General features: G+C 70.7%; 52 protein-coding genes (2 of these 52 cut by a window edge). 28 read left to right on the plus strand and 24 right to left on the minus strand.

The window, feature by feature from the left end:
• The 8 genes in view from FHP08_RS16085 to fabI are tightly spaced (at most 57 nt apart) and all read right to left on the minus strand, a layout consistent with a single transcriptional unit that may run on beyond the window.
• Positions 1-184, minus strand: partial view of an ABC transporter ATP-binding protein gene (locus FHP08_RS16085; protein WP_147705508.1) — the 5' end (the start) only. It extends 512 nt beyond the left edge of the window; the window shows 184 of its 696 coding nt (coding positions 1-184); it begins with the start codon at positions 182-184; the stop codon falls past the left edge of the window.
• On the minus strand, positions 181-1,821 hold the full coding sequence (gene phnE / locus FHP08_RS16090; protein WP_147705509.1) for a phosphonate ABC transporter, permease protein PhnE: 1,641 nt from the start codon (positions 1,819-1,821) through the stop codon (positions 181-183). Before phnE ends, FHP08_RS16085 begins: the two co-directional genes overlap by 4 nt.
• A gap of 36 nt (positions 1,822-1,857) precedes the next feature.
• Entirely contained in the window at positions 1,858-2,727 is an 870-nt protein-coding gene (locus tag FHP08_RS16095) for a phosphonate ABC transporter ATP-binding protein (RefSeq protein WP_407704044.1), read from the minus strand.
• Positions 2,728-2,780: 53 nt separating this feature from the next.
• Complete coding sequence (locus FHP08_RS16100; RefSeq protein ID WP_147705511.1) at positions 2,781-3,647, minus strand: putative selenate ABC transporter substrate-binding protein; 867 nt, start codon at positions 3,645-3,647, stop codon at positions 2,781-2,783.
• A gap of 57 nt (positions 3,648-3,704) precedes the next feature.
• Positions 3,705-4,316: a hypothetical protein gene (locus FHP08_RS16105; protein ID WP_147705512.1), complete on the minus strand. Its 612-nt coding sequence runs from the start codon at positions 4,314-4,316 to the stop codon at positions 3,705-3,707.
• A gap of 35 nt (positions 4,317-4,351) precedes the next feature.
• Positions 4,352-5,413 carry a selenide, water dikinase SelD gene (gene selD / locus FHP08_RS16110; protein ID WP_147705513.1) on the minus strand — a complete coding sequence of 354 codons (1,062 nt, stop codon included), beginning with the start codon at positions 5,411-5,413 and terminating at the stop codon, positions 4,352-4,354.
• On the minus strand, positions 5,410-6,375 hold the full coding sequence (senB, locus tag FHP08_RS16115) for a selenoneine biosynthesis selenosugar synthase SenB (protein WP_147705514.1): 966 nt from the start codon (positions 6,373-6,375) through the stop codon (positions 5,410-5,412). The genes selD and senB overlap by 4 nt, the downstream gene beginning before the upstream one ends.
• Positions 6,372-7,163: an enoyl-ACP reductase FabI gene (fabI, locus tag FHP08_RS16120; protein ID WP_147705515.1), complete on the minus strand. Its 792-nt coding sequence runs from the start codon at positions 7,161-7,163 to the stop codon at positions 6,372-6,374. Before fabI ends, senB begins: the two co-directional genes overlap by 4 nt.
• A gap of 30 nt (positions 7,164-7,193) precedes the next feature.
• Between fabI and FHP08_RS16125 the strand changes: the two genes are divergently transcribed.
• From FHP08_RS16125 to FHP08_RS16140, 4 genes are read left to right on the plus strand one after another with little or no spacing between them, the layout of a single operon-like run.
• On the plus strand, positions 7,194-9,068 hold the full coding sequence (locus tag FHP08_RS16125; RefSeq protein ID WP_147705516.1) for an extracellular solute-binding protein: 1,875 nt from the start codon (positions 7,194-7,196) through the stop codon (positions 9,066-9,068).
• Positions 9,065-10,111 (plus strand): microcin C ABC transporter permease YejB, encoded by a 1,047-nt coding sequence (locus tag FHP08_RS16130; RefSeq protein WP_147705517.1) that lies wholly within the window; start codon positions 9,065-9,067, stop codon positions 10,109-10,111. The genes FHP08_RS16125 and FHP08_RS16130 overlap by 4 nt, the downstream gene beginning before the upstream one ends.
• Positions 10,108-11,139: an ABC transporter permease gene (locus tag FHP08_RS16135; RefSeq protein ID WP_147705518.1), complete on the plus strand. Its 1,032-nt coding sequence runs from the start codon at positions 10,108-10,110 to the stop codon at positions 11,137-11,139. Before FHP08_RS16130 ends, FHP08_RS16135 begins: the two co-directional genes overlap by 4 nt.
• Entirely contained in the window at positions 11,132-12,718 is a 1,587-nt protein-coding gene (locus FHP08_RS16140) for an ABC transporter ATP-binding protein (protein ID WP_147705519.1), read from the plus strand. Before FHP08_RS16135 ends, FHP08_RS16140 begins: the two co-directional genes overlap by 8 nt.
• A gap of 13 nt (positions 12,719-12,731) precedes the next feature.
• Here the strand turns inward: FHP08_RS16140 and FHP08_RS16145 are convergent, their stop codons facing one another.
• Positions 12,732-14,471, minus strand: a complete 1,740-nt coding sequence (locus FHP08_RS16145; RefSeq protein ID WP_147705520.1) for a transglycosylase SLT domain-containing protein — start codon at positions 14,469-14,471, stop codon at positions 12,732-12,734.
• Between the two features lie 104 nt (positions 14,472-14,575).
• Positions 14,576-15,409 carry a hydroxyacylglutathione hydrolase gene (gloB, locus tag FHP08_RS16150; protein WP_147705521.1) on the minus strand — a complete coding sequence of 278 codons (834 nt, stop codon included), beginning with the start codon at positions 15,407-15,409 and terminating at the stop codon, positions 14,576-14,578.
• 3 nt (positions 15,410-15,412) lie between these two features.
• Between gloB and FHP08_RS16155 the strand changes: the two genes are divergently transcribed.
• Entirely contained in the window at positions 15,413-16,291 is an 879-nt protein-coding gene (locus FHP08_RS16155; protein WP_225879168.1) for a class I SAM-dependent methyltransferase, read from the plus strand.
• Here FHP08_RS16155 and FHP08_RS16160 read toward each other — a convergent pair.
• On the minus strand, positions 16,273-17,490 hold the full coding sequence (locus FHP08_RS16160; protein WP_147705522.1) for an SAM-dependent methyltransferase: 1,218 nt from the start codon (positions 17,488-17,490) through the stop codon (positions 16,273-16,275). The two genes, FHP08_RS16155 and FHP08_RS16160, sit on opposite strands and share 19 nt — an antisense overlap.
• 39 nt (positions 17,491-17,529) lie before the next feature.
• On the opposite strand from FHP08_RS16160, the gene rnhA reads away from it, so the two are divergent.
• On the plus strand, positions 17,530-17,967 hold the full coding sequence (gene rnhA, locus FHP08_RS16165; RefSeq protein WP_147705523.1) for a ribonuclease HI: 438 nt from the start codon (positions 17,530-17,532) through the stop codon (positions 17,965-17,967).
• A gap of 128 nt (positions 17,968-18,095) precedes the next feature.
• On the opposite strand, the gene FHP08_RS16170 is transcribed toward rnhA, so the two are convergent.
• Positions 18,096-19,313 carry a pyridoxal phosphate-dependent aminotransferase gene (locus FHP08_RS16170; RefSeq protein ID WP_407704047.1) on the minus strand — a complete coding sequence of 406 codons (1,218 nt, stop codon included), beginning with the start codon at positions 19,311-19,313 and terminating at the stop codon, positions 18,096-18,098.
• Positions 19,314-19,570: 257 nt separating this feature from the next.
• On the opposite strand from FHP08_RS16170, the gene FHP08_RS16175 reads away from it, so the two are divergent.
• The 4 genes from FHP08_RS16175 to FHP08_RS16190 all read left to right on the plus strand — a co-directional run bounded on the left by FHP08_RS16175 (position 19,571) and on the right by FHP08_RS16190 (position 26,006).
• Positions 19,571-20,824, plus strand: coding sequence for an efflux RND transporter periplasmic adaptor subunit (locus FHP08_RS16175; RefSeq protein WP_222707916.1), 1,254 nt, complete (start codon positions 19,571-19,573; stop codon positions 20,822-20,824).
• 3 nt (positions 20,825-20,827) lie between these two features.
• The gene (locus tag FHP08_RS16180; protein WP_147705525.1) at positions 20,828-23,962 is read left to right on the plus strand and encodes an efflux RND transporter permease subunit; all 3,135 of its coding nucleotides are present in this window, start codon (positions 20,828-20,830) and stop codon (positions 23,960-23,962) included.
• Positions 23,959-24,699: a DNA polymerase III subunit epsilon gene (gene dnaQ / locus FHP08_RS16185; protein ID WP_147705526.1), complete on the plus strand. Its 741-nt coding sequence runs from the start codon at positions 23,959-23,961 to the stop codon at positions 24,697-24,699. Before FHP08_RS16180 ends, dnaQ begins: the two co-directional genes overlap by 4 nt.
• Before the next feature lie 101 nt (positions 24,700-24,800).
• A complete protein-coding gene (locus FHP08_RS16190) occupies positions 24,801-26,006 on the plus strand; it encodes a DUF2863 family protein (RefSeq protein WP_147705527.1) in 1,206 nt (401 codons plus the stop codon).
• A 74-nt stretch (positions 26,007-26,080) separates the two neighbouring features.
• On the opposite strand, the gene FHP08_RS16195 is transcribed toward FHP08_RS16190, so the two are convergent.
• A complete protein-coding gene (locus tag FHP08_RS16195) occupies positions 26,081-26,671 on the minus strand; it encodes a thioredoxin family protein (RefSeq protein WP_147705528.1) in 591 nt (196 codons plus the stop codon).
• Positions 26,672-26,792: 121 nt separating this feature from the next.
• Between FHP08_RS16195 and FHP08_RS16200 the strand changes: the two genes are divergently transcribed.
• The 12 genes from FHP08_RS16200 (at position 26,793) to FHP08_RS16255 (ending at position 37,371) form a co-directional block, all read left to right on the plus strand.
• Positions 26,793-27,251 (plus strand): ArsR/SmtB family transcription factor, encoded by a 459-nt coding sequence (locus tag FHP08_RS16200; protein ID WP_147705529.1) that lies wholly within the window; start codon positions 26,793-26,795, stop codon positions 27,249-27,251.
• Entirely contained in the window at positions 27,248-28,579 is a 1,332-nt protein-coding gene (soxC, locus tag FHP08_RS16205) for a sulfite dehydrogenase (protein WP_147705530.1), read from the plus strand. The genes FHP08_RS16200 and soxC overlap by 4 nt, the downstream gene beginning before the upstream one ends.
• A gap of 33 nt (positions 28,580-28,612) precedes the next feature.
• Positions 28,613-29,794, plus strand: coding sequence for a c-type cytochrome (locus FHP08_RS16210; RefSeq protein WP_147705623.1), 1,182 nt, complete (start codon positions 28,613-28,615; stop codon positions 29,792-29,794).
• A gap of 100 nt (positions 29,795-29,894) precedes the next feature.
• Positions 29,895-30,365, plus strand: a complete 471-nt coding sequence (gene soxY / locus FHP08_RS16215) for a thiosulfate oxidation carrier protein SoxY (protein ID WP_147705531.1) — start codon at positions 29,895-29,897, stop codon at positions 30,363-30,365.
• 45 nt (positions 30,366-30,410) lie between these two features.
• A complete protein-coding gene (gene soxZ, locus FHP08_RS16220; RefSeq protein WP_147705532.1) occupies positions 30,411-30,722 on the plus strand; it encodes a thiosulfate oxidation carrier complex protein SoxZ in 312 nt (103 codons plus the stop codon).
• Positions 30,723-30,868: 146 nt separating this feature from the next.
• A complete protein-coding gene (gene soxA / locus FHP08_RS16225) occupies positions 30,869-31,690 on the plus strand; it encodes a sulfur oxidation c-type cytochrome SoxA (RefSeq protein WP_147705533.1) in 822 nt (273 codons plus the stop codon).
• A gap of 11 nt (positions 31,691-31,701) precedes the next feature.
• Positions 31,702-32,319: a sulfur oxidation c-type cytochrome SoxX gene (gene soxX, locus FHP08_RS16230; protein WP_147705534.1), complete on the plus strand. Its 618-nt coding sequence runs from the start codon at positions 31,702-31,704 to the stop codon at positions 32,317-32,319.
• Between the two features lie 93 nt (positions 32,320-32,412).
• Positions 32,413-34,122: a thiosulfohydrolase SoxB gene (soxB, locus tag FHP08_RS16235; protein WP_147705535.1), complete on the plus strand. Its 1,710-nt coding sequence runs from the start codon at positions 32,413-32,415 to the stop codon at positions 34,120-34,122.
• A gap of 4 nt (positions 34,123-34,126) precedes the next feature.
• A complete protein-coding gene (locus tag FHP08_RS16240) occupies positions 34,127-34,639 on the plus strand; it encodes a TlpA family protein disulfide reductase (protein ID WP_147705536.1) in 513 nt (170 codons plus the stop codon).
• Between the two features lie 13 nt (positions 34,640-34,652).
• Positions 34,653-35,186 (plus strand): GlcG/HbpS family heme-binding protein, encoded by a 534-nt coding sequence (locus FHP08_RS16245; protein WP_225879170.1) that lies wholly within the window; start codon positions 34,653-34,655, stop codon positions 35,184-35,186.
• Positions 35,186-36,211, plus strand: coding sequence for an MBL fold metallo-hydrolase (locus tag FHP08_RS16250; protein WP_147705537.1), 1,026 nt, complete (start codon positions 35,186-35,188; stop codon positions 36,209-36,211). Before FHP08_RS16245 ends, FHP08_RS16250 begins: the two co-directional genes overlap by 1 nt.
• 65 nt (positions 36,212-36,276) lie before the next feature.
• A complete protein-coding gene (locus tag FHP08_RS16255) occupies positions 36,277-37,371 on the plus strand; it encodes a phospholipase A (RefSeq protein ID WP_147705538.1) in 1,095 nt (364 codons plus the stop codon).
• 13 nt (positions 37,372-37,384) lie between these two features.
• On the opposite strand, the gene FHP08_RS16260 is transcribed toward FHP08_RS16255, so the two are convergent.
• Entirely contained in the window at positions 37,385-38,122 is a 738-nt protein-coding gene (locus FHP08_RS16260; protein WP_147705539.1) for an aldolase, read from the minus strand.
• A gap of 98 nt (positions 38,123-38,220) precedes the next feature.
• Entirely contained in the window at positions 38,221-38,640 is a 420-nt protein-coding gene (gene arfB / locus FHP08_RS16265) for an alternative ribosome rescue aminoacyl-tRNA hydrolase ArfB (RefSeq protein WP_147705540.1), read from the minus strand.
• A 35-nt stretch (positions 38,641-38,675) separates the two neighbouring features.
• Here arfB and sugE point away from each other — a divergent pair, with 35 nt between their 5' ends.
• Complete coding sequence (gene sugE, locus FHP08_RS16270; protein WP_147705541.1) at positions 38,676-38,990, plus strand: quaternary ammonium compound efflux SMR transporter SugE; 315 nt, start codon at positions 38,676-38,678, stop codon at positions 38,988-38,990.
• On the opposite strand, the gene FHP08_RS16275 is transcribed toward sugE, so the two are convergent.
• From FHP08_RS16275 to eno, 4 genes are read right to left on the minus strand one after another with little or no spacing between them, the layout of a single operon-like run.
• The gene (locus FHP08_RS16275) at positions 38,980-40,449 is read right to left on the minus strand and encodes a DUF3482 domain-containing protein (RefSeq protein WP_147705542.1); all 1,470 of its coding nucleotides are present in this window, start codon (positions 40,447-40,449) and stop codon (positions 38,980-38,982) included. The genes sugE and FHP08_RS16275 overlap by 11 nt on opposite strands.
• A gap of 24 nt (positions 40,450-40,473) precedes the next feature.
• Entirely contained in the window at positions 40,474-42,000 is a 1,527-nt protein-coding gene (locus FHP08_RS16280) for a DUF2868 domain-containing protein (protein ID WP_147705543.1), read from the minus strand.
• The gene (locus FHP08_RS16285) at positions 41,997-43,082 is read right to left on the minus strand and encodes a phosphotransferase family protein (RefSeq protein ID WP_222707917.1); all 1,086 of its coding nucleotides are present in this window, start codon (positions 43,080-43,082) and stop codon (positions 41,997-41,999) included. Before FHP08_RS16285 ends, FHP08_RS16280 begins: the two co-directional genes overlap by 4 nt.
• On the minus strand, positions 43,079-44,377 hold the full coding sequence (gene eno / locus FHP08_RS16290; RefSeq protein WP_147705544.1) for a phosphopyruvate hydratase: 1,299 nt from the start codon (positions 44,375-44,377) through the stop codon (positions 43,079-43,081). Before eno ends, FHP08_RS16285 begins: the two co-directional genes overlap by 4 nt.
• A 148-nt stretch (positions 44,378-44,525) precedes the next feature.
• Between eno and FHP08_RS16295 the strand changes: the two genes are divergently transcribed.
• A complete protein-coding gene (locus FHP08_RS16295; RefSeq protein ID WP_147705545.1) occupies positions 44,526-44,924 on the plus strand; it encodes a cytochrome c in 399 nt (132 codons plus the stop codon).
• A gap of 76 nt (positions 44,925-45,000) precedes the next feature.
• On the plus strand, positions 45,001-45,840 hold the full coding sequence (locus FHP08_RS16300) for a 2-keto-4-pentenoate hydratase (RefSeq protein ID WP_147705546.1): 840 nt from the start codon (positions 45,001-45,003) through the stop codon (positions 45,838-45,840).
• 67 nt (positions 45,841-45,907) lie between these two features.
• Here FHP08_RS16300 and FHP08_RS16305 read toward each other — a convergent pair whose 3' ends face one another.
• Genes FHP08_RS16305 through FHP08_RS16315 form a run of 3 tightly spaced genes read right to left on the minus strand, consistent with a single transcriptional unit; the run spans position 45,908 to position 49,109 of the window.
• On the minus strand, positions 45,908-46,978 hold the full coding sequence (locus tag FHP08_RS16305) for an alcohol dehydrogenase (protein ID WP_147705547.1): 1,071 nt from the start codon (positions 46,976-46,978) through the stop codon (positions 45,908-45,910).
• A gap of 35 nt (positions 46,979-47,013) precedes the next feature.
• Entirely contained in the window at positions 47,014-48,609 is a 1,596-nt protein-coding gene (locus FHP08_RS16310; protein ID WP_225879171.1) for an acyl-CoA synthetase, read from the minus strand.
• On the minus strand, positions 48,606-49,109 hold the full coding sequence (locus FHP08_RS16315; RefSeq protein WP_147705548.1) for an LEA type 2 family protein: 504 nt from the start codon (positions 49,107-49,109) through the stop codon (positions 48,606-48,608). Before FHP08_RS16315 ends, FHP08_RS16310 begins: the two co-directional genes overlap by 4 nt.
• Positions 49,110-49,195: 86 nt before the next feature.
• Here FHP08_RS16315 and FHP08_RS16320 point away from each other — a divergent pair, with 86 nt between their 5' ends.
• From FHP08_RS16320 to FHP08_RS16330, 3 genes are read left to right on the plus strand one after another with little or no spacing between them, the layout of a single operon-like run.
• A complete protein-coding gene (locus FHP08_RS16320) occupies positions 49,196-50,371 on the plus strand; it encodes a TAXI family TRAP transporter solute-binding subunit (RefSeq protein ID WP_147705549.1) in 1,176 nt (391 codons plus the stop codon).
• Positions 50,372-50,378: 7 nt separating this feature from the next.
• Positions 50,379-52,349: a TRAP transporter permease gene (locus FHP08_RS16325; RefSeq protein WP_147705550.1), complete on the plus strand. Its 1,971-nt coding sequence runs from the start codon at positions 50,379-50,381 to the stop codon at positions 52,347-52,349.
• Between the two features lie 3 nt (positions 52,350-52,352).
• Entirely contained in the window at positions 52,353-53,471 is a 1,119-nt protein-coding gene (locus tag FHP08_RS16330) for a hypothetical protein (RefSeq protein WP_147705551.1), read from the plus strand.
• Here the strand turns inward: FHP08_RS16330 and senA are convergent.
• Complete coding sequence (gene senA, locus FHP08_RS16335; protein WP_147705552.1) at positions 53,466-54,665, minus strand: selenoneine synthase SenA; 1,200 nt, start codon at positions 54,663-54,665, stop codon at positions 53,466-53,468. The genes FHP08_RS16330 and senA overlap by 6 nt on opposite strands.
• Positions 54,666-54,677: 12 nt before the next feature.
• On the minus strand, positions 54,678-55,555 hold the 3' portion of the coding sequence (gene egtD / locus FHP08_RS16340; protein ID WP_147705553.1) for an L-histidine N(alpha)-methyltransferase. The gene runs 85 nt beyond the window's last position; 878 of the gene's 963 nt are visible here — the last part of the coding sequence; its start codon lies off the right edge, out of view; it ends in the stop codon at positions 54,678-54,680.

Here is a 55,555-nt window from a genome sequence, read left to right on the forward strand (position 1 = left end):
CGGCCACCAGGTTCAGCAGCGTGGACTTTCCGGTGCCCGATTCGCCAAGCAGCGCGACCGACTCGCCAGGCGCGATCCGCATCGACACCGCGTCGAGCAGGCGGCGGTCCTCGAAGGTCTTGGCGACCCCGTCGATGACCAGACCGCCTGGCGCGGACCCTGCTTGCGGCGGTCCTGGGTTCATCGCCCGAGCCGGCCGCGCAGCGCGTAGCTCAGCGCGTCGACCGCGGCGACGATGGCCAGCATCGCGATCACGACCGTGGCTGCCTGCTCCATCTGGAACAGGCTCAGGTGGAAGTGCAGCATCTGGCCCAGGCCGCCCGCGCCGACCACGCCGAGCACTGCGGCCGCGCGGATGTTGTTCTCCCAGCGGTACAGCGCGTAGGAGACCATCTGCGGCAGCGCCTGGGGCAGCGTGGCGTACAGGAACACGGCGAGCGGCGCCACGCCGTTGTCGCGCAGCGCACGCGCCGGAGCCGGCGGCAGGTTCTCGAGCGTGTCGGCGAACAGGCGGCCGATCACGCCGGTGGTGTGGGCGGCCAGCGCGAGGGTGCCGGGGAAGGGACCGAGACCTGCGGCGATCACCCACAAGGCGGCCCAGACGAGCTCGGGGATCGAGCGCAGCAGGTTCAGCAGGAATCGCGTGGCGGCGCGCAGCAGGCCCGGGGCATCGCGGCCGGCGGGCAGGCTGGCTGCCAGCGCCAGGGCCAGCCCGAGTGCGCAGGCGATCAGCGTGCCGATGGCCGACATGGCCAGCGTTTCCAGGGCGCCCTGGCCGATCCGCGCCAGGAAGCCGGGCGAGACGTCGGGCGGGAAGAAGCCGGCGACGAACTCGCGCATCTTCGCGAGTGCGTCGGGTGACAGGAAATCGCGCCAGCGCAGGTCGAGGGTCACGAAGGACGCAATCGCCAGGCCGGCGAAGCCCGCGGGCCAGGCGAGTCTCGCCGCCGTGCCGGGAAGCGCCAGCGCCGGGCCGTCGAGCCTGCCCCGCAGTGCCCGGCTCACGACGTCGGCCATCGCGACCAGCAGCACGAAGACGGCGAGCATCGTGAAGACCTCGCCGCCCGCGAGCATCTTCATCGACATCTCCATCTGCTGGCCCAGGCCGCCGCCGCCCACGAAGCCCATGATCACCGACGAGCGCACCGCGCATTCCCAGCGGAACACCGTGTAGGAGACCAGTTCGGGGGCGGACTGCGGCAGCGCGCCGTAGAGGAAGGCCTGCAGCCGGCTGCCGCCGTTCCTCAGGATCGCGTGGGTCGGCGCCGGGTCGGCCGACTCGAGCACCTCGGCATAGACCTTGCCGAGCATGCCGCAGTAGGTCAGTGCGATCGCCAGCACCCCCGCGGTCGGGCCCAGGCCGACCACCCGCACGAAGAGCAGGGCCCAGACGAGCTCTGGCACGCTGCGCAGGAAGATCAGCAACCAACGCACCAGCTGCCTGATCGCCGAGGGGACCCGCCCCATCGGGCGGCCGACGGCCGACTGCGACAGCCGCGCGGTGCCCACCAGCGTGAGCGGGATGGCGGCGAGCATCGCCAGCGCCAGGCCGGCGGTGGCGGTGGCCACGGTGATCCAGGCGGCTTCGGCCACCAGGAGCAGGAAATCCGGCGCGGTGGCCGGCGGCACGAAGCTGGCCAGGAAGCCCGAGACGGCCGCCAGCGCCTGCGGGTCGAACAACTGCCAGGGCCGGAACTCGCTCGCCACCAGCATCGGCCAGGTCAGCGCCGCGGCCAGCACCAGGAACGTCAGGCGGCCGCGCCAGGCAGGATCGCGGAAGTCGGCGCTCGCGCTGCTGCGGGGAGGCGAAGGGGCGTGCATGCTCGTGCGCGGAGGCGGCCGGACCTTGCCGCCGGATCAGAAGCAGCGGGCGGGCCTGGAAGCGGCCGAGCCGTCGTCGACGTCCGCCTCGGGCCGCCCCGGCGAGGGGCCGGCGTCGCGGTTCAGGTACAGCCGCGCGATGTCCTCGCGGCCGATCCTGGAAGGCGGGCGATCGAAGACCACCGACCCGTCGCGCAGGCCGATCACGCGGGGAAATCGCTCGAGCGCCAGATCGACCTGGTGCAGGCTGCAGACCAGCGTGGCGCCGCGTGTCGCGGCCGTCTCGATCAGCACGTCGAGCGTCTGCCCGGCCAGCGTGGGATCGAGCGCCGACAGCGGCTCGTCGATCAGGAAAGCGCCCGCATCGGAGACCAGCGCGCGGGCCAGGCTCACCCGCTGGCGCTCGCCGCCGGACAGCCGATCGACCCGCGACCAGAGCCGGTCGTCGAGCGAGAAGCGGGCCAGCGCGGCGGCGGCGATCTCCGGCTCGCGCGCGCGCCAGAGCGAGGCCAGCGAACGGCGCAGCGACCACTGTGGCAGCCGGCCCGCGAGCACCGCGGTGACCACGCGCTGGCGCGGCGGCAGCGGCGGCGTCTGCGGCGCGCTGAACAGGCGCCGACGCAGCGTGCGCAGGGCCGGTCCGGACAGCGACCACGGCTCGGCGCCATCGACCAGCACGCGGCCGGCGGTGGGCCGGACCGCGCAGCCGAGCACGCCCAGCATCGTGGTCTTGCCGGCGCCGCTCGGGCCGATCAGCGCCACCTGCTCGCCCGGGGCGATCGACACGCTGGTGTCGCACAGCGCGCATCGCGGCCCGCCGTGATGCACCGAGGCGCGCTCGAGCGCGAGCGCGACCCCGGCACCAAGCGCGACTCCGGTGCCGGGCGCGACCGGCAGCGCAGGCACTTGCCGGGCAGGCTGCCCGGCCGGCTGCGGCCCCGCGTCGGCCGCCGGCCGCATCACTTCAGCAGGCCCGCGCTGCGCGCGGCGGTTTCGATCGAGGCGTAGTTCGAGGCCTTGGTCGGGATGAAGCGGGTGGCGCGCTGCAGGTCGAGGATCTGCTTGTCCCCGGGCCTGGCCGGATCGAGCGAAACGAAGGCGTCGAGCAGCTTGGCGCGCAGCGCCGGATCCATGTCCTTGCGCACCGTCCAGTTGTAGTCGTAGTAGGGCGGCGTGGTGTAGAACACGCGCACCTTCGAGGTGTCGACCCGCTTCTCGGCGACCATCTTCTCCCAGACAGAGATGTTCAGCGCGCCGGCCGCCACGCGGCCGCCGGCCACCGCGAGCGCGGTCGCGTCGTGCGCGCCGGAGAAGGACACCCGCAGGTCGCGATCCGGGTCGACCTTGGCCTCGAGCAGGTAGGAGCGTGGCATCAGGTGGCCCGAAGTGGAAGAAGGCGAGCCGAAGGCGACCGACTTGCCCTTCAGGTCTTCCAGCTTCTCGATGCCCGAGCCCACCGGCGTGATGAAGACCGACTTGAACTGCTCGTCCTCCACGCGCTGCACCAGCGGCTCGACACCGTCGTTCGAACGGATCCGCGCCTGCACGAAGGTGAAGCCGCCGAACCAGACCATGTCGACTTTCTTGTTGACCAGCGCCTCGACCGAGGCCGCGTAGTCGGTGACCGGGATGAATTCGACCTTCATGCCCAGCTTGCGCTCGAGGTGCTCGCCCAGCGGCTTGAACTTGCGCTGCAATTCGGTGGGCGATTCGTCGGGGATCGCGGACACGCGGAACACCTCGGCGGCCTGCGCCAGGGTCGGCGGCAGGCCGGTCAGCAGCAGGGTCAGGGGCAGGGCGAACAGGGAACGGCGCGGAATCTTCATGAGTATCCTCGTGAGGGGACGGATGGCATGCGCGGTCTTCGTGCCGCGGTCCTGCGTTCAGGCCGCGTTCTCGTAGTCCTTCTTGGAGCGCTCGAGCACGGGTTCGAGCTGCCAGCGCTGCCAGGCGTCGAAAACCCAGGTCTCCTCGACGATGACGCGCTTCGGCGGCCCGCCATCGGCCATGACCGGTACCTGGAAAGGCGCGGCGCGGCGCACCGAGTCCAGCGCGCGGCCGGCCAGCGCCTGGCCCTGGCCGCTGGTGGCGCTGACCTTGACACCGAGCAGTTGCCCGCCCGGCCCGATCTCGATCTGCAAGGTGGCGGTGCCGGCCACCGGGCTCAGCAGCTTCGGCCCGGAGACCTGCGCCGGATCGGCCCGCTGCAGCACCTGCTGGAGCACGCCGGCCACGTAGTGGGGCGCGGCCACGCCCAGTTCCCCGACGCCCGGGAGCGCGCCGATGCCGGGCACCAGCGTGGACATCCGGGCGCGGGCGGCTTCGAGGAGCTTCTCGAACACGCTCTGCGCGCGGGCAGGGCCGATCGCCCAGGGCGACGCGAGCAGGCCGAGCAGCGCAAGGCTCGCGAGCGCGAAGCCGCGGCGCGCGGCCCGCGCGGGGACGGTCCGGCGACGGACCACGGAGTGCGTGGGATCCTGCGCTTGCGTGTTCATGCCGTTCTCTCCTGGGTCGGGTGAGCTCGGCCCGCTCAGGGCCGGACGTTCACCACCGGTTCGCCCGCAGCGAGGTCGCCGATCACCGCCGCCTGCTCGAAGCCGTCGCGCCGGAAGATCTCCAGCACCCGCTCGACCGCGTCCGGGGCGCAGGCCACCAGCAGGCCGCCCGAGGTCTGCGGGTCGGTCAGCAGGGCGCGGTCGATGTCGCCCAGCGAGGCGTCCATGTTCACCGAGGCGCCGTAGGCTGCCCAGTTGCGGCCGGATGCGCCGGTGAACAGGCCCTGGGCCGCGAGCTCCCGAACGTCGCGGATCAGCGGCACTTCGTTCATGGACAGGCGCGCCGACAGTCGCGCGCCGCGGCACAGCTCCAGCGTGTGGCCGAGCAGGCCGAAGCCGGTGATGTCGGTCAGCGCGTGCACGCCCTCGAGGTCCGAGAGCGCCTGTCCCGGGGTGTTCAGCCGCGTGGTGTTGGCGAGCATCGCCGCATAGCCGTCGTCCGACAGCTTGTCCTGCTTCAGCGCGGCCGACAGCACGCCCACGCCCAGCGGCTTGCCGAGCACCAGCTTGTCGCCGGGGCGCGCGCCCGCGTTGCGCTTGATGCGATCCGGATGCACCAGTCCCATGACCACCAGGCCGTAGATCGGCTCCACCGAGTCGATCGTGTGGCCGCCCGCGATCGGGATGCCGGCCGCGGCGCAGACCGATTCGCCGCCTTCCAGGATCCTGCGGATCGTGTCGGCCGGCAGGCGGTCGATCGGCATCGCCACGATGGCCAGCGCCATGATCGGCTTGCCGCCCATCGCGTAGACGTCGGAGATCGCGTTGGTGGCGGCGATCCGGCCGAAGTCGAAGGGATCGTCGACGATCGGCATGAAGAAGTCGGTGGTCGCGATCAACGCCTGCTCGTCGTTGAGCTTCCAGACGGCCGCGTCGTCGGCGGTCTCGATGCCGACCAGCAGTTGCGGCGGCACCGGCAGCTTGCCGGTGTCCTTCAGGATGTCGGACAGCACGCCGGGCGCGATCTTGCAGCCGCAGCCGCCGCCGTGGGAAAAGGAGGTGAGCCGCATCGGCCCCGGAGACGTGGGTGCGTTCATGAGCAGCGATCCTGGGTCGTGGACAGGAGATTATGCGCCAGCGCGCGGACTGCTTCGCGTTCTCGGGCCGGCTCGAACAGGGGAGCCCGGGCGGCGCAGCGGGAGCGAAGACTGTCGAGAAAAGAGGGCGATCCCTGACAATCGGCGATCAGCGCGGCCAGCGCGGCGTCGTCGCCCACCGGGAAATAGCCGGGATAGTCCTCGCCGAGCAGCCCGAGCGAGCCCCCGATCCGCGAAGCCAGCACCGGCACGCCGCTGGTGACCGCCTCGATCGCCACGTTCGCGCCGCCTTCCATCAGCGAGGGCAGGACCAGCAGCCGCGAGCGGCGGATCAGCTGGCGCGCGGCCGCGTGCGGGAGCGGCCCGCGAAGCTCGATCCGCGGGTCCGCCGCGGCGGCGGCCCGGAAGGCATCGCCAAGCGGGTCGTCGGGCACCGCGCCGGCGTGCAGCAGGCGCAGCGCCGGGGAGGGCAGCCGGGCCAGCGCCCGGGCGGCGGTCAGCGGATCCTTCTCGGCCCGCAGATGACCGACCAGCGCCAGGTCGAAGCTGCGGGTTCTCGGCTTGCCCGGCGACAGCGTGCGCGCCGACTGGTGGATCACCCGGGCGCGCGGCCGCAGGTGCGCGGGGAGCGCCTCGATGCCTTGCGTCTGCAGGACCACCAGCACCGTGGCTCGCTCCAGCGAGGCCTGCGCCGCGGCGTCGCTGTGGATGTCGCGGTAGAGATCGGTGCCGGTCAGCACCACGGCCCGCGGCCGGCCGATTCGCGCGAAGGCCGCGATCGAGGCGGCCGATCGGCGCGCGTGCAGCGCGATCATCGCGTCGGCCGGCTCGCCGCGCCATTCGCGGCAGGTGAAGACCTCGAATTCGCCCTTCAGGAATTGTGACCAGCGGTACGCGGTCTGCCAGTTCCCGTTGTTCGCGTCGGCCAGGGCCGGCGTGACCAGGGCGATTCGCGGCTTCAGGCGATGTCCTTCATGCCGCCGGCCAGGGTGCTGAAGCCGCCGTCGACATAGGTGATCTCGCCGGTGACGCCGCCAGCCAGGTCCGAGAGCATGAAGGCCGCCACGTTGCCGACGTCCTCGATCGTGACGTTGCGGCGCAGCGGGGCATTCTTCTCGACGTAGTCGAGGATGCCCGAAAAGCCCTTGATGCCGCTGGCCGCCAGCGTGCGGATGGGGCCGGCCGAGATGCCGTTGACGCGGATGCCGCGCGGCCCGAGGTTGTCGGCCAGGTAGCGCACCGAGGCCTCGAGGCTCGCCTTGGCCAGACCCATGGTGTTGTAGTGCGGCACCACGCGCACCGAGCCCAGGTAGGTCAGCGTGACCATCGCGCCCCGACGGCCCTTCATCATCGGCTCGGCCGCCTTGGCCAGCGCCACGAAGCTGTAGGAGGAGACGTCGTGGGCGATCCGGAAGGCCTCGCGGCTGATCCCGTCGAGCAGGTCGCCGGCGATGGCCTCGCGCGGCGCATAGGCGATGGCGTGGACCAGCCCGTCGAGGCTGTCCCAGCGCTCGCGCAGCGCGGCGAACAGGCCGTCGATCTGGCCGTCTTCCGACACGTCGCAGGGGAACACCAGCGAAGACCCGAACTCGGCCGCCATGTCCGTCACGCGGTCCTTGAAACGGTCGTTCTGGTAGGTGAACGCAAGGTCGGCGCCCTGCTCGCGACAGGACTTCGCGATTCCGTAGGCGATCGAACGGTTGGACAGCAGTCCGGTGATCAGGATGCGCTTGCCGGCAAGGAATCCCATTCGGGGGTCTCCGCTATAGAATCTTCGACGATGGCAATTGTCGCACGCGCGCTTGCGCCGCTTCTCGTCTCCCTGCTCGCCCTTCTCGCGCTGCCTGCCGCGCCGTCGCTGGCCGCCCCGTCGCTGGCCTGGGGCGACCAGCCGAAGTACCCGCCCGGATTCCAGGCCTTCGACTACGTGAATCCGCAGGCGCCCAAGGGCGGCACGCTGAACCTCGCCGGCTACGGCTCCTTCGACAAGCTGAACCCGTTCACGCTGCGCGGCCTGGCGGCGGCCGGCCTGGGCATGCTGATGTTCGAGACGCTCGCCGAGCCGAGCGACGACGAGCCCTTCACGATGTACGGACTGCTGGCCGAGGACATGGCGTTCGCCGCCGACGGCCTGTCGATCACCTTTCGCCTGAACCCGGCCGCCCGCTTCTGGAACGGCGACCCGGTCACCGCCGAAGACGTGCGCCATTCCTTCGAGGTGCTCACCGGAAAGCGGGCGCACCCGCGCTTTCGCCAGTACTTCTCGGACGTGTCGAAGGTGGTGGTGGTCGACCCGCGGACCGTGCGCTTCGAGTTCCGCGCCCGCAACCACGAGCTGCACATGATCATCGGGATGCAGCTTCCGATCTTCTCGCGCAAGTGGGGCGAGGGCCGACCATTCGACGAGGTGGTGCGCGACGAGCCGATCGCCAGCGGCCCCTACCGGATCGAGCGCACCGACTGGGGCAAGTCGATCACGTATCGCCGCAACCCGGACTGGTGGGCGCGCGACCTGAACGTGCGCCGCGGCATGTTCAATTTCGATCGCGTGGTCTACAAGTACTTCAGCGACGAGACGGCCCGGCTGGAAGGCTTCAAGGCCGGAGAGTTCGACTGGGTGTCGGAGAATTCGGCGAAGAACTGGGCGCGCGGCCACACCGGGCGCCGCTACGCGAGCGGGGAGATCCTCAAGCGGGAGTTCCGTCACTCGAATCCGGCCGGCATGCAGGGCTTCGTGCTGAACACCCGCCGTCCGCCCCTCGACGATCCGCGGGTGCGGCAGGCGCTGGGGCTGGCCTTCGACTTCGAGTGGATGAACCGGCAGGTCTTCTACGGACAGTACGTGCGCAGCCCGAGCTATTTCACCAACAGCGAGATGCAGGCCCGGGGCCTGCCCGGCCCGGACGAAAAGGCGCTGCTCGAGGCAGTGCGCGGGCAGGTGCCGGGCCTCGGTCCTGCCGTCTTCGGCGAGGCGCCGATGCCGCCGCTCACCGATCCGCCGGGCAGCCTGAGGGACAACCTTCGGCGGGCGCTCGCGCTGCTGAAGGAGGCCGGCTGGCAGGTCGCCGACGACGGGCGGCTGCGCGATGCCGGCGGGCAGGCGCTGTCCTTCGAGATCCTCAGCTACTCCAAGGGACTGGAGCGCGTGGCCGATCCCTGGGCGCGCAACCTGGCCAAGCTCGGGATCGAGGCGCGGCTGCGGGTCACCGACCCGGCGCTCTACCAGAAACGCATCGATGACTTCGACTACGACGTCGCGATCCACGTCTACCCGGCCAGCCCCACGCCCGGCAACGAGCTGCTCGAGCGCTTCAGCAGCGCAGCCGCGGCACAGAAGGGCTCGGACAACGTGGCCGGCGTCCGCGACCCGGCCGTCGACGCGGTGATCGAGCGCCTTCTGCGCAGCCGCAGTCGCGCCGAGCTGGTGACCCACGCGAAGGTGCTCGACCGGCTGCTGCGCCACGGCTTCTACCTGGTGCCGCACTTCCACGCGCCGACCCACAGGGTCGCCTTCCGCAACCACCTGGCGCATCCGGATCGCCTGCCGCGCTACTACGGCGCCGAGGCCTGGCTGCTGAAGACCTGGTGGTCGCGCGAGGCGCAGGCCGCGGGCGCCGCCTCAGACGGCCCGACGCAACGGAGCGCCGCCCGATGACCGGCTACATCCTGCGACGCCTGCTGCTGATGATCCCGACGCTGGTCGGCATCCTCGCGGTGTCCTTCGCCGTCATCCAGTTCGTGCCGGGCGGGCCGGTCGAGCAGCTGGTGCAGCAGCTGCGCGGCGGCGGGCTGGCCGGCGAGGTCGCCGCCACCGGCAACGTCTATCGCGGCGCCCAGGGCATCGAGGCCGAGCGCATCGAGGAGATCCGCAAGCTCTACGGCTTCGACAAGCCGGCGCCGCAGCGATTCTGGGAAATGCTCGAGCGCTACGCGGTCTTCGACCTGGGCGACAGCTATTCGCACCACAAGGGGGTCTGGCCGCTGATCGTCGAGAAGCTGCCGGTGTCGATGAGCCTGGGCATCTGGAGCTTCCTGATCGTCTACGCGGTGTCGATCCCGTTGGGCATCGCCAAGGCGGTGCGCAACGGGAGCCGCTTCGACCTGTGGACCTCGATCGCGATCCTGGTCGGCTACGCGATTCCCGGCTTCGTGCTGGGCGTGGCGCTGCTGGTGCTGTTCGGCGGCGGCAGCTTCCTGCAGTGGTTCCCCTTGCGGGGCCTGACCTCGGACGATTTCGACCAGCTGTCGCTGGCGGGCAAGGTGCTCGACTACTTCTGGCACCTCGCCCTGCCGCTGCTCTGCCTGGTCGTGGGCAGCTTCGCGGTGACCACGATGCTCACCAAGAACACCTTCCTGGAGGAGATCCGCAAGCAGTACGTGCTGACCGCGCGCGCCAAGGGGCTGTCCGAGCGCAAGGTGTTCTACAAGCACGTGTTCCGCAATGCGCTGATCCCGCTGGTCACCGCGCTGCCGGCTGCCTTCGTCGGCGCCTTCTTCACCGGCTCGCTGCTGATCGAGACCCTGTTCTCGCTCGACGGCCTGGGCCTCCTGTCCTACGAGGCGGTGATCAAGCGCGACTATCCGGTGGTGCTCGGCTCGCTGTACGTGTTCTCGCTGATCGGGCTGTTCACGAAGCTGCTGACCGACATCGCCTACACCTGGGTGGACCCGCGCGTGAAGTTCGAGGCCAGTCGATGAGTGCGCGCGTCTCGCTGTCGCCTGGCCGGCGCGCCTGGCTGCGCTTTCGCGCGAACCGGCGCGGCTGGGTCAGTCTGTGGATCTTCCTGGCGGTGTTCGGCACCAGCCTGTTCGCCGAGCTGCTGTCCAACGACCGGCCGATCGTGGCCAGCCACCAGGGCCAGCTCTACTGGCCGCTGTGGAACCACTATCCGGAGACCACCTTCGGCGGAGACTTCCGTACCGCCACCGATTTCCACGACCCGTTCATCCGCGAGCAGCTCACGAAGGACGGCAACTGGGCCATCTGGCCGCCCAACCGCTACAGCTACGACACGATCAACTACTTCGCGCCCAGCCCCAATCCGGCGCCGCCGTCGGCCGAGAACTGGCTGGGCACCGACGATCGCGGCCGCGACGTGCTGGCGCGCCTGCTGTACGGATTCCGCTTGTCGGTGCTCTTCGGAATGGCGCTCACCGTGATCGGCGTGGGGCTGGGCGTGCTGGCCGGCGCGGTGCAAGGCTACTTCGGGGGGCGGCTCGACCTGGCCTTCCAGCGCTTCATCGAGGTCTGGAGCTCGATTCCCGAGCTCTACCTGCTGCTGATCCTCGCCGCGATGTTCGAGCCCAGCGTGTGGATCCTGCTGGCCATCCTGTCGCTGTTCGGCTGGATGGGCCTGTCCGACTACGTGCGTGCCGAGTTCCTGCGCAATCGTCAGCTGGAGTACGTGACCGCGGCGCGCGCGCTGGGGCTGCCGGACTCCAAGATCATCCTGCGCCACGTGCTGCCCAATTCGCTGACGCCGGTCGTCGCCTTCCTGCCGTTCCGGATGAGCGCGGCCATCGTCGCGCTGACCAGCCTGGACTTCCTCGGCCTGGGCGTTCCGCCCTCCACGCCCAGCCTGGGCGAACTGCTGGCCCAGGGCAAGGCCAATCTCGACGCCTGGTGGATCTCGCTCGGCACCTTCGGCGTGCTGGTGGGCATGCTGATGCTGCTGATCTTCGTCGGCGAGGCGCTTCGCGACGCACTGGACACCCGCCGTGGCTGAGGCCTTGCTCGACATCCGCGATCTCTCGGTGGACTTCCGCACCGCCAGCGGCAGCGTGCGCGTGGTCGACGACGTCTCGATCTCGGTGGCGCCCGGCGAAAGATTCGCGCTGGTGGGCGAATCGGGCTCGGGCAAGACGGTGACCGCCCTGTCCGTGCTGCGGCTGAATGCCGACGCGCGCTACGGCGGCAGCATCCGCTTCGATGGCCGGGAACTCCTCTCGCTGTCCGAGCGCGAGATGCGCGGCGTGCGCGGCCGCGACGTCGCGATGGTGTTCCAGGAGCCGATGACCGCCTTCAACCCGCTCTACACGGTGGGCGACCAGATCTGCGAAGTGCTGGAACTGCACGAGGGCCTGAGCCGCGGACAGGCGGCGAAGCGCGCGGTCGAACTGCTGGCGCTCACCCGCATCCCCGAGCCGCAGAGACGCTTTTCCAGCTTGCCGCACCAGCTCTCGGGCGGCCAGCGGCAGCGCGCGATGATCGCGATGGCGCTCGCCTGCGGGCCGAAGCTGCTGCTGGCCGACGAGCCCACCACCGCGCTGGACGTGACCATCCAGCGCCAGATCGTTTCACTGCTCGAAGACCTGCAGCGCGAGCTCGGCATGGCCGTGCTGCTGATCACCCACGACCTGCCGCTGGTGCGCGCCTTCGCGGACCGGGTGGCGGTGATGAAGGACGGCCGGGTGGTCGAGGAGGGCGCCGCCGCCGCGGTCTTCGGCGCCCCGCGCGAGCCCTACACCCGGATGCTCATCGACAGCCGACCGGCGCGGGAGGTCGGGCCCGCGCCCGCCGATGCGGCCACCCTGGTCGAAGCGCATCGCCTGCGCTGTCGCTTCGTGTCGCGCAAGGGATGGTTCGGCAAGCACGTGTTCGAGGCGGTTCGCGGCGTGGATCTGCAGGTGGCCCGGGGCGAGACGCTGGCGATCGTCGGCGAGTCGGGGTCGGGCAAGACCACGCTGGGGCTGTCCTTGCTGAAACTCGCGGCCGGCGAGGTCGACGGGCAGGTGCGCCTCGACGGCCGGCGCATCGACGCACTTCCGCGCGGCGAGTTCCGCCCGCTGCGCCGGCGGATGCAGGTGGTCTTCCAGGATCCCTACAACTCCTTGTCGCCGCGCATGACGGTCGGCGAGATCGTCGGCGAAGGCCTCGCGCTGCACCGTCCCGAACTGGATGATCGGGCGCGTCGCGCCGCAGTGGCCGCCGTGCTCGCCGAGGTCGGGCTGGACGAGTCCGTGATGAGCCGATATCCGCACGAGTTCTCGGGCGGCCAACGGCAGCGGATCGCGATCGCGCGCGCCGTCGTGCTCGAACCCGATCTGCTGTTGCTCGACGAACCCACCTCGGCGCTGGACGTCTCGGTGCAGCGGCAGGTGCTCAGGCTGCTGGCCTCGCTGCAGCGCCGCCACGGTCTCGCTTACCTGTTCATCACGCACGACCTGGCGGTCGTGCGCGCGATGGCGCATCGGGTGCTGGTGATGAAGGACGGCGAGGTGGTCGAGGCGGGCGAGGTCGGGCAGGTGTTCTCGGCGCCGCGCGCCGACTACACGCGGCAGCTGCTCGCGGCGTCGCTCGACTGAGCGACGCCGGCCCTCAGGTCCGCTTGCCCGAGCGGGCGACCGGCGTCTTGGCGCCGCTGCCGGAAGTGCGCGCCGCCGGCCTGGGCTCGGCGACGGGGCGGACGGCCTTGCGCGAGGCGGCCTTGACAGGCGCCTTGGCAGCGGGGGCGGGCGTGGGCGCGGCGACCCTGGCTGCGGGCGCCCTCGGGCCTGCAGCCGGCTCGGCGGGCGCGGTTTCGCGAACCACCGCACGGACGATTCGCGCTTCGCTCTGGGCCACGACGCGGCGGTCGCCGCTCTCGGTGGTGAGCAGGGTCTGCGAGTTCGCGGGGCTGATCAGCAGGCGGGCGCCGCGCGCCGCGACGGCCTTCTTGAGCCCGTTGAGCTGGCGCAGCGTCGCGACCGTGGTCCCATAGCGACGCGCGATCGAGGCCAGCGATTCGCGCGGGCGCACCACGTGGTAGACCGCCGGCCGTTCGACCAGCTCGTAGATCCGGGGCCCGTCGAAGGCTTCGACGCGGGTCTCGTCCTCGACCTGGCGATGCGGGCTCAGGATGCGGGTGCCCGGCAGGATGCGTGCGCCGGGGCGCAGATCGTTGGCATCGCGCAGCTCGGCTACGCTGATTCCGGCGCGCGAGGCGAGGGCCTCGAGCGTGTCGCCGGCCTTCAGCGTGTAGGGCTGCCAGGTCGCGAAGGCGCGATTGCTGCGCCCGTGCGATTCCACCGCATCGAGGAAGGCGTCGACCCGGTCCGCAGGGAGCTTGATCTCGTTGTTCCGGCTCGCCGAGATCACCGGGCGGTTGTGCGCCGGGTTCAGCGCCACGAACTCGTCGACCGTCATTCCGGCAAACCGGGCGGCCAGCTTCAGGTCGATGGGCCGGGTCTTCTCGATGGTCACGAAGTAGGGTCGGTTCGGCAGCTCGGGCAGCTTCACGCCGAGCTGCTCGGCACGCTGGACGATGCGCTTGAGCGCGATCAGCTTGGGCACGTAGTGCCGGGTCTCGGCCGGCATCTGCAGCGACAGGTAGTCGGCGGGCAGTCCGCGGGCGCGGTTGCGCTTGACCGCCCGCCCTACCGCGCCTTCGCCCCAGTTGTAGGACGCGAGCGCCAGGAACCAGTCGTCCCCGTGCATCTCGTAGATCTTCTGCAGATAGTCGAGCGCCGCCTCGGTGGACTTGACCACGTCGCGGCGGTTGTCCACCCACCAGTTCTGGTCGAGGTTGAAGGCCTTGCCGGTAGACGGAATGAACTGCCACAAGCCGGCCGCCTTGGCATGGGACAGCGCCACCGGGTTCATCGCGCTTTCGACGAAAGGCAGCAGGGCCAGCTCGGTGGGCATCCCGCGCTTCTCGATTTCCTCGACGATGTGGAACAGGTAGCGCCCGCCGCGGTCGAACATCCGCTGCAGGTAGTCGGGGCGCTGCAGGTAGAAGCGCTCCTTCTCGGCCACCAGCGAGGTATCGAGCTCGGGCATCGCAAAGCCGGCGCGGATGCGGTCCCACAGGTTGCCCGGCAGGGCGGTCTCGTCGCGGCCGATCCAGCGGGGGCCGTCCTGGGGGGCGGGTGCGGCGCGCGGCGCCGGAGCGCCATCGAGCGCCTCGGCAGCCTGCGGGGTTTCCACGACAGCGACCGGCGCGGCCGCCTCGGACGGGGCCGCGGTGGGCGGCGCGATCGTCGAGCAACCTGCAGCCAACAGCAGCGAAACCGCACCGATCAGCAGCCGGGAGGGGAGCGGAAGAGCTGCGGCGCGGGCGGATTCAAGAAAGCGCTGCAAGGGCGGCCCCTAAGTGCATGATCGGCAATGGAAAAAGTGCCGCGATGTTACGTAAGTCACGAAGCGCGGTCAAGCGAAAGCGGACCGGCGGTCCGCGCGGCGCGTCAGCGGTAGACGTTCTTCCACTCGCGCAGCGCGGCGAAGGCCTCGAGCCTCGACGCCGGCTCGCGCCCGAGGCGGACCGCCGCCGCCCGTCTCAGCGAGGGTTCGCCGCTGCGCAGGAAGGGGTTGGTCGCGCGCTCGATGCCGATCGACGTGGGCACGGTGCGCAGGCCGTGCTCGCGCATCCGGATCGCCTCGGCCAGCCGTCCTGCCACCTCGCCGGACTCGGGCTCGGCGGCCGCCGCGAAGCGCAGGTTCGACACGGTGTATTCGTGGGCGCAGAACACCAGCGTGTCGTCGGCCAGCGCCGCGAGCCGGTCCAGCGAATCGAGCATCTGCTGCGGCGTGCCTTCGAAGATCCGTCCGCAGCCCGCTGCGAACAGCGTGTCCCCGCAGAACAGCAGCGGCCGCGGGTCCGCGCCCAGCCGCCCGCAGCGATAGGCGATGTGGCCGCGGGTGTGGCCGGGCACGTCCAGGACCTCGAAGCGGGCTCTCAGCGAGGCCACCTCGAATGCGTCGCCGCCGGCGAGCGGCCGGTCGATGTCGGGGATGTCCTCGCCGGCCGGGCCGTAGACCGGACAGCTCCACTGCTCGACCAGCTCGGCCACGCCGCCGGCGTGGTCGGCGTGGTGGTGAGTCAGTAGAATCGCCACCAGACGCAGGCCGGATTCGGCCAGCGCGCGCCGGACCGGGGCTGCGTCGCCCGGGTCGACGACCACGGCCGTCTCGCCATCGGGTGCGCGAACGAGCCACAGGTAGTTGTCCGAGAAGGCGTCGATCGGCACGACCAGCGGGTGGGGCGCCGGAGCGTGGCGCCAGGTGTCTGGAGTCTGCATGTGATGAAGATGAACGATTTGCCGCCGATTATAGGCGGCGGGTCGCGGCCGCCCGAATCCGAGGTCCGCGACGCCCGCGAGAGCTGGCGTCAGTGGCTGGATTCGCCGGCGGGGCGCTACGCGCTCGCGTGGGAGCAGGCCCAGTTCGACGCCACCGTGGCCGACATCTTCGGTTTCCACGCGCTGCAATGCGGCCTGCCCGAGATCGACACGCTGCGCGAGAACCGGATCCAGCACCGTTTCCGTGCGCTGCAACCCGACGACCAGCCCGCGAACGCCGACCTCTGGCTCGATCACTACGAAGCCATGCCCTTCGCGTCGCAGTCCCTCGATCTCGTGGTGCTGCCGCACGTGCTCGAATTCGCCGAGGATCCGCATCAGGTCCTGCGCGAGGTCGACCGGGTCCTGCGGCCGGAGGGCCGCCTGGTGGTGTCGGCCTTCAATCCGGTCAGCCTCTGGGGAGCCCGCCATCTGGCCGGCCGGGCGGTCGGGCGGCCCTGGCTGCCCGGCGAGGGGCAACCGATCGGCTTGCCGCGCTTGAGGGACTGGCTCAAGCTGCTGGGCTTCGAGCAGGAGCGGGGGCGCTTCGGCTGCTATCGGCCGCCCTGCCGCACCGAGCGCTGGCTGGAGCGGACCCGCTTCCTCGAGTCGGCGGGCGACCGCTGGTGGCCGATCTGCGGCGCGGTCTACCTGATCTGCGCGGTGAAGCGGGTGCGCGGCATGCGCCTGGTGGGCCCGGCCTTGCGGCGGCGGCGTCTCAGGCGGCCGGCCGTGGCGGTCGCTTCGAGCGGGCAGGTGCAGCGCGAAGGGGAGGCCCGGACCGCGATCCCCGAGGACGCCGGCCGGGCAGGCCAGATCCTGGCTCAGGCCCGGTACAGGTAGCCGCGCGACATCGGCAGCGGGCTTTCGGCGCCGTTCGATCCGTATTTCGGCCGGATCGCCTGCAACTGGTAGATGTTCATCCAGCCGTTGCGGAAGCCGTAGGCGCAGCCGGCCAGGTACACGCGCCAGATCCGGGCGCGCCGCTCGCCGGCCAGTTCGGTGAGCCTGGGCAACTGCTTCTCGAAGCCATCCGACCAGAACCCGAGCGTGCGCGCGTAGTGCCGGCGCAGCGACTCCGCGTCGGTGAGTTCCAGGCCGGCGGCCGAGAGCTCCCGGATCGCCAGCGACACGTGGGGGAGCTCGCCGTCGGGGAACACGTATCGGTCGATGAAGTCGCCCGCGCCCAGCCCGACCGAACGGCTGTCCGAGTCGCTCGAGGTGATCCCGTGGTTCAGCGCGATGCCGCCCGGCTCGAGCAGCCTGTGGACGATGTCGAAGTAGCCGCGCAGGTTCTTCAGGCCCACGTGCTCGAACATGCCCACCGACGATATCCGGTCGAACACTGCATCGCCGGGAATGTCCCGGTAGTCCTGCAGGCGGATTTCCACCCGGCCTTCGAGCCCGGCCTGCCGCACCCGCTCGCGGGCCAGTTCGTACTGGTTGGTGGACAGGGTGACGCCCACGACCTTCGCCCCGTGGTGGCGGGCGGCGTGGATCGCGAGCGCCCCCCAGCCGCAGCCGATGTCCAGCAGGGTCTGGCCCGGCGAGAGCATCAGCTTGCGGCAGATATGCTCCAGCTTGAGCGTCTGCGCGGTGGCGAGGTCTTCGTCGCCCTCCGGAAAGTAGGCGCAGGAGTACAGCATCTGCGGGTCGAGCCACAGCGAGTAGAACTCGTTGGAGACGTCGTAGTGGTACTCGATGGCCTTGCGGTCCGACTTGCGGGTGTGCCGGGGCAGCCAGCCCGGCAGCCTGCCCAGCCCGCGCTCGGCGTCGCCGTGCTGCGCCAGGCCTTCGGCGACCGCGATCACGTCGCGGATGTCGCCATCGACATCGACCAGGCCTTCCACGAAAGCCTCTCCCAGGCGGTCGAGCGAAGGGTTCAGGAGGTACTTGGCGGCGCCGGCCTGCCTGAGCTTGAGCTCGACCCTGGGCGCTTCTGAGAGCGCCGTGGAGGACCCGTTCCAGAGCGTGATCCGCAAGGGCATCGGCTGCTTCTGCCGAAGGTCCTCGACGAAGCGCATCAACTGCTTTTCGAGCATCTGCGTTTCCCGTGGTTCGACGACACTACAATTCGCCCGATGAGCGAAACGATAGAGATTTACACCGACGGGGCCTGCAAGGGCAACCCCGGGCCGGGAGGCTGGGGCGCGCTCCTGAAATGGGGCGATCACGAACGCGAGTTGTGCGGCGGCGAGGCGTCGACGACGAACAACAGGATGGAGCTGCAGGCGGTCATCGAGGCGCTGCGCGCGCTGAAGCGGCCGATGCGCGTGGTGGTCCACACCGACTCGCAGTACGTGCAGAAGGGGATCACCGAGTGGCTGCGCAACTGGAAGTCGCGCGGCTGGAAGACCGCGGACCGCAAGCCGGTCAAGAACGTGGACCTGTGGCAGCAGCTCGACGAGTTGGTCGCCGGCCATGAGGTGCACTGGCGCTGGGTGCGAGGGCATTCCGGTCACCCCGGCAACGAGCGGGCGGATGCGCTGGCAAACCGGGGCGTGCCCCAGAGGCGCTGAGGTCTCCTCGAGCGCCCGTGCGCCCTTGCGCGCCCGGGCGCTCGGTGCGCACGTATCGCGTGCAGTGCGGACTTCACGATTCCGCGCGCCGCAATCCGGCCGGCGACGCGCCGGCCGGCCTTTCCGCGTCAGGCGCGGCGGAGATAGGCGTCGAGGCGGCCGACCGCTTCGTCGAGTTCCGGGATCGGGCGCGCGAAACACCAGCGCAGGAAGCCTTCGCCTTCGGGGCCGAAGGCGATGCCGGGCGCCAGGCCGATCCTGGCCTCGCGGACCAGGGATTTGGCGAGTGCCAGGCTGTCGCGCTCCCCGTCGATGCGCAGGAAGGCGTACATCGCGCCGTCGGGGATGCCGGCCGAGACCCGGTCGATTCGCGACAGGCCGGCCAGCAGCGCGTCGCGACGCCCGCCCAGCGCGGTGACGAAGCTGCGCACGACGGGCTCGCCGTCGCGCAGGGCGGCCACCGCCGCCTGCTGGACGAAGCCGGGTGCGCAGGAGGTGTTGAACTCCACCAGCTTCGCCAGATCGGCGGTGAGGGAAGGCGGCACCACCAGCCAGCCCAGGCGCCAGCCGGTCATCTGCCAGGCCTTCGAGAAGGTGTTGGCCACGATCAGCCGGTCTTCCGGCTCGGCCAGGTCCAGCATGGACGGCGCCTGGAAGCTGCCGTCGAAGACCAGCCGCTCGTAGGCCTCGTCGGACACGATCCAGATGCCGTGCCGGCGGCAGTGGTCGAGCAGGGCGGCCATGGCTTCGCGTGGCATGGTCCAGCCGGTCGGGTTGTTCGGCGAGTTGACGATCACGGCCCGCGCGTCGGTGCCGACCGCGTCCAGCAGCCGGTCCAGGTCCAGGGTCCAGTGGCGGTCGGCCGACAGCGACAGCGGCACCCGGGCGACCTCGGCGCCCAGGATGCGCGGGATCTCGGTCACGTTGGGCCACAGCGGCACCACGGCCGCCACCCGGTCGCCCGGCGAGAGGATCGCCTGGGCGGCCAGCATCAGGGCGTTGACGCCGCTGCTCGTCACCACGATCCGGTCGCGATCCACCGGTCGATGCGCGTGGCCGAGGTAGGCCGACAGCGCGTCGCGCAAGGGCGCGATGCCCAGGTTGTGGTGGTAGAAGGTGTCGCCCGCGTCGAGAGCGGCTTTCGCCGCCTCGCGAATGAAGGCCGGCGTCACCGCGTCGGGTTCGCCGAACCAGAAGGGGATCACGTCGGGCAGCCCCATGCCGGCATTCGCCACCTCGCGGATCCTCGAGGCCTCGAGGGTGGCAACCGTCTCGCGCGGACGCGGGGCCTCGCGCGGAAGCGGGCGCTCGAACGGGGAGGCGTGGGGCGAAGGGCCTTTGGCAATCGACATCGTCGGCTCGGAGAGAACGGCCTTCGTCACGCCGTGGAGCCGGCGAGCGAAGAGGTGCAATGTGAACGGCGGGCGCGCGGGACGAGCGCGCGGCAGGCGCGCGCAGGACCCGGGCACGCGAGACGCGGATAGTATCGTGCCGCGCAAAGGCTTGCCGCGTCCCGGCGACCGGGCGTGCTAGATTCTTCGATCCTTCTCGACATGGCCCCGGCGACGGCCTGGAGCCGCTTCCGCTGCCGCGATTCCGTTCAATGAAACGACCGATGTACTGGGTGCTGGCTGCCGCCGGGCTGGCCGCGCTGGCCTGGGGCGGCTGGCAGTGGCAGCGCGGGCCTGCCGGCCCCGCCTATGAGGCGCCTTCGGCGCGCGCTCCGCAGGGGCCCGCCGCGGCAGGCCAGGCCGAGGCGAAGCCCGGCGCCGCGCAAGGCGCGCCCGGCGCCCAGACAGGGCGACCACCGGCAGATCCGCCGGGCGGAGCGCCGGCCCGCGTGGGCGCCGGCGCGACGGTCGCGGTCGAGGCTGCCGACGCGGTCACGATTTCGCTGTCCCGGGTCGTGTCGGCAGTCGGCACGCTGCGAGCGGCCGAATCGGTCGTGATCAAGCCGGAAACGGCGGGTCGAATCGCCAGAATCGGCTTCGAGGGCGGCGCGCGGGTGCGCAAGGGCGATCTCCTGATCGCGCTCGACGCGGCGATCGTCGCCGCCGAGTCCGAGCAGACCCGGGCCGAACTCGCGCTGGCCCAGGCCAATTACCAGCGCACGGTCGATCTCGCCCAGAAGCAGTTCGTCAGCGAGCGCGCGCGCGACGAGGCCGCCGCCAACCTGCGGGTGCTGGAGGCGAGGCTCAAGCTTGCCCAGGCCAGGCTGTCCAGGACCGAGATCCGCGCACCCTTCGCCGGCGTGCTCGGACTGCGCAACGTCAGCCTGGGCGACTACGTCCGCGAGGGCGACGCGCTGGTGGTGCTCGAGGACGTGTCCAGCATGCAGGTCGACCTGCGGCTTCCCGAGCGCTTCCTGAGCCAGATCAGGCGAGGGCAGCAGCTGCGGGTCGAGTTCGACGCCTGGCCGGGACGCGAGTTCCCGGCCGAGCTCGAGGCGATCGACGTGCAGGTCGACGCGAACGGCCGTTCCGTCGTGGCGCGCGGTCGCCTGGCCAATGCCGATGGCCTGCTGCGCGCCGGCATGTTCGCGAAGGCCTCGCTGACCCTGTCCGAGAACCCGAGAGCGGTCATGGTGCCCGAGGAAGCGGTGGTGCCCATGGGCTCCGACCTCTTCGTCTACCGCATCGAGGACGAAAAGGCCTTCCGCACCCGCGTGTCCACGGGGCAGCGCAGGGAAGGGCGGGTCGAGATCGTCGAGGGGCTGGCGCCAGGCGCGCGGGTGGTCACCGCGGGGCAGTTGAAGCTTCAGCGCGACGGACAGCAGGTGCGCGTGGTCGCTTCCGGCCAGGCGGGCACCGCGGCGCAGGGACCGGCGGCGCCCGTCCCCGCGCCTTCGGGGGGCTGAGCGGTGGTCGTCTCCGAGGTCTGCATCCGCCGGCCGGTCTTCGCGACCGTGCTGTCGCTGGTGATCCTGCTGGTCGGCCTGGTGTCCTACGACCGGCTCCAGGTGCGCGAGTACCCGAAGATCGACGAACCCACCGTCACCGTCTCGACCACCTACCCGGGCGCCTCGGCCGAGATCATCGAGTCGCAGGTCACCAAGCCGCTCGAGGACTCCATCGCAGGCATCGAGGGGGTCGACGTGCTGACCTCGATCTCGCGGCCCGAGCAGAGCCAGATCACCGTGCGCTTTCGGCTCGAACGCGATCCCGACGGCGCGGCGGCCGATGTGCGCGACCGGGTCGCGCGGGTCCGCGCCCGGCTGCCCGACACGGTCGACGAGCCGGTCATCGCCAAGGTCGAGGCCGATGCCAACCCGATCATCTGGATGGCCTTCACCAGCGACTCGGTGTCGCCGCTCGAGGTGTCGGACATCGCCAACCGCTTTGTCAAGCCCCGTCTGCAGACGCTGCCCGGTGCGGCCGACGTGCGGATCTACGGCGACCGGCGCTATGCGATGCGCATCTGGATCGACCCCGACAGGCTGGCCGGCTTCAACCTCACGCCGGGCGACGTCGAGGAAGCGCTGCGCCGGCAGAACGTCGAGCTTCCCTCCGGGCGGATCGAGAGCCTGCAGCGCGAGTTCACCGTGTCTTCGCAGACCGACCTGCAGCGGGTGCAGCAGTTCGATGACGTGGTCGTGCGCACGGTCAACGGCTATCCGGTCCGCCTGCGCGACGTCGCCCGCGTCGGCGTCGCGCCCCAGAGCGAGCGCAGCATCGTGCGCTTCAACGGCCGCAACGCGATCTCGCTGGGCCTGATCAAGCAGGCCACCGCCAACCCCCTGGACCTCGCCCAGGCGCTCAAGAAGGAGCTGCCGCTGATCCAGGCCCAGTTGCCCGAGGGCGTGCAGGTCAGCATCGCGAACGACAACACCGTCTTCATCGAGCGCTCGATCCGGTCGGTGTACACGACCATCGCCGAGGCGGTCGTGCTGGTCGCGGCGGTCATCTTCCTGTTCCTGGGCACGCTGCGCGCGAGCATCATCCCGCTGGTCACGATCCCGGTCTGCCTGATCGGCGCCTTCGCGCTGATGTTCGCCGCGGGCTTCTCGATCAACACGCTGACCCTGCTATCGCTGGTCCTCGCGATCGGCCTGGTGGTCGACGACGCGATCGTCATGCTCGAGAACGTCTGGCGGCACATCGAGGACGGCATGGACCCGGTGAAGGCCGCGTTGGTCGGCTCGAAGGAGGTCGGATTCGCCATCGTGGCCATGACGCTGACGCTGGCCGCGGTCTACGCGCCGGTGGCGTTCACCACCGGGCGCACCGGCAGGCTCTTCATCGAGTTCGCGCTCACGCTGGCCGGTGCGGTCCTGGTCTCGGGCTTCGTGGCGCTGACGCTCACGCCGATGATGTGCGCGAAGTTGCTGCGCCACGATCCGTCGCCCGGCCGCCTGGTGCGCGCGATCGACTCGTCGCTGAATGCGCTGACCCGCGGCTATGCGCGCCTGCTGCGGCTCACGCTGTCGGCCCGCTGGCTGGTGGTGCTGGTCGGCCTCGCGGTGGCGGGCGCCAGCGTGGTGTTGTGGTCCGGCATGAAGCGCGAGCTGGCGCCGGTCGAGGACCGTGCGACGATCGTGACGATCTTCAACGGCCCCGATGGCGCGTCCATCGACTACACCGACCGCTACGCCAGGCAGGTCGAGGACATCCTGCGCTCGGTGCCCGAGGTCAACCGGGTGTTCGTGGTCACCGGCAGCCCCACGGTGGCCCAGGGGATCAGCTTCACCCGCACGATCGACTGGTCCGAGCGCGAGCGCAAGATCCCGGAGATGATCCGCGAGATCCAGCCCAGGCTGCTCGGCATCCCCGGCGTGCAGGCCTTCGCGGTGGCGCCGGCCTCGCTGGGCCAGTCGCCGCGCGAGCGCCCGATCAACGTCGTGGTCCTGAGCTCCGACCCTTACGAGACCATCCAGGAAGTCATCGAGCCGATGCTCGCCGACATGCGCGCCGACTCGCGCTTCCAGGGGGTGGACAGCGACCTGCGGCTGAACAAGCCTGAACTCAAGATCGAGGTGGACCGGGACCGCGCCGCCGACGCCGGCGTGCCGGTCGACGCGATCGGCCGCGCGCTGGAGACCGCGCTCGGCGGGCGGCAGGTCACCCGCTTCAAGCGCGAGGGCGAGCAGTACGACGTGATCGTCCAGTTCGCCCAGGGCGACCGCAGCACGCCGCAGGACATCTCGCGCATCTTCGTGCGCGGCCGCGGCGACACGCTGTTGCCGCTGTCCAGCCTGGTCACGGTGCGCGAGGGCGTCACCGCCCGCGAACTGAACCACTTCGCCCAGCGCCGCGCGGTGACGATCACCGCGAACCTGTCCCCGGGCGCCTCGCTCGGCGATGCCGTCGACGCGATCGAGGCCTATGCCGCGAATCACCTGAAGCCGGGCTACGGGCTGGACTACAACGGCCAGACCCGCGAGTTCAAGCAGTCGTCGACCGCCCTGCTGGTCACCTTCGCGCTGGCCCTGTGCTTCATCTACCTGGTGCTGGCCGCGCAGTTCGAGAGCTTCGTCGATCCGCTCACCATCATGTTCTCGGTACCGCTGTCCATGACCGGCGCGCTCGCGCTGCTGCAATGGACGGGCGGCACGATGAACGTCTACAGCCAGATCGGGCTGATCACGCTGGTGGGCCTCATCACCAAGCACGGCATCCTGATCGTCGAGTTCGCCAACCAGCTGCGCGATGCCGGCCGCGAGCTGCGGGAGGCGACGATCGAGGCGGCCAGCCTGCGCCTGCGCCCCATCCTGATGACCACCGGGGCGATGGTTCTGGGCGCGGTGCCGCTCGCGCTGGCCACCGGCGCTGGCGCCGAGAGCCGGATGCAGATCGGCATGGTGATCGTGGGCGGCATGAGCTTCGGCACGCTGCTCACGCTGTTCGTCGTGCCCACCGTATACACGCTGCTGGCCCGCCGGCGCCACCTGCTGGCGGCCGAACCGGGCGGCGGCGGGCCCGCGGCCGCCGCCGGCGCCCCGGCCGTCTCCGGAGGCGCGACCGCCCCGACCCTTCCCACCGGACACGCATCCCGATGAGCCTTCGCCAGATCGTCCTCGACACCGAGACCACCGGCCTGTCGCCCGAAGACGGCCACCGTGTCATCGAGATCGGCTGCGTCGAGATCGTCGACAGGCGCCTCACCGGCCGCCGGCTGCATCTGTACATGAACCCCGAGCGCGAGATCGACCAGGGGGCGCTCGAGGTCCACGGCCTGACGCTCGAGCGCCTGTCCGGCGAGCCGCGCTTCGCCGAAGTGGCCGACCGCATCGCCGAGTTCGTTTCGGGCGCCGAGCTGCTGATCCACAACGCGCCCTTCGACCTGGGCTTCCTCGACGCAGAGCACCGTCGGCTCGGGCGCCCGCCCTTCGAGAAGCTGGCGGTCGGCGTGGTCGACACGCTCGCGCTGGCGCGCGAGCTGCACCCCGGCCGGCGCAATTCGCTCGATGCGCTGTGCGAGCGCTACGCGGTCTCGAACGCGCACCGCAAGCTGCACGGCGCGCTGCTCGACGCCGAACTGCTGGCCGACGTCTACCTGGCCATGACGCGCGGCCAGGACAGCCTCGAGATCGCGCTGGGTGGCGGGGCGGACGCGCTGGACGGCATCGACGGCGACGGCCAGTGGCCGCCGGCCGACCTGCCGGTGCTCGCGGCCGACGAAGCCGAGCAGGCCGCGCACGAGGCGCTGCTCGCCGACATCGCGCGCGAGTCGAAGAAGCCGGCGCTCTGGACCGCGCTGGCCCTGGCGCGGCAGTCGCCGCAGGCCGGCGGCTGAAGCCTGCCGCGCCCCGGCGCGGGCCGGGCGAAGGCCCCGGCGCAGGCGGGGGAAGGGGACGGCGAATTCGACTAAACTTCGTGGTCACCACGAAGGAACGCATGAAAGAACATCGTCACGCCCGTGCCCGCGAGCGCAAGGCGCACCTCTCTCCCGACGCGGAGCGGATGGTGGCGGCCGCGCTGGGGCTCGCCAACTCCGGCAGCAGGATCGAGGATCGCTTCTGGGAGGCGCAGCTCGCCGCCCGGATCGAGCGCCTGCTCGACAGCGGGCACATCCAGGCCGTCTACGATTCGCTCGACCGCCTGCACCAGACCGACAGCGAGGCCTATGGCGCGCTGATCGAGGCGGTCGAAGAGGCCGCCGAAACCGTCAGCACGGAGATCGACGGCCAGCGCTGGGACATGCTGCTGGTGGCCGCCCCGCTGGTGGTCTGGACCCGGTTCAGGATCCCGTCCGGCCCGCTGCCGGCCGAGGCGGCGCAGGCCCTGGCGGCGCACTGGCAGGGGCACGTGCTGTCGCGTCCCGCGCGCTTCCGGATGTCTCCCTGCCTGTACAGCATCGACCAGTTGCCGCGCGACTTCGGCGAGCTGCGCCGGGTCACCCGCAAGCTGGGGCTGGCGGCGGTGAGCGGACAGGCCGCGAAGCTCGACCTGAAGACCCTGCCCGAGACCGCCGAGATGCTGGCGGACTCCCGCTTCCTGCTCGGCGTGGTCGCCGTGCCCTCGGGCGCGCCGCTGTTCCGCTGGCAGGAGTCCGAACCCGGCGACCATGCCAGCCGCGTGCAGTGCCTGGAGCAATGGATCGCGCAGGCGCGGCCGAACATCGAGCCCCTGCTGCCGGGCTGCGGCTTCGAGTGCCTGCTGCCCGACGCCTTCCACCTGAACCTGCGCGAGTCCGACCGGCGGGTCCGTCCGTATTCGATCCGCGCGGCGGTCCACTACCTGACGCATGCGCTGGACATCGAGCCGTCGCAGATTCGCGCCACGGTCGCGCCCTTCGGCGATGAGCGGGCCGACGAGTACCGGATCGGCCTGAGCGTGGGCGAAGACGACGAGGACGTCGCCCACGGCATCGTCTGGCCCTTGCTGGGCGCCGAGAGCGAGGACGACGAGCCGCCGCCGCTCGAACAGATCCGCGAGGTGCTGCGCGAGGTCGGCGTCGCCGAGATGCGGCTCTGGCCCGATCTGACCGAGCCCGAGTTCTGCGAGGACTGCGGGGTGCCGCTCTACCCGAACGGCAAGGGCGAGGTGGTCCACGCCGAAATGCCAGGCGACGTGGAACCCGATTCCACGCACTTCCACTGAACGCGTGACCGAATCGATTTCGCCACGACTTCTCCGCGCGTCTTGAGCCGGGGCGGCGGCCCGCGGGCGCCGCGCTACGGTTGCTGCTTCAGCTTGGCGGCAGCCTCGGCGATCCGGTCGTCGAGGTAGGCGCCGTAGAAGTCGGCCGACTGGTAGCCGAGCAGGCGCTCGGCGAGCTCCCCTTCCGGGCCCAGGAAGGCCACCGTGGGTGCGACGCGCACCCCCATTGCCTTGGCGATCCCGGCCGGGGTCTCGCCGTCCGCGAACGGCTTGCGATCGAGCAGGTCGAGTTCCACCACGATCAGCCCCAGCTTCTGCTGGTCGCGCGCCAGGTAGCGCAGGTGGTCGCGTCTGACCCGTTCGCACCAGGCGCAGCCCACGCTCGAGAACATCAGCACGATCGGGCGGCCGGTGGCCCGGCTCTCGGCCAGCACTGCCTTCCACGACGCGGGGCGGGGCAGGGCGACCTTGGTGTTCGCCCAGAGCCCGGCCGGTGTCGAAGCGGCGGGTGCGCCGACGGTGGGCCGGGTGGCGTCGCGGCCGCCGGGAGCCGCTCCGGAGGCCACCCCGGCGGCCGGGGCGAGCAAGGCGATCGCGAGCGCCCCCGCGATCGGGTACGCGCTCGCGCATGGCGAAGAGCGCCACGGGAAATCGTGATGTGACATTTGAAAAGAATACCCCCCGGGGGCGAGTTTATCGCTGCTTGACCATATGCGCATATGTGCATATAGTCGCGCCGACTGCGCAATCTGATCAAAGTCAAGCGTGGTGTCGAGGAGATCTCTCATGGACGAACTCGGCCAGGTTTGCGAGGCCGTTTCGCGCTATTTCACGCTGCTGTCGGAGCCGATGCGGGTGCGAATCCTGCATGCGATCTGCCAGCGCGAGAAGACCGTGTCGGAGATCGTCGCGGAAACCGGCGCCACCCAGACCAACGTCTCGCGTCATCTCGGCACGATGCATCGCGCCGGCGTCCTCACTCGCCGCAAGGACGGGAACTTCATCTACTACGGCGTCGGCGACAGCGCGCTGACCGAGATCTGCCGCACCGTGTGCGTGCACATCGCATCCCGCGACGAGGACGCCGCCGGCCGAAACAGCCTGCTGGCGATCGCCAAGGATCTCGATCCGGCGTTCGCCCGGCCCCCCCTCGCCAGGAACGGCAAATCCCCCGGTGCCACGCAAGGCACTTCCCCGCTGTCTGCCGACCTCCTTCCGGGGGACGGCATCCGGAGTACCGAATGACCGACCGCAATCCGACCCCGGGCCGAATCCAGAAGGCTCCGGAGAACTTCCTGTCGCCCGAGAAGATGGAGCAGGCGCGTCGCGCGCGCCGTTCCTTCATGGGCAAGGCGCTCGCCATGGGCGCCGGCGCCAGCGCGGCGACGGTCGCGGGCGCGGCCCGGGCTGACGATCCCGCCATCGTGAAGCTGCCGGCGCACACCACCGGCCTGGGCCAGCCGGTGGCCGCCCGCGGCTACGGATCGCCGTCGCAGTGGGAGCGCAACCTGCAGCGTCGCGAAAGCCCGGGCCTGACGCGCGTGTCGGCGGCCTCGGTCAGCTTCGCGCCGCTGCAGGGCATGTTCGGGATCATCACGCCCAACGGCCTGCACTTCGAGCGTCACCACCAGGGCTGGTGGGACATCGATCCCAGCCAGCATCGGCTGATGATCAACGGTCTGGTCAAGGAGGCTCGCGTCTTCACGATGGACGAGCTGATGCGCCTGCCCCAGGTTTCGCGCATCCACTTCATCGAGTGCGGGGCCAACACCGGCATGGAGTGGGGCAACGTCGCGGTGCCGACCGTCCAGTACACGCACGGGATGCTGTCCTGCTGCGAGTACACCGGGGTGCTGCTGTCCACGCTGCTCGACATGTGCGGCGCCGACACGAAGAAGGGGCGCTACGTGCTGGCCGAGGGCGCCGACGGCTCCTCGATGACCCGCACGATCCCGATGGCCAATGCGCTCGACGACGTGATGATCGCCTGGGCGATGAACGGCGAGATGCTGCGGCCGGAGAACGGCTACCCGCTGCGCCTCGTGGTCCCCGGCATCCAGGGCGTTTCCTGGGTCAAGTACCTGCGCCGCCTCGAAGTGGGCGACAAGCCCTACGACGCGAAGGACGAGGTGCTGCACTACGTGGACCTGATGCCGGACGGCACGCACCGCCAGTACACATCGCTGCAGGAGGTGAAGTCGGTCATCACCACGCCGTCGGGCGGCCAGGTGCTGCTCGACAAGGGCTACTACAACGTGACGGGCCTGGCCTGGTCGGGGCGCGGCCGGATCAAGCGCGTCGACGTGTCCGTCGACGGCGGCCGCAACTGGCGCACCGCGCGCCTCGAGAACCCGGTGCTGCCGAAGGCGCTGACGCGCTTCAACGTGGACTGGGTGTGGGACGGCTCGCCCGCCGTGCTGCAGAGCCGCGCGATCGACGAGACCGGTCACGTGCAGCCCCGCCTGAACCAGCTGCGGGCGGTGCGGGGCACTCGCTCGATCTATCACAACAACGGCATCCAGTCGTGGAAGGTCGCCGAAAGCGGCGAGGTCTTCAACGTGCAACTGAACTGATCGGCCGCGGACGAGGAAATGCGAAACATGTTCATGAAACTCGAGCGCGGCGCGATCGTTGCCGGCATCATCGCGGCGGCGATCGGCGCATCGCCGATCGCCGCGCACGCGCAGTCGCAGGCGAAGACGCAGGCTGCGCCGGCGCCGAAGCCCTGGGCGGACATCGGGCGGGCCGCCACGCCCAACGAAGTCAAGGCCTGGGACATCGACGTGCGCGCCGACTTCAAGGGCCTGCCCCCGGGATCGGGCTCGGTCGACCTGGGCATGGAGGTCTGGGAGGCCAAGTGCGCGTCGTGCCACGGCACCTTCGGCGAGTCCAACGAGGTGTTCACGCCCATCGTCGGCGGCACCACCAAGGAAGACATCAAGACCGGGCGGGTGGCCAACCTGCTGCGCCCCGACTACCCGCAGCGCACCACGCTGATGAAGCTCTCGCAGGTCTCGACCCTGTGGGACTACATCAACCGCGCGATGCCCTGGAACGCACCGAAGTCGCTGACCACCGAGGAGGTCTACGCGGTGACCGCGTACATCCTGCATCTCGGGGAGATCCTGCCCGCCGACTTCGTGCTTTCGGATAAGAATATTGCCGAGGTGCAAAAGCTGTTGCCCAACCGCAACGGCAAGGCATTCTTCGAGCCGCTGTGGCAGGTCGCCAGCAAGCCCGACGTGCAGGGCGACGCCTGCATGAAGGACTGCAAGACCGGCAGCGACATCCGCTCCATCCTGCCCGAGTTCGCGCGTGATGCGCACGGCAACCTCGTCGCGCAGAATCGCGTGGTCGGTCCGGTCCGCGGCGCCGACACCGCGCGTCCGCCGCTCGAGGCGCTGTCCGAGGCCGGGAAGGTGGTCGAGGCCGCTCGCGCTACCATCGTGGGCGCCGGCGCCACCGCTCCGGCGGTGGCCGTCGCGCCGAAGCTGGCTTCGGCGGCGCCGTCGGCCCAGGGCGAGAACGGCGGCAAGCCGCCGGCGCAGCTCGCGGTCGAAGGCAACTGCATGGCCTGCCACGGCGTCGACAACAAGCTCGTCGGTCCGTCGTTCCGGCAGGTCGCCGACAAGTATCGCGGCACGCCCGGCGCAGCCGCGCTGCTGGCCGGTCGCGTGAAGAACGGGGGGCAGGGCGTGTGGGGGCAGGTTCCGATGCCGGCCAACGCCACGATTCCCGAGGACGACATCCGCCGCATCGTCGGCTGGATCCTGGACGGTGCGCCCTGAGCGCTCCACTGAAGCGCCGGCGCGCGAGCGCCGGCATTGTTACCCAACCGAAAGGCGCTCAGGCGTCAGTCACTCAGCAGCTCTCGAAGGGAGACGACAGATGAACGAAAATCGTCGCACGACATTGCAGGTCGCCGGCGGCGCGGGCCTCTACGCCGCGCTGGTGTCGATCGGCATGCTCAAGCCGGGCATCGCCTCGGCGCAGGCGTTCGACCGGGCCGCGTTCCAGGCCAAGGGAATCGCCGACACGCTCAAGGCGCTCGGGGCAGCCGATGCCACCGAGTCCAAGGACGTGACCATCGTTTCGCCCGACATCGCCGAGAACGGCGCGGTCGTGCCGGTGGGCATCCGCAGCGGGGTGGCCAAGACCCAGATGATGGCCCTGCTCATCGACAAGAATCCGAACGCGCTGGCGGCCGCCTACGACCTGCTCGAAGGCGCGGCGCCCGAGGTCAACATGCGGGTCAAGATGGGCCAGAGCTCGGACGTCGTCGCGGTCGTCAAGGCCGACGGCAAGTTCTACATGGCCCGCAAGGAAATCAAGGTCACGCTGGGCGGCTGCGGCGGCTGATCGCCGGCCCCGTCACGCATCGATACCGAACACTGGAGAGAAGTCATGGCAGATCCGATGAAGATCCGCGCGAGCGCCAAGGATGGCGTCGTCGACGTGCGCGTCCTGATGGCGCACGAAATGGAAACCGGCCAGCGCAAGGACGCTTCCGGCAACGTGGTCCCGGCCTGGTTCATCAGCGACGTCACCGCGTCGCTGAACGGCAAGGAGGTCCTGAAGGCCCACTGGGGTCCGGCGATCTCGAAGAACCCGTACCTGCAGTTCAAGATCAACGGCGGCAAGGCCGGTGACAAGGTCACCGTGAGCTGGGTCGACAACAAGGGCGACAAGCGGACCGACGAGACGACGGTCAGCTGAAGCAACGGATCGGGCGAGAGGACGTCGCGCCTGCCAGGGCGATTGCCCTGTCGCCTGGCTTCGTTCCTGGCGGCCGGCGCCTTCGTGGCCGGCGGCCCGAGTTTTCCGAGAAGACAGAGAATCAACGACGAGGAGGGAACTTCCCGATGAAAAGACTTCAGAAGAAGTCCGCGATCGCGATCGCGCTCGGCGTTTCCGTGCTGACGATGGCGCCGGCCATCGCGCAGACGGACACCCAGGCGGAGATCGAGCGCTATCGCGAGATGCTCCAGGACGGCAACCCGGCCGACCTGACCGTCATGAAGGGCGAGGCGCTGTGGAAGGAGAAGCGCGGCCCGAAGAACGCGAGCCTCGAGAAGTGCGACCTGGGCAAGGGGCCGGGCGTGGTCAAGGGCGCATACGCGGAGCTTCCGCGCTACTTCGCGGATGTCGATGCGGTGATGGACGCCGAGTCGCGGATCGTGCACTGCATGGTCACGCTGCAGGGCTTCGAGAAGGCCGAGGTCATCAAGAAGCCTTTCTCGGGCGCGGGCCAGAAGGCCACCGATCTCGAGGCGCTCGCCGGCTACGTGGTCGAGGAGTCGCGCGGCATGCCGGTCAACCTGCCGCAGAACCATCCGAAGGAGATCGCGGCCTATCAGCGCGGCGAGCGGACCTTCCATTACCGCGGCGGCCCCTTCGACTTCTCGTGCGCCTCCTGCCACGAAGGCGAGGGCAAGCGGATCCGCCTTCAGGACCTGCCCGACCTGACCAAGCCGGGTCCGGCGCAGAAGGCCTTCACCACCTGGCCCGCCTACCGGGTCTCGCAGGGCGCGCTGCGCACCATGCAGTGGCGCATGAACGACTGCTTCCGCCAGCAGCGTTTCCCCGAGCTGAAGTACGGTTCCCAGACCTCGATCGACCTGATCACCTATCTGGGCGTCACCGCCAAGGGCGGCAAGATGGATTCCCCGGCGATCAAGCGATGAGGAGGCCGACGATGAAAGCACACTGGAAGGTTCTCGTCGGCGGCGCGGCCGTCGTGCTGGCCGGCTGCACGGCCATGCCTGGCGGGGTCAGCGACGAGGAGGTCGCGGCCACGATCAAGGCCTCCTTTGCCGAGAAGGGCATTGCCAAGCTGGACAGGCTCGACCAGTCCGACATGCAGAAGCAGTGCAGCGCCTACTCGGGCAAGGAGATTCCGGCCTCGGTGAAGGAAAGCATCGAGAAGGCCGCACTGGCCGCAGTCGAGTACCCGGCTGACGGCAAGTACCTCGGCGACTGGAAGGAAGGCGAGAAGGTCGCCCAGAGCGGCCGTGGCCTGCAGTACAACGACACGGCCAAGACGGTCGCCGGCGGCAACTGCTATGCCTGCCACCAGCTGACCAAGGAGGAAATCTCCTACGGCAACCTGGGCCCGTCGCTGTACAACTACGGCAAGCTGCGCGGCGACTCCGACGCCATCGTGAAGTACACCTGGGCGCGGATCTGGAACTCGCATGCCTTCGCGGCCTGCAACCACATGCCGCGCTTCGGCGCGGCCGGCATCCTGACGGAAAAGCAGATCAAGGACGTGATGGCCTTGCTGCTCGACCCGAAGTCGCCGGTCAACAAGTAAGCAGCACCGTTCGGCTGGCGCCTCCCCGAGGCCCGGCCGATTCACCTCGAATCAACGCCCCGCAGCGCCCGAAACACCTCCGCGACCGACACGATGCTGAACAGAAGAGAATTCCTCCAGATCCTCGCTACCGCGTCGGCCGCGGGCATGTCGCTGCCGGCCTTCGCATCGAGCGACGCCGGGGCCGAAGCGCTGTACGACATCCCGAAGTTCGGCAACGTCAGCCTGCTGCACTTCACCGACTGCCACGCGCAGCTGCTGCCGATCCACTTCCGCGAACCCAGCGTCAACATCGGCCTGGGCGACGCGCGCGGCCGCGCGCCGCACCTGGTGGGCGAGCACCTGCTGAAGGCTTTCGGCGTCAAGCCGGGCACGGCCGAGGCGCACGCCTTCACCTACCTGGACTTCGAGGCCGCGGCCCGCACCTACGGAAAGGTGGGCGGCTTCGCCCACCTGTCCACGCTGGTCAAGCGCATGAAGGCTTCGCGGCCGGGCGCGCTGCTGCTCGACGGCGGCGACACCTGGCAAGGCTCGGCCACCGCGCTGTGGACCAACGCGCAGGACATGGTCGACGCCTGCAAGCTGCTGGGCGTGGACGTGATGACCGCGCACTGGGAGTTCACCTACGGCGAGAAGCGCGTCCAGGAAATCATCGAGAAGGACCTGAAGGGCCACATCGACTTCGTGGCGCAGAACGTGCGCACGACCGACTTCGAGGATCCGGTCTTTCCCTCGCACGTGATCAAGCAGATCAACGGCGTGCCGGTGGCCATCATCGGGCAGGCCTTCCCGTACACCCCGATCGCCAACCCCCGCTACATGGTGGCCAACTGGAGCTTCGGCATCCGCGACGAGGACCTGCAGAAGGTCGTCGACGAGGTCCGCGGCAAGGGCGCGCAGGTGGTGGTCGTGCTGTCGCACAACGGCATGGACGTCGACATCAAGATGGCCTCGCGCGTCAGCGGCGTGGACGCGATCATGGGCGGTCACACCCACGACGGCGTGCCGCAGCCGGTGATGGTCAGGAACGCCAAGGGCACCACGCTGGTCAGCAACGCCGGCTCGAACGGCAAGTTCCTGGGCGTGCTCGATTTCGACGTGAAGAACGGCAAGGTGGCGGACTTCCGCTATCGCCTGCTGCCGGTCTTCTCGAACCTGCTGCCGGCCGACAAGGCGATGCAGGCCTACATCGACAAGGTGCGCAGCCCCTTCAAGGCCAGGCTCGAGGAGACCCTCGCGATCACCGAGGGCCTGCTGTACCGGCGCGGCAACTTCAACGGCACCTTCGACCAGCTGATCCTCGACGCGATGATGGAGGTCAAGGGCGCGGAGATCGGGTTCTCGCCGGGTTTCCGCTGGGGCACCTCCATCCTGGGCGGGCAGGCGATCACCCGCGAGCACGTGATGGACCAGACCGCCATCACCTACCCGTACACCACGCTCACCGACATGTCGGGCGAGATGATCAAGACGGTGCTCGAGGACGTCTGCGACAACCTGTTCAACCCCGACCCGTACTACCAGCAAGGCGGCGACATGGTCCGCGTGGGCGGCCTCGAGTACACCTGCGACCCGATGGCCGACATGGGCAAGCGGATCGTCGACATGCGCCTGAACGGCAAGCCGATCGACGCGAAGAAGACCTACAAGGTCGCCGGCTGGGCGCCCGTCGCAGAAGGCGCCAAGGGCGAGCCGATCTGGGAGGTCGTCGAGACCTGGCTGAAGGCGAACAAGACCGTGTCGCCGCGCAAGGCCAACCTGCCGCGCCTGGTCGGCATGGACGGCAATCCCGGCATGGCCTGAGGCGATGAAGCGCCGCGACTGCCTGGGGCTGTTCGGGGGGCTGTCGGCCGGCGTGCTGGCGGGCGCCTGGCCTTCGGCGCCGGTGCTCGCGGCACCGGCCGCGCCGGCGATCGGCAGCCCGGTTTCGCTGCCCGCTGCCCGGCTGCTCGATGGCACCGAGCTGCCCGCCTCGCACTGGAGAGGCAAGGTCGTCGTCATCGAGCTGTGGGCGACCTGGTGCCCATTCTGCGCCCGGCAGAACCCGTACCTGGACAAGCTGCACCGGGCCAACCGCGAGCGAGGCCTCGAGGTGATCGGCCTGTCGATCGACCGCGACCCCGACGCGGTGAAGAAGTACATCGACGCGCGTGGCTACCAGTTCCACGTGGCGATGTTCGACGAGGCCTGGCGGGCCGCGATCGGGCGACCGAAGGGCCTGCCCATCGTCTGGGTCGTCGATCGAAACGGCAAGCTGGCGAAGCTCGAGATCGGGGAGCTCTTCCCGGAGGACATCGCCGAATTCGCGCAACTGATCTGAACGGAGGCCGCACATGGCATCGATGAAGTCGTCTCATTCCCGCGGATCGGCGATCGCGGTCGCCTCCCTGGCCTTCGGCCTGGCGGCCGTCGTGCTGCCGCAGGGCGCGGCCGCGCAGGGCCTGTTCGCCACCCGCAGCCTCACGCTGGAAACCGCCACCAAGGCGGCCCAGGCCGCGCTGGACTCCTGCCGCAAGGCCGGCTACCAGGTCGGCGTGGCGGTGGTCGATCGCGCCGGCGTGCCGCAGGTGTTCCTGCGCGACCGCTTCGCCGGCGCGCACACGGTGAGCGTGGCCGTCGACAAGGCCTGGACCGCGGCATCGTTCCGGATCCCCACGACCGATCTCGGCAACGAGACGCAGGCGGGCAAGGCGATGAGCGGCATCCGCAACACGCCGCGGGTCATGGCGATCGGCGGCGGCCTGCCGATCGAGGCCGCCGGCTCCACGGTCGGCGCGATCGGCGTCTCGGGCGCCCCGGGCGGCGAAGCCGACGACGCCTGCGCGAAGGCCGGCATCGACGCGATCCTCATCGACATCGAGATGTGATGACCAGGCTCTCCTGCGCGGCGCGGGCCCTCGCGGCAGGCATCGCGCTCATCGGAGCGCTCGCCGCGTCCGCCATCCTGTCGGTTCCGGCCTCGGCGACCGCCTCGTCGGCGGCCGTCGCGCCGGACATGGCCCCAGTCACCGTGAAGCTGCGGCCGCAGCAGCTGACCGGCCGCGTCTGGTGGGTCGAGGGCCTGCAGGGCGCCGTGTCCCTCGAGAACCAGGGCTTCAACGCCAACGCGGGCTTCGTCGTCACCGACGACGGCGTGGTCGTCTTCGACGCGCTCGGCACACCGGCGCTGGGCGCGGCCCTGCTCGCGGAGATCAGGAGGATCACCGACAAGCCTGTCACGCGGGTGGTGGTCAGCCACTACCACTCCGATCACTTCTATGGCCTGCAGGCCTTCAAGGAAGCCGGCGCCGAGATCTGGGCGCACGCGAAGGTTCGCGACTACCTCGCGAGCGACGCGCCTGTCGAGCGGCTCGCGGAGCGCCGACAGTCGCTGGCGCCCTGGGTCACGATGTCCGCGCGAATCGTGCCGCCCGATCGCTACATCGAGGGCGAGGCTTCGTTCGAGCTGGGCGGGGTGCGCTTCCGCCTGTTCCCGGCCGGCCCCGCGCACACCGCCGAGGATCTGATGATGCTGGTCGAGGACGAGGGGGTACTGTTCGCCGGCGACCTGATCTTCGCCGGCCGGGTGCCCTTCGTGGGCGACGCCGACAGCCGCGCCTGGCTCGCCGCGCTGGACAGCCTCGCGCAGCGCACCCCGCGCTTCGTGGTCACCGGACACGGTCCGGCCTCGCGCGATGCCGGCGCCGACATCGCGCTGACCCGCGACTACCTGCGCTACCTGCGCGAGACGATGGGCCGCGCGGTGGACGAGTTCCTCACCTTCGACGAAGCCTACGCGCGCACCGACTGGTCGCGCTTCAGCGGGCTGCCGGCCTTCGACGACGCCAACCGGCGCAACGCGTACAACACCTTCCTGCTGATGGAGCGCGAGATGCTCTCCGGCGCGCGCTGAGCCGGGGCTGCGTTGGCGGCTGCAGTCGGATGATGCACGGGCGCAGATCCGGCACAATTCGGGGCATGGCGAGTCATCGGAACATGGTCTGGGCCGATGCCCGGACGGCGGGCGTCTGCCTGGCCTGCGCGCTCGGCATGCTGACAGCGGCCGGTTCCGCGCTCGGCCAGGCGCCCTCGGCGCTGGAGCGCTGCCTGCTCGATCGGCTGCAGGCGGCGGCGCCCGGCGTCACGGTCGACGAGATCAGGCGAGCCTGCGAGGGCGTCGCGGCGTCCGATCCGCAGGTGTTCGATCCGCAGGCGCCCGCATCCATTCCGCCGCTGGCGGTCGCGCGGCCGGCGCCCGAGTTGAGCAGTTCGCCGGCGGAGCGCCGCATCGTGAGCGAATCCCGGCTGTGGGACGAGCGCTTCGCGTTGCTGCCGCATCGACCCAACTACCTGTTGCCTTTCGCGCATGCCAGCGGCGCCCCGGGGTCGGGCGGCGGCGACATCCAGCGCAACGAGGTGAAGTTCCAGGTCAGCTTCAAGCTTCCACTGACGCCGCCGCTGTTCGAGGGGCGGGCAGGGCTCTTCTTCGCCTACACCGGCCAGGCCTGGTGGCAGGCCTACAACGACGAACGCTCGTCGCCGTTTCGCGAGTACAGCCACGAGCCCGAGGTCTTCGCCGCATGGCGGCCCGCGCTGGGCACCTTCCTCGGCTGGACGCCGCGCGTTGCCAGCGCGGGTTTCGTGCACCAGTCGAACGGCCGCTCGGGCGAGCTCTCGCGCAGCTGGAACCGGCTCTTCGCCGAACTCACGCTGGACCGGCCCGACGGCTGGTGGTTGTCCCTGCGGCCCTGGTGGCGGATTCCCGAAGACGCGAAGCCCTCTCCGGAATCGCCGGACGGCGACGACAATCCGGACATCCAGCGCTACGCCGGCGACGGCGAACTGCGCCTGGGTTACGCCGCCGGCCAGCAGCGCTGGACGCTCACGGCGCGCCGCGGGCTGCGCGAGGGCGGCAAGGGGGCGGTCCAGCTCGACTGGAGCCGGCCCACAGGCTTCAGCCCGCAGCTGCGCTGGTACGTGCAGTTCTTCGACGGCTACGGCGAGAGCCTGATCGACTACCGCACGCGCCTGCAGCGGATCGGCTTCGGCGTGATGCTGAACGACTGGTACTGAACCGCCTCCGGGCCTAGAAGGTCGACCAGCCCGGTTCCTCGCGGTCGAGCATCCGCTTGATCGATGCGAAGTACATGTCGCTCTGCTGGCGCTCGCCGTCGACCTGCTCGGCCACCCGCGCCGCGAGCGCGTCGTCGACGATGCGCAAGGCCTTGCCGGCGGCCGCCTGGGTGGCCAGCACCTGGTGCATGCAGGCGCGTTCGAGGTAGTAGAGGTCGTCGAAAGCCCAGGCCATGTTCGCGCCCACGACCGTCACGCCGTGGCTGGCCATGAACATCACGGTCTTGCCGGCCAGTTGCGCGGCGATCCGCCTGCCCTCGTCGTCGTCGAGCGCCAGGCCTTCGTAGCGGTCGTCGTAGGCCACGCGTCCGTGGAAGCGCAGCGCGTTCTGGCCCGCCATCAGCAGGCGCCCGCCCTCGACCAGCGTGAGCGCGGTCGCGTGGGGCATGTGGGTGTGCAGCACGCATTTCGCGTGCGGGTTCATCCGGTGGATCCAGCTGTGGATGAAGAAGGCGGTGGGTTCGAGGGGGTGCTTGCCGTCGAGCAACTGGCCGTCGCCATCGATCAGCAGGATGTCGCCCGCGCAGACTTCGCTCCAGTGCAGGCCCTGCGGGTTGATCAGGTAGCGGCCGCTGTCGATCTCGAGGCTGAAGTGGTTGCAGACCCCTTCGTTGAGGCCGCAGCGGGCGGCCCAGCGCAGCGCGGCGGCCATGTCGAGTCGGCCTTGCCGGACCTTTTGTTCGAGCCTCATGCGTGAGGGTTCCGTGAGGGGAGGGCGAGGCCCGAGTGTAGCAATCCGGCGCGGTCGGAATGCCGCGGCAATCGTCCGCTGTCGCGCGCCGCGCGCCTTCAGTCCGCGACGCGGCCGCGCATCGCCTTGATCCGGCCCCGTTGCACTTTCTCGTCGACGCGCCTGCGCTGCGAGGCGCGGGTGGGACGGGTGGGCAGGCGCTCGGGCATCACCCGCGAGGCGGCGTCGATCAGCGCGTGAAGCCGGGCCAGCGCGTCGTCGCGGTTCTTCTCGAGGCTGCGGTAGCGCTGCGCCTTGATCACCACCACGCCATCGCCGGTGATCCGGTGGTCGGACAGGCCGAGCAAGCGCTCCTTGACCGCGTCGGGCAGCGAGGAGGCGCGGATGTCGAAGCGCAGCTGGATCGCGTTCGACACCTTGTTGACGTTCTGCCCGCCGGGGCCTTGCGCGCGGATCGCGGTGAACTCGATCTGCGACGCCTCGGGCGTGAGCAGGGGATCTCGACTTGCGTCCGTCATCGTGCAATCTTACGCGTTCGTTTCAGGAGGAATCGATGGCGTGGTGGGTGCTGTTCGCGGCAGGGTTGTTCGAGATCGGCTGGGCGGTGGGGCTGAAGTACACGGAAGGTTTCACGCGACCGCTGGCCAGTGCGCTCACGCTCGGCGCGATGGCGATCAGCGTGCTGCTCCTCGGGCTCTCGCTGAAGACGCTGCCGCTGGGCACCGCCTACGCGGTGTGGACCGGCATCGGGACGATCGGAACCGCCGCGCTGGGCATCCTGCTGTTCGGCGATCCGGCCACGGCCGCGCGGCTGGTCTGCATCGGCCTGATCCTGGCCGGCATCGTGGGGCTCAAGCTCATCGGGTAGGCCGCGCCGCTTCTCCTCGTCGGGCGGCCAGGCTGCCCGGGTAGAGCGTGTCCAGGACCGCCAGCGCGGTGTCGCCAAGCAGTGGATCGAGGGCCGCGGCCACTGCGGCCTGCGCATCCGTCTCGTCGCGCAGCGTCCAGGCGTGCTCGAAGCCGTCCTTGCGCTCGCGCACCAGGTCTTCCACCACCGCTCGCCAGTGCGGCGGGTGTTCGGAGGGTGTCCAGTCGCCGCGGCCGCGGCCGTAGTGGGCCACCGCCAGGTAGCCGAGCAGGGCGGTGATCGCCAGCTCGTTCAGCATGGCGTTCGACCAGGCGACCGACGAGGACTTCGCGCCGCGCACCACGTTGTAGCCGCGCGCGATGCCGAAGGCGCCCAGCGCGCCGATCACGCCGCCGGCGAGCAGGCCCGCGCCGAAGCTCAGGCCGCCGGTGGCCAGATCGGCCTTCAGGCCGGCCAGCGCGCCCGAGACCGCGCCGCCGACCACGGCGGCCTTGCGCTCGCTGAGCGGCTCGCGCACCACGTAGTGCTCGGCCAGCCGGGCCAGCACCTCGGCGCCGGCCTGGCCCCTCAGCCCGTGCAGCGCGATCAGCCGATCGGTGCCGGTGCGGATGTCGGCATCGAGCCGGTCGGCCAGCGCGCGCATCGCGGCGCGGCGCCCCGGCGAGGGCGCGGTGCGCAGCAGGCCCAGCAGCCCGTCGTCGGCAAGCGTTTCCCGGTCGGCGGCGGCCCGCGCGAGCCGGTCGACCAGCACCGCGATCGAGGCGTCGAAGGTATCGCGGCGCCGCGCGTTCCAGGCCTCGACCAGCCGGGCGAAGGCCGCACGCGCCTCGTCGGGAAGCAGCGGGGCGAGCGTTCGCAGCAGCGTGGCTTCCTGCACCCAGCAGCGGGCGAAGGCGTCGAGCGGCAGCACCGCGCGCACCTGCTTCGCGCCCGCAAGCTCGCGTCGCCAGCGCTCGATCTCGGCGGCTTCGTCGGCGGCCGGGCGAGGCTTGCCGAGCTGGTTCAGGATCACCACGACCGGCTTGCCGATCCAGTCGAGCACGCGCATCTCGTGCGCCACGTAGCCGGCCTCGTCGGGAGTCTCCGAGGCGTTGACCAGGTACAGCACGATGTCCGCGCGCTCGCGCACGTTGCGCACGGCTTGCTGGCTCGACCACAGCGCGCGGTCGCGGAAGCGGTCCCAGACCGTGGACAGGAACCAGCCGATCGGATCGCCGGAGGCCTCGAGCCGCTTCGCCAGCCGCGCGCTGTCGCCGAATCCCGGCGTGTCCCAGAGCCAGAGCCGGTCGCCCCGAGGCGTCTCGACCAGCGTGTGCTCGTCGGCCGAATCGGTGACATGGGCCTCGTCGCGGACCTCGCCGACGTCGCGTCCGAGCAAGGTACGGGCCAGCGTGGTCTTGCCCACGTTGGTGTGGGAGATCAGGCTCAGCGAAATCGTGCGGGCGCCGTCGTCGGTCATCGTGCTGCGGTCATCGTGGTGCGCTCATCGGGCTGCGGGCGCCGGGCTCGGGGAGCGGGCCGCGAGCGCCAGGGCCTCGCCCAGCTCGCGCTCCGCGGCCCCCGGTTCGGCGCGCTCCAGGTCGACGAAGGCCGTGGCGTGTCCCTGCGCGGCCAGCATGCGCCGCCAGGCCGCGCGCCGCTCCTCGCGGCGCCGCGAGGCGGTCGGATCGTCGCCGAAGCGGGCCACGAAGGCCGACTCGTCGACCAGCGCCACCAGCGGGACGCCAGCCGGCCGCGCGGCCGCCATCGAATCCACGAAAGCGCCGTGGGTCTCGGGCTCCGGCGTGGCGATGGCCGACACCAGGGCGAAGACCGCGGCCGTGGTTCCCGGCGCCGGGCCGGACGCGCCCGGGCGCTCGATCGCCGCGCGCAGCCTCGCGCCCGCCTGCTCCTCGTCGCCGTACGCGACCGCGTCGAGCAGCTCGATCCGCGTGGCCGGACCGAACAGCCGGGAGGCGAGCTCGCACAGGGCCTGCCGGGCGGCGGGCGAGGGCCGGTGGTTGCAGGGCAGCACCAGGACGGTCGTCGCCTCGCCGCGATGCGAGCGGGCCAGGGTCGAGAAGTAGGGTTCGTCCAGTGGCAGCGGGAAGCGGGCGGCCAGCCGCCGCTCGATCGCGAGCTCGCGCGCGGCCAGCGCCAGGCGCGGCAGCACGACGACCAGGGTCGCGGTCAGTGCATACAGGTGGACCCAGGGCGCGGCCTCGGCGCCCGGCCCCGGAAGGCGCATCGCCTGCAGGGCGGCGGCATCCGGCAGCCCGATGCCGGTGAGCGCCGACGCGGGCCCCAGCACGACGCCGAGGATCGCGCGCACCTGTTCGGCGTCGAGGAAGGTGCTCTCCCACCCGGCCCGGTACTCGAAGGCCAGGCCTCGCAGGTACATGCCGGCCAGCGCGCCGAGCGCGAAGGCGATCGCGGACAAGTGAAGCGTGCGCGCGACGCGTCCGGCCTGTAGCCGGCCGCTCGCGCGCGTCCATTCTCCGGCGAAACGCGCGAGCGCCGAAGCGGCGCCCTTGCCGGCCCCCTGCGAACCGAGGGCCGGCGCGCCGAGGCGCGCGAGCCGCCCCGGCAGCGGCGCGGCCAGGCGGACCAGGGGGCCGGCGACGCTGCGGCCGGCGACGCGCCGGAACAGGCTTGCGACATAGACCGCGAGATTCCAGACCATCAGGGCGAGCAGCGGCGGCGCCAGCAGGTTGACCTCCCTGGATGCGCCGAAGGCATCGGTGGCCAGGCCGAGGACGAGCGAGATCGCCGCCAGCGCCCAGGCGATCCACGGCCGCCATCGCAGCGCGCGCAGGGCCCGCGGAGCCGCCGGCTCGCGTTCGGCGATCCGGCCGAGGGCAAGGCGGGCCCGGGCGGCGATGTAGGCCTCGGGGGGCGCCTGCTCGCCTTCGGCCCGGGCGGCGGCGCGACTGGCCCAGGCGCGGTCCTCGTCGCTCCAGGGCACCGAGCCGGTCGGCGCGGTCTCCCAGGCTCGCACGAGCAGGGTGGCGCGGGCGTCGGCTTCGTTCATCGGGGCGTGCCGGGCTCGGCGGCGGGCTCCCCGCGTGCCGTGAGCCAGTCGCGTGCGATTTCGCCGAGGGTGCGGGGCGCGCTCGCGATGCGCGGACCGGCGAAACGCCGGACGGTGTCGCGCGAGGTTTCGTCGCGCAGGTATTCGACCGGCGACTTGCCGTCGACGCGAGCCAGCATCAGCGCCGGCAGCAGCGCTGCGGCGCGACCCTCCAGCCCGGCGCGTGGCTCGAACCGGCCTTCCGTGAAGTAAGCCTGCGCGAAGGCCTCGAAGCTCGCGAGCAGCTCCCCGCGCCGCTCCGGGCGGACCAACGCCTTGAGCAGGAGGTGGTTCAGGCAGAAGGCGATGTCGAAGGCCGGATCGCCGTACCAGGCGCATTCGGCATCGAGCAGGATCGGTCCGTCGGGGCCTGCCAGGATGTTCTTCGGGCTGACGTCGCCGTGGACCAGCGCGATCTGCGCCGAGCCGGTGCGCTCGACCAGGGCGTTCAGGCGCGCCGCGAGATCGGGGTGCCGAGTGGCGGTCGCCAGCAGGTAGGGCTCGAGCCGCAGCGCGTGGAAGTTCGCGAGCGTGGGAAATGCGGCGGCCAGCGCCGGGTCGTGGGCGCTCGCGAAGTGGATGCGGCCGAGGATCTCGCCGACCGCCCGGGCGGTTTCCGGCTCGACCTGGCCGTCGAGCAGCTGGCGTTTCCAGACGGGGTGCGGTCCGGGGTCGAGCCAGGCCATCGCGAACAGTCCGGCCCCGGGGTCGTGCGCGAGCGGCGTCGGCACCGACTGCGGCGCCTGCCGGGCCGCGAACTTCAGCCAGGCCCATTCGTAGGCGTTGCGCGAGGTCGGCGCGCGCCAGTCGGCGGCGACCCTGAGTTTCGGCAGCGCGCGCTTCACGCAGACCGTGCCGAGGTCGGTGTCGACCCGCCAGATGTCCGAAGAAACGCCGCCTTCGAGCGGCAGGCAGCGAACCGCGTCGCCCGCCGCCGCCAGGCCATGTCGGACCAGGAAGCCCGTGATCAGGGCCCGCACGTCGGCCGAGATCGCCGGATCGCTCGTCGCGGACAGCGGGCCCGCCGCGGCGTCCCTGCTCATCGCCGGCCGGCCAGCGCCGAGGTGCCGGAGAAGGGGGCGCCGCTTTCCTCCTCGATGCGCAGGAGCTGGTTGTACTTGGCGAGGCGCTCGCCGCAGCGCACCGATCCGATCTTGATCTGGCCGGCGCCAGTGCCCACCGCGAGGTCGGCGATGAACGGGTCCTCGGTCTCGCCGGAGCGGGCCGAGACGACCGGCGCGTAGCCCGCCTCGCGGGCGCGGCGGATCACGCCCAGCGTGCCGCTCAAGGTGCCGTTCTGGTTCAGCTTGATCAGCACGCCGTTGGCCACCCCTTCGGCGATGCCGCGCGCCACCCTGGCCGGATTCGTGGTGAACAGGTCGTCGCCCACCAGCTGCACGGCGTCGCCCAGCCGCTCGGTCAGCGTCTGCCAGCCGGGCCAGTCCTCCTCGTCCAGCGCGTCCTCGATCGAGACCACCGGGAAGCCACGCACCCAGTCGGCCACCATCTCGATCATCTCGGCGCTGCTGGCGTCGCGGCCCTCCCGTGCAAGGCGGTAGCGGCCCGGCGCCGGCCCCTTCAGCGAAGTCGCCGCCACGTCGATGGCGATGGTGACGTCGCGGCCGGGGGCCAGGCCGGCGCGCGCGATCGACTCGACCATCAGCTCGAGCGCTTCGTGGCCGGTGGGCAGACCCGGGCTCAGTCCGCCCTCGTCGGCCAGCAGCGTGGGCAGGCCGCGCCGGGCCATCGCATCGCTGGCCGCCGAGCGGACCGAGGCGACCATCTCGATCGACTCGGCGATCGAACGCGCGCTGGCGGGGATCGCGAGGAAGTCCTGTACGTCCATCCCGCGGCCGGCGTGGAGCCCGCCCGACAGGATGTTGACCATCGGCATCGGCATCGAGATCGCGTCGTTGCCCGAGAGCGCCGCGATGCGCCGGTACAGGGGCTGGCGCAGCGACGCGGCCGCGGCCCGGCAGGCCGCCAGCGAGACGCCGAGGATCGCGTTGGCGCCCAGGCGCTCGAGCTGCGGCGTGCCGTCGAGCTCGACGAGCCGCCGGTCCAGTCCGGGCTGGTCGCAGGCGTCGAGGCCGCGCAGCGCGCCGGCGATCTCGCCGTCGACGTTGGCGACCGCGCGCCGCACGCCGAACCCGGCATAGCGAGCCGGCTCGCGGTCGCGCAGTTCGTGCGCCTCGGCCGCGCCGGTGGAGGCGCCCGAGGGCACCGAGGCGCGGCCGAGCGAGCCGTCCTCGAGGACGACATCGACTTCGACCGTGGGGCGGCCTCGCGAATCGAGGACCTGGCGGGCGTGCAGCGAACGGATGGCGGTAGCGGTCATGGAGCGAGCGAAACGGGCGGAGCGTCGGACCCGGCGAGTTTAGCGCCCTCGCGATTGGCAAGCGGGGCGATCGCTGCGACGATATGCGGAGATGTCGCAGGCGGCCGGGGCCGACCCTGCGGGTTCTCGATTCCAGATGGAGACGCCGATGCAAGCCAGTGTGCGATTCCGACCGCGCATGGGCGCGCCGATCCGGGGCGTGCTCACCCGGGGCGCGCTGACGATCGCCGCGGCGGCCTTGCTGGCCGTCACGCAGGCCGCGGGCGCGCAGGGCGGGGGCGGACAGCGCGACCTCGCGCGCGGCCAGTCGCTCTACGAAACGAGCTGCGGCGGCTGCCACGATCGCAGCGTGCACGGCCGCGCCGAGCGCAGCGCCCGGACCTACGAGGAGATCCGCAGCTATGTCGTACGCTGGCAGAGGGAGGTCCGCGCATCGTGGCAGCCCGACGACATCGATGCGGTCACCGCCTGGCTGAACGACCGCTATTACCGCTTCCCTTGTCCGACCACCGTCTGCGCGGCGCCGCGGGCGTCCGTGCCGCGCTGATACATTGGCGCGGTCCCGGCGTTCGAGCTTGCCGGGGCGTACTCGTTCCCGTGTCCTTCCCCTTCGAGCCCTGCCGATGACCATACGAAGCGCCTCACGCGCCCTGAAAGCCCAGGATTCCGCGCATGCGCGGATCGAACGAGCCGTCCGCTGGCTGGTCGAGCAGCATCGCGGCCGCAAGCCCTTCGCCGGCTTTCCGCGCGACTGCGCGCCGGCCAGCGTCGAACAGGCCTATGCGATCCAGGACGCCTTCGTCGAAGCGAAGGCGCGCGAGTGCGGCGAGCCGATGGGCTGGAAGATCGCCTTGTCCAATCCGGCGATGCAGCGCTTCGTCGGGCTCGCCGAGCCGGTCGCCGGGCGCCTGCATCGGCGACAGGTGGTGGGCGCGCCGGCGCACGCGCGCGCAGCCGCCTACGGGCGCCTGCTGGTGGAGTTCGAGTTCGCGGTCGAACTCGGCGAGGATCTCCCGCCCCGGGCGGGCGGCTACTCGCGAGCGCTGGTCGCACAGGCGGTGGCCGCGGTGCGCCCGGCCTTCGAGCTCGCCGACGATCGCGGCGCCGATTACCAGACGCTGAATGCGCACGGCCTGCAGCTGGTCGCCGACAACGCCTGGAACGAGGGCGCGGTTCTCGGCGAGCGCCGCACCGACTGGCGCAGCCTGGACCTGGCCGAGCTCGACGGCTTCGTCGCGATCGACGGCCAGCAGGTCGGCGCCGGTTCGGGCCGCGACCTGATGGGACATCCGCTCGATGCGCTCGCCTGGCTCGCCAGCCACGTCTCGCGGCGCGGGCTCACGATGCGGGCCGGCGACGTGGCCATCCTCGGCAGCCTGGTCACTTCCAAGTTCCCGCGGCCCGGCGAGCGACTGGATTTCGCGCTGGAAGGCTTCGACCCGATCTCGCTCTACGTGGACTGAGGCGGCATGGACGGATCCCGGGTGCGACAGGACGCCGCCCGGCCCGCCGCGGTCGCGGTGCCACGGTTCAGGGCTGCAGGACCACGCGCCCGACCACCTTGCCCGCCGCCAGGTCGGCCAGCGCCTGGTTGACCGTGGCGAGGGGCCGGCGATCGAGCGGAATCTTCGGCAGGTCGATCTTCTGCGCCAGCGCCACCAGCTCGCGCAGGTCGTGCAGCCCGGCCACGTAGGAGCCGCGGATCGTCAGCGACTTCAGCGGGAACATCGGCAGCGGAATGCGGAACTCGCCGCCGAACAGGCCCACGATCACCACCTCGCCGCTGCGCCGGACCAGATTGGCGGCCAGCGAGGCGCTGCTCTCCGCGCCCACGAAATCCAGCGCGCCGGCGATGTTCTGCGCGCAGGCCCTGGCGATAGTCTTCAGCGCGTCGGGTGCCGTCGGATCGAAGGCGGCCGACGCGCCGTTGGCGAGCGCCGCTTCGCGCTTGGCGGGGTCGGGGTCGATCGCGACGATCTTCGCCGGCGAGGTGGCCGACAGCAGCGCCACCGCGGTCATGCCCACGCCGCCGCAGCCGACCATCGCGATCCAGTCCTCGGCCGTGGCCGGCGAGAGCTTGCGGATCGCGCCCCAGGCAGTGATCCCGGCGCAGGCGAAGGTGGCCGCGTGCGCCGGGTCGAGCTTGCCGATGGGCACCAGGTAGCGCTCGTGCGGCACGCGGACCAGGTCGGCATAGCCGCCGGGCAGCTGGATGCCCAGGTTGCGCGCCACCTTCGTGCAGAGCTGCTCGTCGCCGCGGGCGCAGACCGCGCACTCGCCGCAGCCCAGCCAGGGGTAGGCGATCACCCGGTCGCCGACGGACACTCCGGTGACCTCGGGCCCGATCTCGACCACCTCGCCGCCGATCTCGTGGCCCATGGTGACCGGCAGCCGGGTGCCCGCGCGCTCGAGCGAGGACAGCTTGCCGCCCCCCATGTCGAAGCCGCCTGCCTGGATGTGCAGATCGGAATGGCAGATGCCGCAGTCGGTCACCCTCAGCGTGACTTCGCGGCCGGAGGGCGGCTCGAGCGGCGTTTCCTGCAGATCGAGCGGGCCGCCCCAGCTCGAGAAGGACCAGCGATGCACACAGCGATGGTTCACGTCCGGATCTCCGTTCGGGATGGGTCGATGAGCGTTCAGCCGGCGATGCGCTCGCGCAGCTCGCGCTTCAGGATCTTGCCGCTCGCGTTCTTGGGCAGCGCGTCGACGAACACGATCCGCTTGGGCACCTTGAAGCCGGCCAGGCGCTCGCGGCAATGCGTCTTCAGCGCGTCTTCGTCGGCCGACTGCCCGCCTCGCAGGACGATCGCCGCCGTCACAGCCTCGATCCACTCGGGGTGCGGCGTGCCGAAGACCGCGGCCTCGGCGACCGCGGGGTGCTGGTAGAGGACTTCTTCCACCTCGCGACTGGCCACGTTCTCGCCGCCGGTCTTGATCATGTCCTTCTTGCGGTCGACCACGCGCAGGTAGCCTTCCTCGTCGAAGACGCCCAGGTCGCCACTGTGGAACCACCCTCCGCGGAAGGCCTCGGCGGTCTTCTGCTCGTCGTTCCAGTAGCCGAGCATCACGTGCGGCCCGCGGTGAACGATCTCGCCCACGGTGCCCGGCGGCACCGGGCGATCCTCGTCGTCGACGACACGCGTCTCCACGTTGATCGCCGGTCGGCCGGCCGAGCCGAGCTTGCGCAGCTGGTCCTCGGGGCGCAGCACGGTGGCCACCGGCGACATCTCGGTCTGGCCGTAGAAGTTGAACAGGCGCATGGCGGGCAACCGCTGCGACAGCTCGCGCACGATCTCCATCGGCATGATCGAGGCGCCGTAGTAACCCTTGCGCAGCGACGAGAGGTCGCGCCGCTCGAAGTCGGGATGTCGTAGCAGGGCGATCCACACCGTGGGCGGGCAGAACAGTTTCGTCGCGCGTTCGGCCTCGACCGCCGCCAGCATGGCTGCGGGATCGGCGCCCGGCAGCAGGATGTTGGTGGCTCCCAGGTACAGGCCGGGCGACAGGAAGCAGTGAAGCTGCGCGCAGTGGAACAGCGGCAGCGCGTGCACCTCGACGTCGTCGCCGGACATCTCGCCGTCGACGATGCAGCTCACGTACTGGGCCACCAGGTTGCGGCTCGACAGCGCCGCCCCCTTGGGCCGCGACTCGGTGCCGCTGGTGTAGAGCAGCTGCAGCGGTTCGTCGTCGCCCAGGTCGACCTCGGGGCGCGCGGCGTCGGCGTGGCGCAGCCAGGCGAAGGCGTCCTCCCAGCCCTCGGGGACCGGTCCGCCGTGCTCCGGGATCACGGCCTTCAGGCGAACCCGCGGCGCCGCAGGGTCGAGCAGGGCGTCGGAAGCCACCTGCAGCAGCGAGTCCTCGGCCACCAGCGCCACGCTGCCGCTGTGGCCCAGGATGTAGGCGACCTCGGCCGCCTTGAGCATGAAGTTGACCGGCACCAGGATCACGCCCAGCCGCGCCGCGGCGAAGCTCAGCACGACGAAGGCATGGTTGTTGCGCGAGAGCAGCGCCAGCCGGTCGCCCTTGCCGATGCCCCGCCTGGCCAGCGCGTTGGCGGTCCGATTGACCGTGTCGTCGAGCTCGGCGTAGGTCTGGCGAAGGCCGCCCCAGACCAGCGCGGTCTTGTCCGGCACCCGCCGGGCGCTGCGCCAGAGCAGGTCGGCGAAGCCGTGGCTGCGGGCGCGGGCGATCGTGGCCTGCAGCGGCGGCGAGAAACCCATCGTGCCGGTCATCGCGAGCTCCCCTCGAGACGCCTGCGCAGGGCCTGCGGCAGCATCAGGTCGCCGCTCGACTCGAAGCGGGTGGCGCCGAACACCGGACCGGAAAGCTTGCCGCGCATCGTGTACTCGGTGCCCGGGCGCTCGCCGGTGGCCAGCCCGATGGCCTGGCGCACCAGCGCGCTCATCGACACGCTGACCGGCACCGCCAGCACCTCCTCGCCGAAGCGGGGAATCGTGCCGCGCCGGTCGCTCACCCCCGAGGCGAGCTTCGAGCCGCCAATCGCGAGCTCGACCCACAGGCCGTCGTATTCGATCGGCCGCTCGTTGGGGTTCTGGATCCGCAGTCGCAGCTCGAAGCGCGACTCCAGGCCTTCGCCGGCGATGGGCTCGATCCCGACCAGGTTGACCGTGGGCGGCTCGTGCAGACCGAGCGAGGCGCAGCCGGCCAGGCCGAGCGCAAGCAGATGGGCGCCGAGCAGGATCGCCGCGCGCCGTACAAGCAGGTGGTTCATCGTGGTGCCTCCGTAGGGATCAGGATAACTGGATCGCGTCGGCGAGGCTCTGCTAGGATCGCCCCTCCAACAACGAGGATGGAGACATGGCCATGATCCGAGCCCACCGACTCGGAGGCCGCGCGCTGCTCGCGCTCGGCCTCGCCGCGGCGATCGCCGCGCCCGCCGCCGCTCAGCCCAAGCTGCCCGACACGCTGTCCTGGAGCGCCTACGACGTAGGCTCCGGCGGCTACAACCAGGCCGTCGCCATCGGCAACGCCCTCAAGCAGAAGTACGGCGTGAACCTGCGCGTGCTGCCCGGGAAGAACGACGTCTCGCGCACGCTGCCGCTGCGCGAAGGCAAGGTCCAGTTCTCGGCCAACGGCGTCGGCGGCACCTACCTGTCCCAGGAAGGCGTCTACGAGTTCGGCGCGAAGAACTGGGGGCCGCAGCCGGTCCGCGCGCTGATGCTGAACACCTCCGACCAGCTGCTCACCGTGGTGGCCGCCGGCGACGTGGGCATCAAGACCGTCGCCGACCTGAAGGGCAAGCGGGTGGCGTGGGTGATCGGCGCGCCGTCGCTGAACCAGAACATCACCGCGATCCTGGCGCATGCCAACCTCACCTGGGACGACGTCAAGAAGGTCGAGTTCGGCGGTTTCGGCGCCGCCATGGACGGCATCGTCAACAACCAGGTCGACGCGGCCTTCAGTTCGTCGATCTCCGGCAAGGCCTACGCAATCGCCAAGTCGCCTCGCGGCCTGGTCTATCCGATCATCGCGCATGCCGACAAGGAAGGCTGGAAGCGGATGAACGCGATCGCGCCGTTCTTCTTCCCCTTCATGGGCACCGAGGGGGCCGAGCTGTCCAAGGAGAAGCCGGCCGAGGCCGCGACCTACCCCTATCCGGTCCTGATGACCTACGCCGATCGCGATGTCGACACGGTCTACAACATGACCAAGGCGATGGTCGAGGCCTTCGGCGACTACAAGGACAACGCCCCGGGCAACAGCGGCTGGGATGCCAAGCGCCAGAACTTCGCGTGGGTCGTGCCCTACCACGACGGCGCGATCAAGTACTGGAAGGAGGCCGGCCTCTGGAAACCCGAGCACCAGGCGCACAACGACAAGCTGATCGAGCGCCAGAAGGTGATGGCGGCCGCCTGGGCCGAGGTGAGCAAGGGCAGCCACGCCGACGACGAGGCCTTCAAGAACGCCTGGGCCAAGGCGCGCGCCGATGCGCTCACCAAGGCGGGTTTCGATCCGGTGCTGACCTCCTGGTGACCGGTCGATGACTGACGCAGCCCCCCAGGCGCCGGCCGAGGCGTCCCGTTACCGAAGTCTGCCGGCCGCCTGGAGCGGGCTGATGATCGCGCTGACGCTCGGCGCGATCTTCCTCGCGCTGAACCAGGTGCTGAATCTCGGGTTCTTCGTCGGCAAGACGATCCTCGACAGCAGCTACCTCTACATGCTGGCCGCGCTGCTGGTCGGCGCGGTCTTCCTGCTGATTCCAGCCAGCGGGCCGGCCCCGCGCGACCGGGTGCCCTGGTACGACGCGCTGCTGTTCGCGATGATGGCTGCCGTGTTCGCCTACTTCGCCTGGAACGGCCAGCGGATCGTCGAAGAGGCCTGGGAGTTCATGGCGCCCGACACCGCGGTCTGGGTCGCCGGCCTCGGCTGGCTGCTCCTGCTCGAGGCCACGCGCCGCGCCGGCGGCACCACCGTCGCGATCGTGGTCGCGCTGTTCTCCTTCTACCCGGTGTTCGCCGAGATCATGCCCGGGCCGATCTCCGGGCTGGGCCAGGATCTCCGCACCACGGCGGGCTACCACTTCGCCAGCAGCGAGAGCGTGATGGGGATCCCCACGCGCGCCTTCGGCGAACTGGTGATCGGTTTCGTGATGTTCGGCGCGGCGCTGCAGTACACGGGCGCGGCGCAGTTCTTCAACAACCTCGCGCTCGCCCTGTTCGGCGCGGTGCGCGGCGGACCGGCCAAGGTCGCGATCTTCGCCAGCGGCCTGATGGGCTCGGTCAGCGGCAGCGTGGTCTCCAACGTGCTGACCACCGGCGTGGTGACCATTCCCGCGATGAAGCGCACCGGCTTCTCGCCGGCCTACGCCGGCGGGGTCGAGGCCTGCGCGTCGACCGGCGGCGTCCTGATGCCGCCGGTGATGGGCGCCACTGCCTTCATCATGGCGTCCTTCCTCGGCAAGCCCTACGCCGCGATCGCGATCGCGGCCACGATCCCTTCGCTGCTGTACTACTTCGCCTTGTTCATGCAGATCGATGGCTATGCCGCGCGCAAGGGTCTGAAGGGCCTGCCGCGCGAGGAGCTTCCCTCGATCCGCAAGACCTTCGCCGAAGGCTGGCAGTACATCTTCGTCTTCGTGCTGCTGGTCTGGATGCTGCTCGTGCTCCAGCGCGAGGCGCTGGCGCCGTTCTATGCCACGGCGCTGCTGCTGGCCATCAACCAGTGCGCGAAACAGCATCGCCTGGACCTGCGCAAGCTCGGCAGGCTGATCCTCGGGATCGGCGGCGCGCTCGCAGAGCTCGCCGCGCTGCTGGCCGGCGTGGGCATGATCATCGGCGCCCTGTCGGTCACAGGCCTGGCGGGCACGCTGGCCAACGACCTGGTCTACCTGGCCGGCAACAACGTCTACGTGCTGCTGGTCATGGGGGCGCTGACCAGCTTCGTGTTCGGCATGGGCATGACCATCACTGCCTGCTACATCTTCCTGGCGATCGTGCTGGCGCCGCCCCTGGTGGCAGCCGGCTTCGACCCGGTGGCGGTCCATCTGTTCATGCTTTACTGGGGCATGGTGTCCTTCATCACGCCCCCGGTGGCGCTGGCTGCCTTCGTGGCCTCGGGCCTGGCCGGCGCGCCGCCGATCAAGGTGGGTCTGCAGTCGATGCGGCTGGGCAGCATCATGTACATCGTGCCCTTCTTCTTCGTGCTGAATCCGGCGCTCATCATGCGTGGCGATGCCGGAGAGATCGTCGTCGTGGTGCTTACGGCCATCATCGGGATCCTGCTGCTCGCCGCGGCGCTCGAAGGCTACCTGCTCGGGCTGGGTGCCTTGCGCGGCAGCGCCTTCGCATTCGTCGGGCGCATCCTGCTGGCCGCCGGCGGGCTCATGCTCGCGTTGCCCGGCGGCGGCGATCTCGGGCTGAGCCATCTCCAGTTGTCGGTGGCCGGCGTCGCGGTGGCCGCGATCGGCGCGGCGGTCGGCCGCATTGGCAGCGGAGCGGCGACGAGAGCCTGAGCCATGCAGCCGCAGGCGCCCGGCAACCGGCCGCTGCGGCTGCTTCTCCTTTTCGAGAAGGAGTGGGATGCCGGGGGCTTCGCGCCCTTGCTCGAGGCCGGCGAGATCGAGGTCTTCGCCGAAGGCTTCGACCTGTTCCGCTTTCCCGACAATGCGCGACTGCTGGCCTTCGATCCCTGGACCTTCGTCGAGCGCATCTGTCGCAAGTACCGGGGCCGCGTCGACGCGGTGGTGTCGAACAACGAACAGTTCGGGGCCCTGCCCGCCGCGGTGGTGGCCCAGCGCCTCGGCCTGCCCGGCAACGATCCCGCGGCGGTGTGCCGGGCGCACCACAAGCTGCTTGCGCGGCAGGTCCAGCACTCGGTCGCGCCCCAGGCGAGCATCGCCGCAGTCGCGCTGCCCATGGCGCTCGACGACCCCGGGGTGCGCGACCCGGCCGCGCTGGCCGAGGTCCTGGCGGCCGCCGCGATCCGCCAGCCGGCCTTCGTCAAGCCGATCAAGGCCACCTTCTCGGTGCTCGCCCGCACCGTCCGGACCCCGGAGGAACTGGCGCGGCACCCCGATTTCGGCCGCTTCGAGCGGCTGGTGATCCGCAGGCTGGTCGCCCCCTACGCCGCGCTCGCCTCGCGCTACCTGACGATGCCTTGCGACCCCACGCGGATGATCGTCGAGGAACCGGTCGACGCCCACCAGTTGAATGTGGACGGCTACGTGTTCGACGGTGAAGTCCGGGTGGTCGGGATCGTCGACGAGTGGATGTATGCCGGCGAGCGTGCCGGCGCGCTGCGGCGCGGCGGCGAGCTTCGTGTTCCGGCGCTTCGACGGCGAAGCGATGCCGGCCGCCGACGAGGGCGCGCTCGCCTGGCTGGCAGCCGAGTACCCGGGCGCGAGGCTCGCCCTCTATCCGTAGCGCGAGCGCAGTCTCGCGCGCGAGTACAAGTGGCTCGGCTCGCACCGATACGCGGTCCTGAACCTCGGCGCGGCCGACGCGGAGGCGCTCGACCGGGCCCACGCGAGAATCTGCGAGCGCTTCGGCTGGCCCTGCGTCAGGCCCGATCCGGCCTCGATCCCGCGCTTCCCCGAGGCGGCCAATCTGAGCTCATGAACCGATCCTGCTCATGAACCGATTCGCCCGCTCGCGGTCCTGAAGCCGGCGAAGACGTCGGTGCGTCCGGGGGTGAAGAAGTTGCGGTAGCGCAGGTCGCGGATCGGCGCTTCGGTCGCGAAGGCGGCGCCGCGCAACTCGCGGTGGTCCCCGAACCAGGGGGCCGAGTAGTCTCGATAGGGGCCCGGCACGAAGCCTGGATAGGGCAGGAAGGCGTCTGCCGTCCACTCCCAGACACTGTCGCCCCAGCGCAGGATGCCCAGAGCCGCGGCATGCTGCCATTGCGCGGCCGAGGGCAGGGCGCGGCCGGCCCAGCGACACCAGGCCTCGGCCTCCCAGGCGCTGACATGGACCACCGGCTGGCCGGGGTCGAGCGGCAGCCAGCGATCGAACCAGCGCCACGCCCAGCCGCCGTCGCCCGGTCGCCAGCGCGCCGGATGACTGCGCCCGTGCGCGTCGAGCCAGCGGCCTGCCTCGCCGGGCCACCAGCGCCGATCGGCATAGCCGCCGTCCTCCACGAAGGCGAGGAAGCGGCCGGCGGTCATCGGCTCGGGATCGATGTCGAAGTCCGCGATCGCGACGTCGACGGCGCCGCACTCGTTGTCGAACGCGAAGCCTGGCGCCAGCGGCCCGCAGCCCAACCGCACCGTGCCTCCGGCCACAGGGACCGGCGGTGCGATGGTTGCGCTGGTCGCCATCGCCGGCAGCCTCGCGCCGACAGGCGCCGGATAGCCGAGCGCCGCGCGCATCCAGACGAGCGCCTCGCAGTGCATCGCCTCGTGCATCAACGCCAGCCGATGGAAGTACAGCGCGTCGTCGCGATCCGGCAGGCGGGCCAGCGCCTCGAGGCTGTCGTCGAGTTGCGCCGCGAGCATCTGGCGGACCTCGCCGGGCGACGGGAGCCCGACCCGCCAGCGATCGGCGTGCGCAAGCCGCGAGGAATCCAGGATCTCGTCGGGCCCTGCGTGTCGTGGCGGGCGCGCGGCCTGCAAGAGGCCGTCCGCGTCCGGCCGGTGGGGGCCGCGCAGCGTCCACCACTCGGCGAACCAGGCCACGTGCGCGAGCTCCCAGGCGAACGGGTTCAGGCCCTCGCGAAGCGGCACCTGCCATCGACTTTCGTCGAGATCGTCGACCAGGGCCAGAAGGCGGGCGCGGATCGCCGTCAGCAGCCGGCCGAGCTCCGCCGGTCCACAGCGGCGCGCGTCGCCCATCTCGGCCGTCCCTCAGGCCGCCGTCGCCGGCCGGGCCAGGACGACCGCGAACCACTGCCTCGGGTCGGTCCAGGCCTGCTGCATCGCAAAGCCGGCGCTCGCGAGCAGCGACGCGAAGTCATCGAGCCGGTACTTGCAGGAGTTTTCGGTGTGAATGCGCTCGCCGGCGACAAATCTGCGTTCGAAACCTGCGGGAGGCTCGCCGGTGGCGGCTCCCGCGGTCACGGTGACCGCGCGCCGGGCCTCGAGGTGCATCTCGATCCGGCTGTTCGGTTCGTCGTAGAACGCCACATGCCGCCAGTCGGACGGGTCGAAGTCGGTGCCGGCGATCCGGTTCGCGTTGCGCAGCACGTTCAGGTTGAAGGCCGCGGTGACGCCGAGCGGATCGTCGTAGGCGGCCTCGAGCGTGCGCCGGTCCTTCACCAGGTCGATCCCGATCAGCAGCCCGCCGTCATCGCCGAGATGCCCGCGCAGCCTGGCCAGCAGCCCGCGCGCCTGGTCCTTCGCGAAGTTGCCGATCGAGGAGCCTGGATAGAAGAAGAGGCGCGAGGTGCGTCGCACGGAGCCGGGCAGCACGAGCTCGCGAGAGAAGTCGGCGCCGACCGCCTGCATGTCGAGATCGGGAAAGCGCTGGCGCAGGCAGTCGAGCGACTGACGCAGGAAGGCCGCGGAGATGTCCACCGCGACGTACTGGGCGGGCCGGAGCGCCTCGAACAGTCGCGAGGCCTTCTCGCAATCGCCGGCGCCGAGGTCGATCAGCGTGCAGCCGGGCCGGCCCCAGGCCGACGCGATGCGCGACAGTTCGCTCGCCATGATCGCGGCCTCGGTGCGAGTGGGGTAGTACTCGTCGAGTTCGGTGATTGCGCAGAACAGTCGCGAGCCGAGCGCAT

The organism is Zeimonas arvi, from assembly GCF_008039575.1.
GTDB classification, from domain to species: Bacteria; Pseudomonadota; Gammaproteobacteria; order Burkholderiales; family Burkholderiaceae_E; genus Zeimonas; species Zeimonas arvi.

What these genes read in the sequence shown, in the direction of transcription:
- phnE (WP_147705509.1), bottom strand. Translation starts at nt 1,821, where the DNA reads ATGCACGCCCCTTCGCCTCCCCGCAGCAGCGCGAGCGCCGACTTCCGC.
- FHP08_RS16100 (WP_147705511.1), bottom strand. Translation starts at nt 3,647, where the DNA reads ATGAAGATTCCGCGCCGTTCCCTGTTCGCCCTGCCCCTGACCCTGCTG.
- FHP08_RS16105 (WP_147705512.1), bottom strand. Translation starts at nt 4,316, where the DNA reads ATGAACACGCAAGCGCAGGATCCCACGCACTCCGTGGTCCGTCGCCGG.
- selD (WP_147705513.1), bottom strand. Translation starts at nt 5,413, where the DNA reads ATGAACGCACCCACGTCTCCGGGGCCGATGCGGCTCACCTCCTTTTCC.
- fabI (WP_147705515.1), bottom strand. Translation starts at nt 7,163, where the DNA reads ATGGGATTCCTTGCCGGCAAGCGCATCCTGATCACCGGACTGCTGTCC.
- FHP08_RS16125 (WP_147705516.1), top strand. Translation starts at nt 7,194, where the DNA reads ATGGCAATTGTCGCACGCGCGCTTGCGCCGCTTCTCGTCTCCCTGCTC.
- FHP08_RS16130 (WP_147705517.1), top strand. Translation starts at nt 9,065, where the DNA reads ATGACCGGCTACATCCTGCGACGCCTGCTGCTGATGATCCCGACGCTG.
- FHP08_RS16135 (WP_147705518.1), top strand. Translation starts at nt 10,108, where the DNA reads ATGAGTGCGCGCGTCTCGCTGTCGCCTGGCCGGCGCGCCTGGCTGCGC.
- gloB (WP_147705521.1), bottom strand. Translation starts at nt 15,409, where the DNA reads ATGCAGACTCCAGACACCTGGCGCCACGCTCCGGCGCCCCACCCGCTG.
- FHP08_RS16155 (WP_225879168.1), top strand. Translation starts at nt 15,413, where the DNA reads ATGAAGATGAACGATTTGCCGCCGATTATAGGCGGCGGGTCGCGGCCG.
- FHP08_RS16160 (WP_147705522.1), bottom strand. Translation starts at nt 17,490, where the DNA reads ATGCTCGAAAAGCAGTTGATGCGCTTCGTCGAGGACCTTCGGCAGAAG.
- rnhA (WP_147705523.1), top strand. Translation starts at nt 17,530, where the DNA reads ATGAGCGAAACGATAGAGATTTACACCGACGGGGCCTGCAAGGGCAAC.
- FHP08_RS16175 (WP_222707916.1), top strand. Translation starts at nt 19,571, where the DNA reads ATGAAACGACCGATGTACTGGGTGCTGGCTGCCGCCGGGCTGGCCGCG.
- dnaQ (WP_147705526.1), top strand. Translation starts at nt 23,959, where the DNA reads ATGAGCCTTCGCCAGATCGTCCTCGACACCGAGACCACCGGCCTGTCG.
- FHP08_RS16190 (WP_147705527.1), top strand. Translation starts at nt 24,801, where the DNA reads ATGAAAGAACATCGTCACGCCCGTGCCCGCGAGCGCAAGGCGCACCTC.
- FHP08_RS16195 (WP_147705528.1), bottom strand. Translation starts at nt 26,671, where the DNA reads ATGTCACATCACGATTTCCCGTGGCGCTCTTCGCCATGCGCGAGCGCG.
- FHP08_RS16200 (WP_147705529.1), top strand. Translation starts at nt 26,793, where the DNA reads ATGGACGAACTCGGCCAGGTTTGCGAGGCCGTTTCGCGCTATTTCACG.
- soxC (WP_147705530.1), top strand. Translation starts at nt 27,248, where the DNA reads ATGACCGACCGCAATCCGACCCCGGGCCGAATCCAGAAGGCTCCGGAG.
- FHP08_RS16210 (WP_147705623.1), top strand. Translation starts at nt 28,613, where the DNA reads ATGAAACTCGAGCGCGGCGCGATCGTTGCCGGCATCATCGCGGCGGCG.
- soxY (WP_147705531.1), top strand. Translation starts at nt 29,895, where the DNA reads ATGAACGAAAATCGTCGCACGACATTGCAGGTCGCCGGCGGCGCGGGC.
- soxZ (WP_147705532.1), top strand. Translation starts at nt 30,411, where the DNA reads ATGGCAGATCCGATGAAGATCCGCGCGAGCGCCAAGGATGGCGTCGTC.
- soxA (WP_147705533.1), top strand. Translation starts at nt 30,869, where the DNA reads ATGAAAAGACTTCAGAAGAAGTCCGCGATCGCGATCGCGCTCGGCGTT.
- soxX (WP_147705534.1), top strand. Translation starts at nt 31,702, where the DNA reads ATGAAAGCACACTGGAAGGTTCTCGTCGGCGGCGCGGCCGTCGTGCTG.
- soxB (WP_147705535.1), top strand. Translation starts at nt 32,413, where the DNA reads ATGCTGAACAGAAGAGAATTCCTCCAGATCCTCGCTACCGCGTCGGCC.
- FHP08_RS16240 (WP_147705536.1), top strand. Translation starts at nt 34,127, where the DNA reads ATGAAGCGCCGCGACTGCCTGGGGCTGTTCGGGGGGCTGTCGGCCGGC.
- FHP08_RS16245 (WP_225879170.1), top strand. Translation starts at nt 34,653, where the DNA reads ATGGCATCGATGAAGTCGTCTCATTCCCGCGGATCGGCGATCGCGGTC.
- FHP08_RS16250 (WP_147705537.1), top strand. Translation starts at nt 35,186, where the DNA reads ATGACCAGGCTCTCCTGCGCGGCGCGGGCCCTCGCGGCAGGCATCGCG.
- FHP08_RS16255 (WP_147705538.1), top strand. Translation starts at nt 36,277, where the DNA reads ATGGCGAGTCATCGGAACATGGTCTGGGCCGATGCCCGGACGGCGGGC.
- FHP08_RS16260 (WP_147705539.1), bottom strand. Translation starts at nt 38,122, where the DNA reads ATGAGGCTCGAACAAAAGGTCCGGCAAGGCCGACTCGACATGGCCGCC.
- arfB (WP_147705540.1), bottom strand. Translation starts at nt 38,640, where the DNA reads ATGACGGACGCAAGTCGAGATCCCCTGCTCACGCCCGAGGCGTCGCAG.
- sugE (WP_147705541.1), top strand. Translation starts at nt 38,676, where the DNA reads ATGGCGTGGTGGGTGCTGTTCGCGGCAGGGTTGTTCGAGATCGGCTGG.
- FHP08_RS16275 (WP_147705542.1), bottom strand. Translation starts at nt 40,449, where the DNA reads ATGACCGACGACGGCGCCCGCACGATTTCGCTGAGCCTGATCTCCCAC.
- FHP08_RS16280 (WP_147705543.1), bottom strand. Translation starts at nt 42,000, where the DNA reads ATGAACGAAGCCGACGCCCGCGCCACCCTGCTCGTGCGAGCCTGGGAG.
- FHP08_RS16285 (WP_222707917.1), bottom strand. Translation starts at nt 43,082, where the DNA reads ATGAGCAGGGACGCCGCGGCGGGCCCGCTGTCCGCGACGAGCGATCCG.
- eno (WP_147705544.1), bottom strand. Translation starts at nt 44,377, where the DNA reads ATGACCGCTACCGCCATCCGTTCGCTGCACGCCCGCCAGGTCCTCGAT.
- FHP08_RS16295 (WP_147705545.1), top strand. Translation starts at nt 44,526, where the DNA reads ATGCAAGCCAGTGTGCGATTCCGACCGCGCATGGGCGCGCCGATCCGG.
- FHP08_RS16300 (WP_147705546.1), top strand. Translation starts at nt 45,001, where the DNA reads ATGACCATACGAAGCGCCTCACGCGCCCTGAAAGCCCAGGATTCCGCG.
- FHP08_RS16310 (WP_225879171.1), bottom strand. Translation starts at nt 48,609, where the DNA reads ATGACCGGCACGATGGGTTTCTCGCCGCCGCTGCAGGCCACGATCGCC.
- FHP08_RS16315 (WP_147705548.1), bottom strand. Translation starts at nt 49,109, where the DNA reads ATGAACCACCTGCTTGTACGGCGCGCGGCGATCCTGCTCGGCGCCCAT.
- FHP08_RS16320 (WP_147705549.1), top strand. Translation starts at nt 49,196, where the DNA reads ATGGCCATGATCCGAGCCCACCGACTCGGAGGCCGCGCGCTGCTCGCG.
- FHP08_RS16325 (WP_147705550.1), top strand. Translation starts at nt 50,379, where the DNA reads ATGACTGACGCAGCCCCCCAGGCGCCGGCCGAGGCGTCCCGTTACCGA.
- FHP08_RS16330 (WP_147705551.1), top strand. Translation starts at nt 52,353, where the DNA reads ATGCAGCCGCAGGCGCCCGGCAACCGGCCGCTGCGGCTGCTTCTCCTT.
- senA (WP_147705552.1), bottom strand. Translation starts at nt 54,665, where the DNA reads ATGGGCGACGCGCGCCGCTGTGGACCGGCGGAGCTCGGCCGGCTGCTG.